At 51.2% G+C, this 41,947-nt stretch carries 42 protein-coding genes and 1 pseudogene; 21 read left to right on the top strand and 22 right to left on the bottom strand.

Annotation, left to right across the window (positions count from 1 at the left end):
* The first annotated feature begins 156 nt into the window (after positions 1-156).
* Positions 157-1,089: a hydrogen peroxide-inducible genes activator gene (locus DPQ22_RS03175; protein ID WP_150213137.1), complete on the top strand. Its 933-nt coding sequence runs from the start codon at positions 157-159 to the stop codon at positions 1,087-1,089.
* A gap of 46 nt (positions 1,090-1,135) precedes the next feature.
* On the opposite strand, the gene DPQ22_RS03170 is transcribed toward DPQ22_RS03175, so the two are convergent.
* The 3 genes from DPQ22_RS03170 to guaB form a co-directional block, all read right to left on the bottom strand.
* Positions 1,136-2,392, bottom strand: a complete 1,257-nt coding sequence (locus DPQ22_RS03170; protein ID WP_150213136.1) for a type II toxin-antitoxin system HipA family toxin — start codon at positions 2,390-2,392, stop codon at positions 1,136-1,138.
* Positions 2,389-2,697: a helix-turn-helix domain-containing protein gene (locus DPQ22_RS03165; protein ID WP_150213135.1), complete on the bottom strand. Its 309-nt coding sequence runs from the start codon at positions 2,695-2,697 to the stop codon at positions 2,389-2,391. Before DPQ22_RS03165 ends, DPQ22_RS03170 begins: the two co-directional genes overlap by 4 nt.
* Positions 2,698-3,326: 629 nt before the next feature.
* The gene (gene guaB / locus DPQ22_RS03160) at positions 3,327-4,823 is read right to left on the bottom strand and encodes an IMP dehydrogenase (RefSeq protein ID WP_150213134.1); all 1,497 of its coding nucleotides are present in this window, start codon (positions 4,821-4,823) and stop codon (positions 3,327-3,329) included.
* A gap of 593 nt (positions 4,824-5,416) precedes the next feature.
* Here guaB and DPQ22_RS03155 point away from each other — a divergent pair.
* The 6 genes from DPQ22_RS03155 (at position 5,417) to DPQ22_RS03130 (ending at position 10,313) form a co-directional block, all read left to right on the top strand.
* On the top strand, positions 5,417-6,517 hold the full coding sequence (locus tag DPQ22_RS03155) for a hypothetical protein (RefSeq protein ID WP_150213133.1): 1,101 nt from the start codon (positions 5,417-5,419) through the stop codon (positions 6,515-6,517).
* On the top strand, positions 6,510-7,295 hold the full coding sequence (locus tag DPQ22_RS03150; protein WP_190323118.1) for a glycosyltransferase family 25 protein: 786 nt from the start codon (positions 6,510-6,512) through the stop codon (positions 7,293-7,295). Before DPQ22_RS03155 ends, DPQ22_RS03150 begins: the two co-directional genes overlap by 8 nt.
* A 35-nt stretch (positions 7,296-7,330) precedes the next feature.
* A complete protein-coding gene (locus DPQ22_RS03145) occupies positions 7,331-8,038 on the top strand; it encodes a polysaccharide deacetylase family protein (protein WP_150213131.1) in 708 nt (235 codons plus the stop codon).
* Between the two features lie 101 nt (positions 8,039-8,139).
* A complete protein-coding gene (hemA, locus tag DPQ22_RS03140; protein WP_150213130.1) occupies positions 8,140-9,447 on the top strand; it encodes a 5-aminolevulinate synthase in 1,308 nt (435 codons plus the stop codon).
* 196 nt (positions 9,448-9,643) lie between these two features.
* A complete protein-coding gene (locus DPQ22_RS03135; RefSeq protein WP_150213129.1) occupies positions 9,644-9,907 on the top strand; it encodes a hypothetical protein in 264 nt (87 codons plus the stop codon).
* 163 nt (positions 9,908-10,070) lie between these two features.
* A complete protein-coding gene (locus DPQ22_RS03130; protein WP_150213128.1) occupies positions 10,071-10,313 on the top strand; it encodes a hypothetical protein in 243 nt (80 codons plus the stop codon).
* Positions 10,314-11,130: 817 nt separating this feature from the next.
* On the opposite strand, the gene DPQ22_RS03125 is transcribed toward DPQ22_RS03130, so the two are convergent.
* Positions 11,131-11,787: an MBL fold metallo-hydrolase gene (locus tag DPQ22_RS03125; protein WP_150213127.1), complete on the bottom strand. Its 657-nt coding sequence runs from the start codon at positions 11,785-11,787 to the stop codon at positions 11,131-11,133.
* 260 nt (positions 11,788-12,047) lie between these two features.
* On the opposite strand from DPQ22_RS03125, the gene DPQ22_RS03120 reads away from it, so the two are divergent.
* The gene (locus DPQ22_RS03120) at positions 12,048-12,821 is read left to right on the top strand and encodes a response regulator (protein WP_150213126.1); all 774 of its coding nucleotides are present in this window, start codon (positions 12,048-12,050) and stop codon (positions 12,819-12,821) included.
* A gap of 71 nt (positions 12,822-12,892) precedes the next feature.
* Complete coding sequence (locus tag DPQ22_RS03115) at positions 12,893-14,236, top strand: ATP-binding protein (RefSeq protein ID WP_150213125.1); 1,344 nt, start codon at positions 12,893-12,895, stop codon at positions 14,234-14,236.
* Between the two features lie 364 nt (positions 14,237-14,600).
* On the opposite strand, the gene DPQ22_RS03110 is transcribed toward DPQ22_RS03115, so the two are convergent.
* The 5 genes from DPQ22_RS03110 to DPQ22_RS03095 all read right to left on the bottom strand — a co-directional run bounded on the left by DPQ22_RS03110 (position 14,601) and on the right by DPQ22_RS03095 (position 17,044).
* The gene (locus tag DPQ22_RS03110) at positions 14,601-14,804 is read right to left on the bottom strand and encodes a hypothetical protein (RefSeq protein WP_150213124.1); all 204 of its coding nucleotides are present in this window, start codon (positions 14,802-14,804) and stop codon (positions 14,601-14,603) included.
* A 15-nt stretch (positions 14,805-14,819) separates the two neighbouring features.
* Positions 14,820-14,966, bottom strand: a complete 147-nt coding sequence (locus DPQ22_RS08800; protein WP_190323117.1) for a hypothetical protein — start codon at positions 14,964-14,966, stop codon at positions 14,820-14,822.
* Positions 14,967-15,252: 286 nt separating this feature from the next.
* Positions 15,253-15,534: an SDH family Clp fold serine proteinase gene (locus DPQ22_RS08795; RefSeq protein ID WP_190323116.1), complete on the bottom strand. Its 282-nt coding sequence runs from the start codon at positions 15,532-15,534 to the stop codon at positions 15,253-15,255.
* Between the two features lie 255 nt (positions 15,535-15,789).
* The gene (locus DPQ22_RS03100) at positions 15,790-16,308 is read right to left on the bottom strand and encodes a YbjN domain-containing protein (RefSeq protein WP_150213122.1); all 519 of its coding nucleotides are present in this window, start codon (positions 16,306-16,308) and stop codon (positions 15,790-15,792) included.
* A gap of 478 nt (positions 16,309-16,786) precedes the next feature.
* A complete protein-coding gene (locus DPQ22_RS03095; RefSeq protein WP_425305138.1) occupies positions 16,787-17,044 on the bottom strand; it encodes an accessory factor UbiK family protein in 258 nt (85 codons plus the stop codon).
* A 261-nt stretch (positions 17,045-17,305) separates the two neighbouring features.
* Here DPQ22_RS03095 and lgt point away from each other — a divergent pair.
* The 4 genes and pseudogenes from lgt to DPQ22_RS03075 all read left to right on the top strand — a co-directional run.
* A pseudogene (lgt, locus tag DPQ22_RS03090) lies at positions 17,306-18,139 on the top strand (prolipoprotein diacylglyceryl transferase); the annotation flags it as partial.
* A gap of 146 nt (positions 18,140-18,285) precedes the next feature.
* A complete protein-coding gene (locus DPQ22_RS03085; protein WP_150213120.1) occupies positions 18,286-19,425 on the top strand; it encodes a class I SAM-dependent methyltransferase in 1,140 nt (379 codons plus the stop codon).
* Positions 19,426-19,448: 23 nt separating this feature from the next.
* Entirely contained in the window at positions 19,449-20,276 is an 828-nt protein-coding gene (gene pgeF / locus DPQ22_RS03080) for a peptidoglycan editing factor PgeF (RefSeq protein ID WP_150213119.1), read from the top strand.
* A gap of 202 nt (positions 20,277-20,478) precedes the next feature.
* Positions 20,479-21,411: a ribose-phosphate pyrophosphokinase gene (locus DPQ22_RS03075; RefSeq protein WP_150213118.1), complete on the top strand. Its 933-nt coding sequence runs from the start codon at positions 20,479-20,481 to the stop codon at positions 21,409-21,411.
* A gap of 10 nt (positions 21,412-21,421) precedes the next feature.
* On the opposite strand, the gene DPQ22_RS03070 is transcribed toward DPQ22_RS03075, so the two are convergent.
* Positions 21,422-22,450 carry a DNA-methyltransferase gene (locus DPQ22_RS03070; RefSeq protein ID WP_150213117.1) on the bottom strand — a complete coding sequence of 343 codons (1,029 nt, stop codon included), beginning with the start codon at positions 22,448-22,450 and terminating at the stop codon, positions 21,422-21,424.
* Between the two features lie 55 nt (positions 22,451-22,505).
* Here DPQ22_RS03070 and DPQ22_RS03065 point away from each other — a divergent pair, with 55 nt between their 5' ends.
* Together DPQ22_RS03065 and DPQ22_RS03060 are read left to right on the top strand one after the other, a co-directional pair.
* Complete coding sequence (locus DPQ22_RS03065; protein ID WP_150213144.1) at positions 22,506-22,742, top strand: helix-turn-helix domain-containing protein; 237 nt, start codon at positions 22,506-22,508, stop codon at positions 22,740-22,742.
* Positions 22,739-23,263: a restriction endonuclease gene (locus DPQ22_RS03060; RefSeq protein WP_150213116.1), complete on the top strand. Its 525-nt coding sequence runs from the start codon at positions 22,739-22,741 to the stop codon at positions 23,261-23,263. The genes DPQ22_RS03065 and DPQ22_RS03060 overlap by 4 nt, the downstream gene beginning before the upstream one ends.
* Positions 23,264-23,311: 48 nt before the next feature.
* Here the strand turns inward: DPQ22_RS03060 and DPQ22_RS03055 are convergent, their stop codons facing one another.
* Positions 23,312-24,913 carry an ATP-binding protein gene (locus DPQ22_RS03055; RefSeq protein WP_150213115.1) on the bottom strand — a complete coding sequence of 534 codons (1,602 nt, stop codon included), beginning with the start codon at positions 24,911-24,913 and terminating at the stop codon, positions 23,312-23,314.
* Positions 24,914-25,325: 412 nt separating this feature from the next.
* Here DPQ22_RS03055 and DPQ22_RS03050 point away from each other — a divergent pair, with 412 nt between their 5' ends.
* The 3 genes from DPQ22_RS03050 to ychF all read left to right on the top strand — a co-directional run bounded on the left by DPQ22_RS03050 (position 25,326) and on the right by ychF (position 27,893).
* Positions 25,326-25,967, top strand: a complete 642-nt coding sequence (locus DPQ22_RS03050; protein WP_150213114.1) for a 50S ribosomal protein L25/general stress protein Ctc — start codon at positions 25,326-25,328, stop codon at positions 25,965-25,967.
* Between the two features lie 95 nt (positions 25,968-26,062).
* Positions 26,063-26,698 carry an aminoacyl-tRNA hydrolase gene (gene pth / locus DPQ22_RS03045; protein WP_150213113.1) on the top strand — a complete coding sequence of 212 codons (636 nt, stop codon included), beginning with the start codon at positions 26,063-26,065 and terminating at the stop codon, positions 26,696-26,698.
* A gap of 91 nt (positions 26,699-26,789) precedes the next feature.
* A complete protein-coding gene (gene ychF, locus DPQ22_RS03040) occupies positions 26,790-27,893 on the top strand; it encodes a redox-regulated ATPase YchF (RefSeq protein WP_150213112.1) in 1,104 nt (367 codons plus the stop codon).
* A gap of 357 nt (positions 27,894-28,250) precedes the next feature.
* Here the strand turns inward: ychF and DPQ22_RS03035 are convergent, their stop codons facing one another.
* The 3 genes from DPQ22_RS03035 to DPQ22_RS03025 all read right to left on the bottom strand — a co-directional run bounded on the left by DPQ22_RS03035 (position 28,251) and on the right by DPQ22_RS03025 (position 31,786).
* Complete coding sequence (locus tag DPQ22_RS03035; protein ID WP_150213111.1) at positions 28,251-29,054, bottom strand: DUF6270 domain-containing protein; 804 nt, start codon at positions 29,052-29,054, stop codon at positions 28,251-28,253.
* Between the two features lie 451 nt (positions 29,055-29,505).
* The gene (locus tag DPQ22_RS03030; RefSeq protein ID WP_150213110.1) at positions 29,506-30,714 is read right to left on the bottom strand and encodes a glycosyltransferase family 8 protein; all 1,209 of its coding nucleotides are present in this window, start codon (positions 30,712-30,714) and stop codon (positions 29,506-29,508) included.
* A gap of 439 nt (positions 30,715-31,153) precedes the next feature.
* Positions 31,154-31,786: a BA14K family protein gene (locus DPQ22_RS03025; protein WP_150213109.1), complete on the bottom strand. Its 633-nt coding sequence runs from the start codon at positions 31,784-31,786 to the stop codon at positions 31,154-31,156.
* Between the two features lie 295 nt (positions 31,787-32,081).
* Between DPQ22_RS03025 and DPQ22_RS03020 the strand changes: the two genes are divergently transcribed.
* Positions 32,082-33,179 (top strand): carboxynorspermidine decarboxylase, encoded by a 1,098-nt coding sequence (locus DPQ22_RS03020; protein ID WP_150213143.1) that lies wholly within the window; start codon positions 32,082-32,084, stop codon positions 33,177-33,179.
* A 140-nt stretch (positions 33,180-33,319) separates the two neighbouring features.
* Positions 33,320-34,570: a saccharopine dehydrogenase family protein gene (locus DPQ22_RS03015; protein ID WP_150213108.1), complete on the top strand. Its 1,251-nt coding sequence runs from the start codon at positions 33,320-33,322 to the stop codon at positions 34,568-34,570.
* 99 nt (positions 34,571-34,669) lie between these two features.
* Here the strand turns inward: DPQ22_RS03015 and DPQ22_RS03010 are convergent, their stop codons facing one another.
* The 3 genes from DPQ22_RS03010 to DPQ22_RS03000 form a co-directional block, all read right to left on the bottom strand.
* Complete coding sequence (locus DPQ22_RS03010; RefSeq protein WP_190323115.1) at positions 34,670-35,632, bottom strand: FRG domain-containing protein; 963 nt, start codon at positions 35,630-35,632, stop codon at positions 34,670-34,672.
* A 148-nt stretch (positions 35,633-35,780) separates the two neighbouring features.
* A complete protein-coding gene (locus DPQ22_RS03005) occupies positions 35,781-36,299 on the bottom strand; it encodes a phenolic acid decarboxylase (RefSeq protein ID WP_150213106.1) in 519 nt (172 codons plus the stop codon).
* Positions 36,300-36,894: 595 nt separating this feature from the next.
* On the bottom strand, positions 36,895-37,098 hold the full coding sequence (locus DPQ22_RS03000; RefSeq protein WP_150213105.1) for a hypothetical protein: 204 nt from the start codon (positions 37,096-37,098) through the stop codon (positions 36,895-36,897).
* A 124-nt stretch (positions 37,099-37,222) separates the two neighbouring features.
* Here DPQ22_RS03000 and DPQ22_RS08790 point away from each other — a divergent pair, with 124 nt between their 5' ends.
* Positions 37,223-37,396, top strand: coding sequence for a hypothetical protein (locus DPQ22_RS08790; protein ID WP_190323114.1), 174 nt, complete (start codon positions 37,223-37,225; stop codon positions 37,394-37,396).
* 2 nt (positions 37,397-37,398) lie between these two features.
* Here DPQ22_RS08790 and DPQ22_RS02995 read toward each other — a convergent pair whose 3' ends face one another.
* The 5 genes from DPQ22_RS02995 to murJ all read right to left on the bottom strand — a co-directional run bounded on the left by DPQ22_RS02995 (position 37,399) and on the right by murJ (position 41,713).
* Positions 37,399-37,980 (bottom strand): NifU family protein, encoded by a 582-nt coding sequence (locus DPQ22_RS02995; RefSeq protein ID WP_150213104.1) that lies wholly within the window; start codon positions 37,978-37,980, stop codon positions 37,399-37,401.
* A gap of 12 nt (positions 37,981-37,992) precedes the next feature.
* The gene (locus DPQ22_RS08785; RefSeq protein WP_190323113.1) at positions 37,993-38,169 is read right to left on the bottom strand and encodes a hypothetical protein; all 177 of its coding nucleotides are present in this window, start codon (positions 38,167-38,169) and stop codon (positions 37,993-37,995) included.
* Between the two features lie 228 nt (positions 38,170-38,397).
* A complete protein-coding gene (locus tag DPQ22_RS02990; RefSeq protein WP_246681449.1) occupies positions 38,398-38,892 on the bottom strand; it encodes a universal stress protein in 495 nt (164 codons plus the stop codon).
* A gap of 104 nt (positions 38,893-38,996) precedes the next feature.
* On the bottom strand, positions 38,997-40,079 hold the full coding sequence (gene trpS, locus DPQ22_RS02985) for a tryptophan--tRNA ligase (RefSeq protein WP_150213102.1): 1,083 nt from the start codon (positions 40,077-40,079) through the stop codon (positions 38,997-38,999).
* An 80-nt stretch (positions 40,080-40,159) separates the two neighbouring features.
* A complete protein-coding gene (gene murJ / locus DPQ22_RS02980; protein ID WP_150213101.1) occupies positions 40,160-41,713 on the bottom strand; it encodes a murein biosynthesis integral membrane protein MurJ in 1,554 nt (517 codons plus the stop codon).
* Between the last annotated feature and the right edge of the window lie 234 nt (positions 41,714-41,947).

Raw genomic sequence — 41,947 nt, 5'->3', positions numbered from 1 at the left:
CTCAAGGCAAGAGGGTGGTGGAAGGACGCAGAAAACTTGGGGTTATGCCTTTGAGAGCTGGGAGACACCGGGAAGGGAGCGTCGGTAAAGCTTTACTTTCAAACAATTCGCCGATAACAGTAAACCCGTTATTATAGGAATGTGGAATAAAAATTTATGTTTACCGTTCGCCAAATGCGCTATTTTGAGGCTCTCGTTACCACGCAGCATTTCGGCATGGCTGCCGAAATGGCAGGTATATCGCAGCCGGCTCTTTCCGTCCAGATTGCTGAAATGGAAAAAATGGTAGGTGCTCCCCTGTTTGAGCGTATGTCAAAAAAAGTTATTTTAACCGATATAGGCCGGCGTTTTCTCCCCGTTATTCACGATGTTTTAAACCGCATGGGAGAATTCGAAAAAATATCCTCCACCTCACGCGGGCCTTATCACTCTGCCTGGCGTATCGGCATTATTTCGACTGTCGCGCCTTATTTGCTGGCACCTTTATTGCCGGCTATTGAGAAACATAATCCTGAGCTGAAGCTGGAAATTCTGGAAGCCCGCACCGAAACCCTGCACCAGAAAATCAGCGCCGGCAGTCTGGATCTGGTTATTGCCGCCGATAGTTTCCCCGATGAAAGATTGACCAGGCATCTGCTTTTTGCCGATAAATTTTACCTTGCTTCTTCATCTGAAGATAAAGATTGCGCCGGCGGTCTGCCCTCACCTGAGGCGATTAAGCCTGAGCGGCTATTGCTGCTGGAAGACGGCCATTGCCTGCGCGACCAAATGCTGGATTTATGCAAAACCGGCAATTTTCGCAAAGAATTCAGCGCGACTGAACTGACCACGATTTTACAGCTTGTCTCTTATAATTTCGGGGTCACACTTATTCCACAACTGGCCTGCATGGCCGAACATAAAAACCGGCATTTGCGGATCAGCGCCTTCACCAGGGACAAACCGCAGCGCAAAATTTTCCTGTTCTGGCGCAATCGCACGCCGCATCAGGCGGATTATGAAAATTTTGCCGGGCTTATCCGCCAAGCTGTAACACCGCTGCTGGCTGAGGCGGAAAAACTGGTCAACGCCCATAAGCCGGCCGCCTGATCGGGTTTATACAACAAGAAATACGAAAAGCCGCGGGGAAGCGGCTTTATTTCACCTGCAATTTCGCACCTATATGGGCAATATTGGCGCGGCTGACACCATAATGCGCGGCCAGGTGCGGCCAATTTGTCAGGGCGCTTTTTACCCTTTCTATGGTTTCCCGGCAGTTTTTAGCCGGCAATTTGAAGCCGGACGCTAATTTCAGCAATGTGTTTTCATCGGGGTTTTTCCCTTCCCCCAGCACCATGGTGCTTTGCTCACCGCCCGGCCCGGAAGAAAAGGTTAAGTCATAAGCCGGCGCCAGCCGCCATTCTCCTGCTTCATTCATCAAAAAGCTGAAATTTTTGCCGTGATCATCGCGATTATGCGCCAATACATTAAAAACAGCCAGACGATAGAGCTGCTCTACTTCCCTTATATCACGCGTCATATATTGTGTCAGTTTCATCAAATCCTGATAATCCAGCGAAGGCACGCGGAAATCAGCATGCAGCAAACCGCTTGCCGTGTGCATGTGCAAACGCCGCCGTTCCTCCCTGTCAAAACGCTTGACGGCAAAAAAGCCGGCTCCTCTCTCGGCCGGGAATAACCAGGTTTCCGGCATAACAAGCCCGGCCTGCCTGGCCATTAAAGCATAAACATATTCAATCGCTCCGGCGTCACTGCCGTCCTGTGTGTTAGAAAACTTCACCAGCCAGGGGGTAAAACCTGCCGGCATTTCATGAGCATTGCCGATAATCTCTTTATGATCTTTGTCTACGCCGATCAGCGCCTTGGGGCGCGCGCCCGCCGAAGAGCCGTTTAAAGCCAGCAGCTCACGCAAAACCGCATCAGAAGAACCGGTCAAAACTGCCTTCGCTTCTTCAGCAAGGCGATTTAAGTCCAGCTTTTCTTCCGCTTCATCATTCTCATAAGCCGGTTCATAGACCAAAGCTCCCATTGCTGTTTTACCGATATAAGCCAGGCGATCCAGGGGTGAGACAGAGGCCGGATCAACAGCATGCCGGCGAGCAAAACGGTCGCATAATAAACGCCCCCAGCCGTCCGGCAGGCTGTCGTCAAACACGCCGGGCAAATTTTCAAAAGCCGGGTTTGTGAATGTAAACAGCTTTGCTTCCAAAGGCAGATGCAGCGGAGACAAGCGCAGGCCGGAAGAAAGAAAAGACGCATCATACTGGAAATATATTTTTTGGCTTCTTGCTTCTTTCACAAGGGCCAAAGTGCCGACATTTATCGGCGCTTTATCTTGTGAAAACTGCAAGCCGACCTGCAGCCTGTCACATTTATCGCGAGGAAAGCTCATTTACGCCGCCCTCTTTTGCGTTTTGGCCTGTCTGCGCGCCCCAGAATTTCATCAATAGAAGAAAAGACCGTTTCGTCTTGATCGCTGGCCGTCAGAACATCGTTCAGACTGCCTAATATAGCTTGCAGCTTTAAAAATCCCTCCAAAGAAATAGCTGATTTTTGTTCAAAACGGCGTAAGCTGGGCAAAGAGACACCTGAGCGCGCGCTTAAATCGGCCTGCGTCAACCCCATGGCCAAACGCCGCCGGCAGCAATTATCGGCTATTTTTCTTTGCGCTTCCTCTGCGGTGAGCATAAAAACCATTAAAATACCTCCGAGATAAATAATAATATGTTATCACTTATCTTATAAAAATCAAGATAAATAACAATATATTATTATTTATCTAAAAACAGTGCGATAAGTGATAACATATTATCAATATATATAAAAAAATGTTAAAAATCAATAAGATAACTTGTCTTTAGCGTTATATCCTGTGGTCGGCTTATGCCGGGATCAAACAGCGCCTTACGGGCGCCGCCGCGCCGGAGAAAAGCGACCGCACCGCCATAGGCTCAAGCCGGAGACTCAGCTTGCAAGGCCATGGAGCGGGGCACAAGACATAGCGCTACCGGGTAGAGTTTATCTTGAGGAACTTTACCGCAGGGACAACAGCGGAAAAGGGCGCGCCCGCACCGCTGCCCCGCCGCAAAGCAACAAGAAGGCACAAATAAAACCAGATTGGCTTATTTCACAGCTCTGCAAACTCAACCAAAAAACAGCCTTTATCAATAAAACTCACACCGGGCGGATAAAACTCATGGGAAAAACCGCAGCCTGTTCTTGTGTCCTCTTCACCGCCCGCCCTCTTTTGCTATATTTCTGCCCGGCCTGCCGCCTGTCGGCCTCCAGGCCTTACTCTCTGCCGCTTCAGCGCAATTTGCCCGGCTTTACGTATGATAATTAGGGCTTTCACGCGTAATGGTAACATTATGCGTATGGCTTTCATTCAACCCGGCATTGGTGATGCGGACAAATTTTGCTTTTTGGTGAAATTCCTGCAAATCGGCGGCGCCGACATAGCCCATAGCGGCGCGCAAACCGCCGGCTAACTGGTGCAGCACCCCGGCCACCGTGCCTTTATAGGCCACCTGGCCTTCAACCCCTTCCGGCACCAGTTTCAGCTCATCGCGCACTTCTGCCTGAAAATAGCGGTCGGCCGAGCCGCGCGCCATAGCGCCGACAGAACCCATGCCGCGATAGGCTTTGAACGGCCGCCCCTGATACATATAAACCTCACCCGGGCTTTCCTCTGTCCCCGCCAGCAATGAGCCGACCATGGCGGCGGCGGCACCTGCTGCCAGCGCCTTGGCAAAATCACCGGAATATTTAATGCCGCCATCGGCAATCACCGGAATATCGGCTTTAGCCGCCGCCTCTACCGCGCCCATAATCGCCGCTAATTGCGGCACGCCGACACCGGCAATAATCCGCGTGGTGCAGATAGAACCCGGCCCTACCCCCACTTTGACCGCATCTACCCCGCAATCAATCAGGGCTTTTGTTGCCTCAGCCGTAGCAATATTGCCAGCCATAATGGCCGTATTATTATCAACTAACCGGCGAATTTCCTTCACCGAATCAAGCACGCGCTGCGAATGGCCATGCGCCGTATCCACCACCAGCATATCAATGCCGGCCGCACATAGCCGCTCGGCGCGCTCCAGCCCGTCTTTGCCGACATTCACCGCCGCTGCCACCCGCAAACGGCCATGCGCATCTTTGGCCGCATTGGGGTTAAGCCCGGCCTTTTCAATATCCTTTACCGTAATCAGGCCGACACAGCGGCCTTTGGCATCTACCACCAGCAATTTTTCAATCCGGTTGCGGTGCAGCAGCTTTTTTGCCTCCTCCTGGCTAACATTTTCCCGCACAGTAACCAGATTTTCATGCGTCATCAATTCGCAGATTTTCTGCTGCGGATTACCGGCAAAACGCACATCGCGATTGGTCAAAATACCGACCAGCCGCCCCGGCACACGCCCTTTGCCCTCCTGCTCCACCACTGGAATGCCGGAAATATTATGCGCTTTCATCACTTGCTGCGCGTCAAGCAGGCTGGCCTCAGGGCCGATGACGATCGGATTGACCACCATGCCGGTTTCAAATTTCTTTACCCGGCGGACTTCTTCCGCCTGTTGTTCCGGGCTTAAATTGCGATGGATAACCCCCAGCCCGCCGGCCTGCGCCATGGCAATAGCCAGTCGCGCCTCGGTTACGGTATCCATGGCAGAAGATAAAAGCGGCAAATTCAGCTCTATTGTGCGGGCAATGCGGGTTTTGAGCTGCGTTTGCGCCGGCATAATATGCGAATGCCCGGGGACAAGCAGCACATCATCAAAAGTAAGAGCAAAAGCCCCGGTCGGGCTTTCAACAAGTTTTGCCATGGCCAATTCCTCAAAAAATCGCGGCGGTACCCAATAACAGGACACCCCCTGTTTAACGGATTGGCGGCGAGTTTTACCATATTTCTCCGTCTATGCAAAGCCGTTTTGCGCTTTTGCCTCCTGTTCTCCTTCCCCCGCCTTTCTGCTTTTATTCCTGCCGGTTACAATGCCCCTGCCGCCCCGGCCCGCTCATAGCGCAAAGCGGCAGCGGATCTGCGGGTCAAGAGCAGATAATTGCCGCCTGTCGGCCAGCCGGAGCAAGTCACCATGCCTGCCCGGCTCTTGCCGCTTTGCCGGAACCAGTGCCGCAGCCACGGGCACAGATACAATCGGAGAATAATATTCTCGGCTCTGGTTGTTTTTGTTGCTGCCGGAGCTGATAAAACAGGGCTTCAGGCAGTTTTGGGGAAATATTGAGCCGCCGCCGCACTTTTGGTCTGAAAGCATCTTTCCCCCATTTTATGAGCGTTACAACTCCTTTCCCAAAAACTCTGCAAGTTTTTGGGAAACAGCTTTTAATCTGCCGGCTTTGCCTTTAGACTGCACCCGGGTGCAGCGCATTATCCCGCAACAGGGGCAAAGGCCGTAAACACATGCAGATAGATTATGTTATCACCTGGGTAGACGGGCAGGAGCCAGGGCACAAGGCCGCCCGCAAATTTTACCTGGCGGAGGATAAAAAAAGAGCCGGCGGCCGGGCGCCAAACAAGGAAGAAACAAAACACGGCTTTGAAAAAACAACCAAAATCCGCTTCCAGGATAATGGTGAGATTTATTATAATATTGCCTCTGTCCTGCGCTATGCGCCTTTTATCCACAAAATTTTTATTGTAACTGATAATCAACTGCCGGCGCTCTTGCCCGATTTTGTCAATGAAGGCAAATGCCCGCCAGGTTTTTTGCAGCTCGTCAGCCATGATGAAATTTTTGCCGCCAGTGCTGATTTGCCGCAATTTGCGGCTGTGCGCCCCAGTTTTAACTCCCGTTCTATTGAGGCTGTGTTATGGCGCATTCCCGGCCTGGCTGAGCATTTTATTTTCAGCAATGATGATTTTTTTATCAATGCGCCGGTGACAGCGCAGGATTTTTTTATCAATGGCGTGCCCAGATTATTTGGTGTGTGGAAAAGTGTCGGCGCAGTAAAGCTGCGCCATTTTTACCGGCAAATGCTGGCCGGAATTTCGTCTTATCGCCTGCCGCCAAGGCACAGCACTTCGCTGTGGCTGGGAGCACGGCTTAGCGGCGGTTTTAACAGTTTTGGCGCCAGATTCCTTGCCGTGCCGCATTATCCTCACCCGCTGCGCAAATCTACCTTTGCCGGTTTTTTTCGCGCCAATCCGGCAGTTCTGACGCGCCAGCTCAGCTTCCGCTTTCGCGCGCCGCAACAGTTTAACCCGGTCTCATTAGCCAATCACCTGGAGATAAAGCGCGGCGCTGTGCCCGCTCGCCCGCCTGACATTATTTATCTCGATGATATAAAATCGCCGCAGCATTATGCCGCTATTCTGGCTAAAATCCAACACAGCGCCGGGCAATTTGCCTGTATTCAGGATATAGGTCTGTATCCGCCGGCCGCACAGGCGGAACTGCACCATGTTCTGGTGGAAAAATTTCGTGCAAATCTGCCTGAAACTGTCAGGCGACATTTATTATCCCTGGCGCATAAAGCAGCGGAGGAAGCAAAAAATGAATGAGTGCCCAGATAAAAGCCAGGCCGGGCGGGCGGCTGCTTCCGCTAAATTACCGGCCTTTATCCTGCATCTTGGCCGCGCCGCTGCGCGGCAGGAAAATGTTGACAGCCTGCAACGCCTGGTGGCGCAGCAGGTGCTTTTTACCGGGGCAGAAGTGCTGCCGGCTATCGATGCCGAGCAGATGCCACAAGCGCAGAGTGAGGCTGTTTACCGGCGCAAAATCTTTCTTCCCTTTTATCCTTTTGCTCTAAAACCGGCAGAAATTGCCTGTTTTCTCTCCCATCGCCTGGCCTGGCAGACCATGCTGGAGCGGGGCTGCGCGGCCGCCCTGATTACCGAAGATGATATGCAGCCGCGGGAAAATTTTGCCGAGGCGCTGGCGCTGGCAGCGGCGCATATTCAGGCTTGCGGGCTTATCCGCTTTCCCCATCGCGACCGGGAAAGCGGCCGCCTGATCGCGCAACAGGGGCAAACAGAGCTGATAAGCCCGGCGCCTGTCGGACTTGGGGCTGTTTCTTATATGCTGAGCCGGAAAGCAGCAGAAAAACTGCTGGCGGAGACACGGCATTTCGACCGGCCGCTTGATGTGTTTTTGCAAATGTTCTGGGTTACAAAAATACACCCGGCAGCATTGCGCCCCGGCGGCATTGCCGAAATATCGGCTAAAATCGGCGGCTCTACCCTGACACAAAAGCGCACTATCGGGCAAAAATTGCGGCATGAGCTGTTGCGCCCGCTGTACCGGGCGCAAATTGCTCTGCTCTCTCACCTGAAAACCTGAATTTACACTCTTATAACCTTGACGGGGAAACCGGCATGTCTGTTCCGATTCTACTCTATCACCATATTGATGAAGCACCCAAACGCGGCACGCCGGCGCGCAGCATATGGGTAAAGCCGGCGCGCTTTGCCGGCCAGATGAAAGTGTTGAAAGCGCTGGGCTTTCAGGGTCTGTCGCTGCGCCAGGCTATTCCTTATATAAAGGGAGAGAAAAAGGGAAAAATTGCCGTTATCACCTTTGATGACGGTGCCATGTCGGTTTATCAACAGGCCATGCCGGTGCTGGACAGGCTTGGCTTTACCGCCACCTGTTTTTTTGTTGCCGGCTATATTGGCGGCGGCAATGACTGGGATAGACCGCCGCGCAAAACAGCAAGGCTGATGGGCGCAGCAGAAATGCGCGACTGGGCGGCGCGCGGGCATGAGGCGGGCGGGCACACCCTCACTCACCCGCATTTGCCGGCATTGCCGCCGGTTGAGGCACAAAAGGAAATTATTGACTCCAAACAGCGGCTGGAAGAAATTTTCGGCTTCCCCTTGCTGTCTTTTGCCTATCCCTATGGGGAAGAAAATCCGCTTATGCGCAATTTTGTGCGCGAAGCCGGCTATAATTATGCGGTTACCACCACACGCGGGCAAGCGGGGGTAACGGACGATATATTGGCTTTGCCGCGCCATTCTATCCGCCGCAATGACAGTTTAATGCAATTTCTGCTGAAATGCCTGTTTCGTAAAAAGGGGTGACCGGCGCTGTTTCAGGCCTATACGCCTATAAAATACAAAATCTGCCTGCTTTCTCTTGTTTGCCGCCGGTTTTTATTGCAATATCGCCGCAGGAGTATAAAATGAACTATGAAGATTTTTTTCAGGAAGCCGTGGCCAGCCTGCATAATGAAAAACGCTACCGCGTTTTTGCCGATCTGGAGCGTATTGTCGGTGCCTTTCCCCACGCTATCCGGCGCCATGGCGGCAAAGCGCATAATGTTACTATCTGGTGCTCCAATGATTATCTGGGTATGGGGCAGCATGAAAAAGTGATTGAGGCGGCCTGCCGGGCAGTCACAGGCTCAGGTGCCGGGGCCGGCGGCACGCGCAATATTTCCGGCACGAATCATTATCTGGTGGAGCTGGAGCATGAGCTGGCCGATTTGCACGGTAAAGAGGCGGGGCTTGTTTTTACCTCCGGCTTTGTTGCCAATGAAGCGGCTATTTCCACTATTGCCAGGCTGTTGCCTGATTGCCTGATTTTATCCGATGAGCTTAATCATGCTTCAATGATTGAGGGTGTGCGTCATTCCGGCGCGGAGAAGAAAATTTTCCGTCATAATGATATGCGGCATTTGGAAAGCCTGCTGGCTAGCGCGGGGAAAGAGCGCGCCAAGCTGATTATTTTTGAATCTGTCTATTCCATGGACGGCGATATTGCGCCGGTTGAAGCCATTGCCGATCTGGCCGATAAATATAATGCCCTGACCTATATAGATGAAGTGCACGCTGTCGGTATGTATGGCGCACGCGGCGGCGGCATTACCGATCGCGAAGGGCTGGCAAACCGCATGAATATTATTCAGGGCACTTTGGCCAAGGCCTATGGCGCGCTGGGCGGCTATATTACCGGCACACAGGCGCTGATTGATGCTGTGCGCTCTTATGCGCCGGGTTTTATTTTCACCACGGCTTTGCCGCCGGCTGTTGCCAGTGCGGCGCGCGCAGCCATTAGCCATTTAAAAACATCGCAAAATGAGCGGGCGGCGCAGCAGAGGCAGGCGCAGCAGACAAAAGCTGTTCTGACGGCGGCCGGCCTGCCGGTTCTGACAACAGCAACGCATATTGTGCCGGTTCTGGTGGGGGATCCGGATTTATGCAAGCGCGCTACTGACCGGCTGCTGGAAAAACATAATATTTATATTCAGCCGATAAATTACCCCACTGTGCCGCGCGGCACAGAGCGGCTGCGCATTACGCCGACACCGTTCCACACTGATGCACTGATTGAAACCTTGAAAACAGCGCTGGTGGAAGTATGGCAGGCTCTGGGTATTCCTTTTGCCGGGGCGCCGCAAAGCAGCGGGAAGCCGGACATACAAATGGCCGCCGCGAAACCGCGCGCCGACCGCATTATTTCCCTGCCGGTTTCCAAAGCCGGCGGCTAAAGTTATAAAGCCTGTTCTCCGTTCCGGCTAAGCCGGCGCGGGTTCTGTTCCCCTGCTTCCTTATGCGGCTCGCTTGGCCGCGGTAAAACAGTAATATTATAATTGACAAGGTTTTGTCACAATGTATATGTAAACGAAGCGCGGCATAGTGGGCGGTATTATATTGCCTGCCATATGCTGTAACACGGAGGAAAAAATGCTTTCTGTACCCTTTAAAAAAGGTTTCTGGCGCGGTTTTGCTTCCCCCACAAATATTTTTACGCCGTCACGGCTGCATTTCCCTGATCCTGTCCGGCTGGAAGATGCGTGGGCGCAGGTAGGGCGTTCTATGGCTGCGGCCATGGGTGTAGAGGGAGGCTATGTTGACCGGCAAAAACACGCCGCCAACGCTGCGGAATATTTACACAAAACACACTATAGCGGCAAGAGAAGCGCACAAAAAGCCCGTTCAGGCAAGTGAGTCCGTGCGTGAAGCGCTGTTCGGCGCGGATAATCCGGTTGCCGAACAGCAAATGATACAAATTGCCGCTGAGATGCAAATGTATCGCGGCCCTTTGCCCCCTGCTGCGGAGGTATGCGCGTAGGAAGAAATATGCCCCGGCTCTGCCGAGCGCATTCTGGGCATGGCGGAAAGTAATAATCGCTGCAATAATACCAATAAATATAAAATCATTCAGCATAATATCCGCTTTGAAAATTGCGGGCTTGCTCTGGGTTTTTGCGCTTTGATAATGGATATTGCTGCTGTTGTTTATTGCACTGTGCAAGGCCATGATGCCGTTGCTATTGCTCTGCTGACACTGGCGGTAATGGGGGTTATCGCCAAATTTATCCCGGTTCGGGCTGAACAGCAAAAACAAGACTGATATACTGAGCTTATGAGCGCCTCTGACGCCTCAGGCTCGTTTTGCTACTCTACCCTCTATATAAACCTTCAGGCCTTTCTTCCAAACAATACGCACCTGCGCTTTATAGCCACTCCGCTTTGCCGCAGCGTTTGCGCCGCTTTTATTTGACACGAAGTATTGGAAATAGCGGGATTAGGTGATTTTAAGCGAGATATGGCAGTAATATTGGGGGATTGAAGAGAGTTGTTAATAAGGAAATTGGTGAAGGGTAGCAAAAAGATTTTGACAGGAATTTTCGCCAGACAGGCGCAGTTTGGTGAAAATCGGCCGTATGCTGCGCAAACCTTCAAAAAGGCTTTGAAATTACCCTCATCACCTTTGAAAAGGCTTTGAAAGCCCGGTAACCCGCCTTTGAAGCAGTTTTTATTATATTAAGCTATGTTCCATTTCGCTTTGGGGATAATTTTTTATAAGCTGCTTCGTGCGACCAAATTTAACTGGCTGGGGCGCGGATAATAAAGAAGCGGATTATTCTGCCCCTTTCAAAGCGCTTTTGCAGGCTCTTTGACTTATGCTTCAAAAGCTTGATTTTGCCGGCAGAAAGATTCCGGAACCTCGTGGCAAAAGTTGCAAAACCGCCTGACAGGCTACAGCCGCCTTATTTGGCCGATAGGCGTTATGTGTTTAGCCGCTCTCATTTTGGCCGCCAACAGCCGCAAGCCCCGGCTGGCGCTCAGCTCTTGAAGCCCGGCAAAGCTGCTTTGCCTTGAAGTTGTAGCCTTATACGCCCGGCCGACCACGATTTTGCGGCAGCACCGGCGCGCTTTATCCTGATCTACAGATTCTGCAAAAAAGGATTGCTCTGTTTTTCATGGCCAATAGTGCTGCCGCGCCCATGCCCGCAGATAAAGACTACCTCATCGCCCAAAGGCAGAATTTTCTCTCGCAGTGAGCGCATTAAATCATCATGATTGCCGGTGGGAAGGTCTGTCCGCCCAACAGTCCCGCGAAACAGAACATCACCGACTATTGCCAGTCGGAGAGCAGCACAAAAATAGACAATATGCCCCGGAGAATGGCCGGGTGTATGCAGCACAATGAATTCACGGCCGCCGCAGCTTGCTTTATCGCCTTCTTCCAGCCAATAATCAGGAGTGCAGTTTTGCACTTTATCCTGCCATTGATAGCCGGCAGCAGTTTCAACCAGGCTGTCAAGCAGCGGCTTATCGGCTTTTTGCGGGCCATAAATTTTTACCCCCAGCGCTTTGGCAGCCTCCATAGCTGAAGCGGCATGATCAATATGGCCATGTGTCAGCCAAATAGCCTCAATTTTTAGCTTATGCTCGGCAATAGCAGCTAAAATACGCGGTAATTCTGCCCCCGGATCAATAAGCACGCCCTTTTTATCTGCTTTATCAAACAGCAAAGTGCAATTTTGCCGAAAGGGCGATACGGGGATAAGAACCGCCTGTAAAGAACTCGATGCCGCCATGATTGAGACTCACTTTCTGTTATTTCCAGTATTTGTTTTGCTCTCTGCCAAAACAGGCAAAAACGCTTATTTTACGGCAGGAGACATAGTTTTATCTAATTCACGGGAAATAATTTCGCTCTATTTGTTGTTTTTAGCTAAAATTTATCGCCCTATAACTTATAATGGGTTTAAACGGCAAATATACCGCGCAAGTCTTTATCCTCTGCTGCTTAAGCTGCGCCGCAATTTTCAACACCGAAAAATATCGGATTCAAATTATGCCAGAGAAACACCGCCAGAGAAATCCCGCTGCTCCTGCCGCTGCCGCTGCCGCCAAAGCAGCGGCCTGTAAAACAGATTTACAACCTGTTTCCGATGACGCGCCGCATCTTTTGGTCATTGATGATGATACGCGTATTCGCCGCCTGTTATCACAATTTTTGCGCAAAAATGATTTTCGTGTAACCATGGCTGCCAATGCCGCCGAGGCCCGGCATTTTCTTGCCGGTATTGGGTTCGATCTGCTGATTATTGATGTCATGATGCCGGGGGAAAACGGCCTGTCACTTACCCGTTCACTGCGCGAGAGCAATCAGGTGCCGATTTTAATGCTCACTGCTTTATCGGAAACGGAAAACCGCATTGACGGGCTGGAAGCAGGGGTAGATGATTATCTGCCCAAGCCTTTTGACCCGCGCGAGCTGTTGCTGCGCGTCAATGCGGTTTTGCGCCGCGGCAATGCACCGGGCGAAGCCAAAATTGAGCAAATCACTTTTGGCCCTTATCTGTTTTTTATCCCGCGGCGTGAGCTGAAAAAAGCGGGGGAAATTGTGCATCTCACCGATAAAGAGCAGGAAATTATGGCCGTTTTTGCCGAAAATCTGGGCGAAACCGTGCCCCGGCAGGCTTTGGCGGGAGAAACAGGCGAAATAGGCGAACGCACCATTGATGTGCAGATAAATCGTTTGCGCCGCAAAATAGAGGACGACCCGGCCAACCCGCTCTGGCTGCAAACCGTGCGCGGTATTGGCTATAAACTTATTGGCGAATAAAGCCCGGATTCAGGCAAAGCCCGTATCCGCCCGGCCCGTCCGATAAGGGCAATAAAACCGCTGAGACAAATATGATAAAATCATTGATCAAAAAACCGGGTGCCTATTTATCGCGGCATTGGCCAAAACGGCTTTATGCGCGCGCGCTTATTATTATTATCGCGCCAATGGTTTTGCTGCAATCTGTCATTGCCTATGTGTTTATGGAGCGCCACTGGCAAATGGTGACCGAGAGGCTTTCTATGGCCGTCGTGCACGATATTGCCGCCATTATTGATATTATTGAAACTTATCCGCAAAATGATGAATATAATACGATTATCCGCATAGCGCGTGAGCGCATGGGGCTGAATATTTCTATCCTGCCGCCGGCAGAATTGCCGCAAACCGGGCCAAAGCCGTTTTTTGCCATTCTCGATTATTTTTTGAGCGAGGAAATCACCAAGCAAATTCACCGTCCATTCTGGATAGATACGGTCGGTGATTCCGATCTGGTGGAAATTCGCATCAATCTGGGTGACAAGGTCTTGCGCGTTTTTGCCACGCGCAGCCAGACTTATGCTTCCAATACCGGCATTTTTCTGGGTTGGATGGTGGGCACGGCACTGGTGCTGCTGATTATCGCCATTTTCTTTTTGAAGAATCAGATTACGCCAATACAGCAACTGGCACAGGCGGCGGAAAGTTTTGGCAAAGGCCGCCCGCTGCCGAAAGGCTTTTCGCCCCGCGGAGCTGATGAAGTGCGCCGCGCCGGCCTGGCCTTTTTGCGCATGCGCCAGCGGATAGAGCGGCAAATAGAGCAGCGCACCACCATGCTTTCCGGTGTCAGTCATGATTTGCGCACGATTTTGACCCGTTTCAAGCTGCAACTGGCGCTTTCCGGCGAAAATTTTGAGACAGAAGCGCTGGAGCAGGATATTAACGATATGCAGCATATGCTGGAAGATTATCTGGCCTTTGCCCGCGGTGAGGGCACTGAAGATGTCGGCCGGCTGGATTTAAAACCGCTTATGGATAAATTCACTGAGGAGGCGCATTTGCGCCGGCGCGGTTTTACCTCTTCACTGCAAGGCCCGGCAGTAATAGAAGTGCGGCCGCGCGCTTTTGCCCGCCTGGTTGCCAATCTGGTTTCCAATGCTTTTCGCTATGCCAAAAATGTGCATATATCTGTGCGCCGCTCACACGAAAACCTGCATATTGAAATTGATGATGACGGCCCCGGCATTGCCGCCGCCATGCGCGAGGAAGTGTTCAAGCCGTTTTTTAGGCTGGATTCGGCGCGCAATCAGGATTCCGGCGGCACCGGGCTTGGTCTTTCTATTGCCCGCGATATTGCCCGCAGCCATGGCGGCGATGTTACGCTTGGTGAAAGCCCGCAAGGCGGCCTGCGCGCCATTATTGAAGTGCCAATATAAGAGTGAGGTGCTTATTTAAGGGGCTGGAAGCGCCACCAAACGCGAGCGGGCAGGCCGTCCGCCACCGCTTTTAAATTAAAGGCAGAGCAATAAGCGTTATTATTAAGTGCGCAATGGAATTTATGTTGTTTTTCGCCTGTCGCAAAACCTTGCCGGTTTTGCCGCCTCAAAGACAGCCCGCAGCGATAGTGGCGATGTTACGCCTGGTGAAAGCTAGCCCGGCGGCCGGCGCGCCGTAATTTCTGTGCCGGTTCAAACGGCGGGCAACAGGCTCTATCGGTTTTTCGGCTCATAGAAAAAGCGAACCCGGCGGCTTGCCTGCCCGGGGGAAATCTTCCGCCGCAATAATAGCAAAACAATAATTTCACTTTAAACATGTTCTGAAAGAGTTTAGCCGCTCTACCGGCATAAATTTCCTGGAAATATCATAGCCCTCATATTCGGCCCGCGGGCTAAATTTAACGCCGCTCTGTTTTTCAACCAGCTGCCCCAGCTCTTCCGCCTGTTTGCGCACCTTCTCCAGACGATCATCATGACGCAAAGCTGCAATTTTCTCGACAATGCTCATCTGTTTTCTCCTGTTTCAAGCAGCTTTTACGGCATAAATAAAGGCCGAAGCTTGTATTCTCGCGACATAATCTGACAAGTTATCATTATAACGGCGTATATAGCCTTGCAGTTCCCTGTCAGCGCCGTAATCATCTATTTTCAGACGGCATTCATCTCTCAAAATATTCAGCCCAATCATGCGCTCGTGTGAATGTCAATGGGCATGATCGGACAATAAAGTTGCAATTTCCTCTGTCCTTTGCTGCCTTTCTGCCTCAGACACAGCTTCCCCCCATTATGTGTCCTATGACACAGCCAATTTCTGAATTTATACTTGACCAGCCATTCCTTTAACAAATCAACAGCCAAAGCCCGCCCTTCCTCGCAGAAAGATAAAAAGCCCAAATCCTGCTGCAAAAGCCATTGGAACTCCGGCGCCGTCAAGTTTCCTTTATTGGCTTTCGCAATCAGCTCATCAATTTTTGCCAGATAACCAAACGCCGGAATATATCTTTTCCTTCTTTATCAGGAATTTGCGGATCAATCGGCCCTAGAGAAGATGAGTAATCCATGTATATTTTGTCCCCCGCCATACATAAAATTGTCCCCGCCGACATAGCGGCAACCGGCACAACAAAATACACTTCTCCATAATTATGGCGTAAAATATCGACAAACTTCTCGGCCGCTTCCGCCTGGCCGCCGCCCGTAGTTAAAAAAAACGGCGATACCGGGCTTTTTATCGGCACAGACAGCCATTTTCTCGACCGTTTCTCGAAACCACGAGAAGCACTGCATACTGACCGGCCCGTTATAATACAGCACATCAGCCCGCAATTTTTCTGCCAGATGCTTGTCAGCCTCTTTGGCCGCCGAGAAAATAATATCATCACAAACGGCCATAAGCCCGCACCCCCGCTTTGCATCCCTGCCAAATATTCACATTTTTGACAGAAGCCTGTCTATGCTTTTCTTAAAACCGGCGCTGCCTGACCAGGCGGCTATCACGCATTACCCAAAGTTTCAAACAAAGCATGGCGCAGGGCTTCATCGGCCGAAAGCGTGGTTGCAACAATGCCGCGGCAAGCAGCATAATGCGCCTCGCAAGCGTCCAGCGCGGTCATCAGCAAAGTCTTGATTTGCGCATCTGTCGGGTGCAAACCGCCGCTTAACAGCAAGGTCTGCCGATACATAACCTGCTCTGTCTGCTGCCAGTAATCAAAATGGCCGAAAAGCAGTTTTTCATTGATAAGCGCTAACAGACGCACCAGCTCGGCCACGCGCATAAGCGGCACATTAATGTGAAAAGCGCAGGATAAATGCAATGTCTCATGCTCTTCCAGCCATGAAAAAGCAATATGATAATCTATCGCACTGCCCGCCACTGTCGCGGCGATTTCATCGCGCATAATGCGCTCAAAAGACCAGCCATGCCCATCTGCCAGTTGTTCAATCACATCAACAGGGTGCATATTGCGCCCACGCGCAGCGGCGCTGGTTTTTGCTCCAAAGGAGAACCCCATTTTCCACCTCAATCCGTTTTTTAGCATTCAGTTTTCAAAAAACCGCTTCTGCCGCCGGCCGCTCCTGCCTGCTGGGCACTGCCCCCACAGACTGCCGGCTTTAAAGCATGTCCTGCCCGTAACTGTGAATTTTTACCCGACTCCTGACGCTCGCGCCTTTTGCAAAACAGGCAGCGACAAACCATAGACTGCGCCCGGCAAAAACCGTCCCATAAACAGACATAAGCAAAGATAACACCCAAAGCCGCTTGTGCCGGCAAGGCTACAGGCGGCACGAATCATTTAATAGATTCAGTGTATTGATTGGGCAAATATATGCCAGCCCCCTTGATTCAAAAAAAACTGCAAAATAAAAAACAAGCCGGAATTTTGCCTCCGGCCTGTCGGTAACAGACTCTTATAATAAAGCTTTTCGGGTTTTCAACAGACAGCAAAAAGCAGGGGATTATTTTTCCGGATTGAATCCGGCGCTGCCGTTTTAATTTTTTTTCAGCGCCTCTTCCAGTTTTTCCACACGCGCGGCCAGTGCCTGCGCTTGCGCCCGCGCCTTTACGGCCATTTCCTTGACAATCTCAAATTCATCGCGGCGCACCAGATGCAGCTTGTTTAACAAAGCCTCCATTTGCGCCCGGGCGGCAGTTTCCACCTCACCGCGCATGCCTTTGGCAGCGCCCGCCGTATCCAGCATCAATCTGGCAAAATCATCAAGCAATTTATTGGGGCTGTTTGTCATCATATTTTCCTTTCCCTATTCTCTTTCCCGATATTTGGCCGGCCGGGCACTTTTGCAATATTGGCGCAGTGCAAAAACACTGCTTTGCCCACAGAAAGTGAGATTCCCTCTTCCTCTTTAACGGCAAAAATGCTCTAATAGCGGCAGCAGGGCTGTTTCAATTCCGTTCAGGCGGCTTTACCGGGATTTGAGCATATTTTTGCGGTGCGCGCAAATTATGCTCCCAGGTCGGGCAAGGTCGCAACAAAGCATAAGAGATAAATTATGGCTGTTCTGCCTGCCTGCCTGCCCTTCCCTGCTATCGACCCGGTGCTGCTGAAAATCGGGCCTTTAAGTGTGCATTGGTATGGCCTGGGCTATGTTATCGGTATTATTTTTGCCTGGTGGTATGGCAAAAGATTATTGGCGCGCCCCGGCCTGTGGCAGAATAATACCCCGCCGGGCAAACCGGATATACTTGATGATTTTATTTTGTGGGCGGCTTTGGGCATTATTATTGGCGGGCGGCTGGGTGAAGTGCTGTTTTACCACCCGGCAGAATATTTTGCCAATCCGCTGAGCATTTTTGCCGTATGGCGCGGCGGCATGGCCTTTCACGGCGGTTTTATCGGCACCTTAATAGCCATGTTGCTTTTTGCCTGGAAAAAATCAATCCCTGTCTGGAGCCTGTTTGATGTCGTTGCTGCCGGCGTGCCTTTGGGGCTGGGCCTCGTCCGCCTGTGCAATTTTATCAATGATGAATTATGGGGGCGGGCTGCTTATGGTGTGCCTTGGGCAGTCTGCTTCCCCGCCGCCCCGGCAGATGCCAATGGCAATCTTATCCCCCGCCACCCCAGCCAGCTTTATGAGGCAGGCCTGGAGGGTATTTTGCTGTTTATAGTGCTGGCAGTGTTGATTTTTGTCTTTAAAGCGCTGAAAAAGCCCGGTCTCATCGCCGGCAGTTTTACTCTGGGCTATGGCCTGTGCCGTATTATTGCCGAATTTTTTCGCGAACCGGGAATTTCGTTTAAAATCGGCAAATTTGATATGACAATGGGTATGGCTCTCTCTCTGCCAATGATTATTGCCGGGCTGGTGATTATTTTCTATGCGCTGCGCCGTTGCCGCCCCGATCAGGATAATAAAAATGACGGGAATAATGCGCATACACATGCCGCGCGGCCAAAGCGCAAAGCGGCAGCAAAGCCGGACAGGGCGGCAAGGAAAATAAAAACACGGCGAAACCGGCGGGCGGAGCCGGCATTATGAGCAATGCCGAGCACGCTGCAATTTTGCAGCAAAAAATAGCGCAGCGCATAGCGCGTGCCGGCTCTATCGACACGGCCGAATTTATGGCCATGACCATGGGCGACAAACAACACGGCTATTATGCTAACGCCGAGCCTTTCGGCCAAAAGGGAGATTTTATCACCGCGCCGGAAATCAGCCAGTTATTCGGCGAAATAATTGCTCTATGGGTTATTGCCGCCTGGCAGGCTTTGGGCTGTCCGGCCGCTTTTGTGCTGTGTGAGGCCGGGCCGGGGCGCGGCACATTAAGTGATGATATGTTACGCAGCCTGGCCAAAGCGGCGCCGGCCTGCGCCAGGGCTGCCAATATGGTGCTGATGGAAACCAGCCCGGCCCTGCGGCGCCGGCAACAGGAAAAACTGGCAAAACATGACAGGCCCTTGACCTGGGTGGAAGATTGCGCCGCTCTTGGCACTTATATAAAAGGCCGCCTCTCTCAGGCGCCGCTGATTTTTATTGCCAATGAGCTGCTTGATGTTTTGCCGGTGCGCCAATATCAAAAATCGGCGCAAGGCTGGCATGAAAGACGGATAAAGGCCGATAAAACCGGCAGGCTGCATTTTGTGCCGGGCCGGCCGCAGATTTTGCCGCTGCTCCCCCCGGATACGGCCTTTGCCCGGGCCTGCCGTGCGGCAAAGCCGGGCGCTATTATAGAAATTTCGCCTGCCCGCCAGGCTTTTGTGCAGGCTTTAAGCCGGCTGCTGGCGGCCAATCGCGGCGCGGCGCTACTGATAGATTACGGCTCGCTTGAGCATGGTTTCGGCGATACATTGCAGGCCGTGGCCAAACACCGCTTTGCCGCTGTGTTTGAGAATATCGGCACCAGCGATTTATCTTCCCATGTTGATTTTGCTGCCCTTATGGCTGCCGCGCAGGCAGAAAATTGCCGCGCCGCCGCCATGCCCCAAGGGGAATTTTTGTTGCAAATGGGGTTGCTGGAGCGCGCCGGCTGGCTGGGTGCCGATAAAGATGAAGCCTGCCGCCGGCAAATTATTGCCGATGTGGAGCGGCTGGCTGCCCCTGACCAAATGGGAGAGCTGTTCAAAATCTTGTGCATTGCCGATTTGGACACAATTATGCCGCCATTTGCGCCGTAAAAGACAGATACAGGGAGAGAGTCATGCCGCAGCGCTCGTTACAGCCGGTTCCTGCCCCGCTTTTGCAGCGGCAAACAGGTATAAAACACGGCTTTTTCACCCGTTGCGGCGGTGTTTCGAACGGTATTTATGCCAGCCTGAATGCCGGCCTGGGCTCTGGCGATACAGGCGCTGATATAATCGAGAACCGCCGCCGTGTGGCGGCCTGGTTTGATGTGCCGGCGGCGAGGTTGCTGACCCCGTCTCAATGCCATTCCAATAGTGCCGCAATAGTCACGGATCCGCTGCCGGGGCAGGCAGCAAAGGCCGATGCTTATGTGACCAATATATCCGGGCTGGCAATCGGCATTGTGACGGCGGATTGCGGCGCAGTGCTGCTGGCCGACCCGCAGGCGCGCATTATTGCCGCTGTCCATGCCGGCTGGAAGGGCGCGCTAAACGGTATTTTGCCCAATAGTATAGAGGCCATGCTCAAGCTTGGCGCCAGGGCAGAAAATATTCTGGCCGTTTCCGGCCCCGCTATCAGCCGGGAAAATTATGAGGTGGGAGAGGATTTCCGCCAGAATTTTCTGGCAAAAGACTTAGCCTATGCGCGTTATTTTACCCCGTGGCGCGGCAAAAAGCATACTCTGTCGGCCGGGCAGGAGCAGACAAATGCCGCCACTTATCATTGCGATTTGCGGCAATTTATCTGTGACCGGCTGCGCGAGGAAAATGTGCAGGTGGAAGATATGCCGCTGTGCACTTATGCTGATGCGGCGCGTTTTTTCTCGTTTCGCCGCGCTACGCATAAAGGAGAAGCGGATTACGGCCGGCAAATTTCGGCAATTTGTCTGACCGATAAAGGGTGAAAAACAGGGTAAAGAATAAAATATTTGTATTTTACCGGCAAAAAGCCGAAAAGCCGCTGAAAAACTTTATTTTTATGGCATAAGGGGCTTGAAATCCGGCGATAAAACGCTAAAACGGCGGCAAAAGCCTGCATCATGCGGCCGGGTTGAGCCAAGGCAGTGCGAGGCCCGAGCGCAGGGATCAAAATATTGGCGGTGTGTAATGAAACTTTTCTGCGGCAATTCCAACCCCAATCTGGCAAAAAATGTCGCCCGCTATCTTAATATTCCGCTAGGTCAGGCGATTGTGCGCCGCTTTGCCGATGACGAAATTTTTGTTGAAATTCAGGAAAATGTCCGCGGTGAAGATGTTTTTCTGCTGCAATCCACCTCACACCCGGCCAATGACCATTTAATGGAATTGCTGATTATGATTGACGCGCTCCGCCGCGCCTCTGCCCGGCGTATTACCGCGGTTATCCCCTATTTCGGCTATGCCAGGCAAGACAGAAAGCCCGGCCCGCGCACCCCTATTTCGGCCAAATTAGTGGCTAATCTGATCACAGAAGCCGGTGCCAGCCGCATTTTGACGCTGGATCTGCATGCCGGGCAGATACAGGGTTTTTTTGATATTCCGACCGATAATCTTTATGCCGTGCCGGTTATTAGTCGTGATATTCCGGCTCATTACAAAACGGATAATGTCATGGTAGTGTCGCCCGATGTCGGCGGGGTGGTGCGCGCCCGCTCACTGGCCAAGCGTATTGACGCCCTGCTGGCCATTGTTGATAAACGGCGTGAGCGCCCGGGCGAATCAGAGGTAATGAATATTATCGGCGATGTTGCCGGCAAGGATTGCCTGCTGTTTGACGATATTGTTGATTCCGCCGGCACATTATGCAATGCGGCAGAAGCGCTGCTTGCCGCCGGTGCCAAAAGCGTTACCGCTTATATCACCCATGGCGTGCTTTCCGGCGGGGCGGTTGAGCGTATCAGCCATTCCAAACTGAAAGAACTGGTGATAACCGATTCGATTCAGCCGCGTGATGATGTGAAAAAAGTAAAGAAAATCCGCATTCTGCCGATTGCCGATTTAATCGGCGAGGCCATTGCCCGCACCGCCGCCGAACAATCTGTCTCAAGCTTGTTTGATTGACTCCACCTATTTACAGAATATTAGGCAAATATTCTTGCTTCTCATCATATTTCTTATAACTTGCTTTATTCCTGTAGTTTTCCAGACTCGCATCACGGCCATCTAATATGCTTTCGTAGATATTCCTTAATTGTTTTTCGCCCAGGTTTTTAGCTGTGAATCTGAATATTGATGCAGCAGTATATTCAGGTGAAAGCTCAAAAGAAAGCCATCTGCGCTTTAGCCGTTCAGCCGCATAGCCCGTAGTATTAGATCCACCGAAAATATCTACAATCAAATCTCCGGGATCTGTTAACATTTTGATAAAAAACTCAGGAAATTTAGAAGGAAACCGAGCGGGGTGACCTTTAATACCAATTTTTTTGCAAGAAGAAAGATAGTCGCCATTAGATTCTGAATTTGGTATTTGCAATAAATTGGAAGGAATCGCTCCTCCATTATCCTTCCCAAAACTGCGATCGATGCTGTGCCCGGACGGTCTTACCCTCGGGGAAAAAAATTTATCAGGATCTTTAATAAGCTTTTTCATTCTGGCACTATAGGGAACTAATACGTTCGTAATATTAGCTTTAGGCCATTCTGTTTTACTAAACCACCACACTGTATTAATAGAGTCTTTTACTCTTATTTTTCTTTTATTTACCCATTCAATCGGGCTAGGCAATTTTGAAGGATTAAACCAATAAAAATCTTCTGCCAAATAAAAACCAATCTCGTCTATTAGCCTAAGCATAATGCGGAAATTATATGTACTCCTAACCGGAACTCCCTTGGCATATGCTCCGCCAAAGTCGACGACAAAGCTGCCATCTTTCTTCAATTTCCTGAAGGTCAATTCAGCAAATTTCATGAACCAATCGCCATATTGCTCCTGGCTGTAATTTCCATATTCTTTTTTTCTCTGCAATGCGAAAGGTGGACTTGTAATAACGAGATTCACGCTATTATCGGGCATCAAAGCCAGCATATCCAGTGAATCCGCAATATACATAGCCCCCAAGCTGGTACTATACGCGGGATTCTTATCGCCAAAAATCATAATTGCTACTCATTGTCTGTAGATTTATCGTCACCAAGATTGCATCACTTTGAGAATGAAGCAAGACAAAAATTATTTGACCGCAAGAAAAATTCTCTCTCACAACATTAAACGGTTGAGAGAAGAACGTGAATTGTCGCAGGAGAGCCTGGCAGATTTAGTGGGGTTGCATAGAACATATATAGGCTCGGTGGAAAGATGTGAACGAAATATTTCTATTGATAATATAGAGCGTATAGCTTCTGTCTTCGATGTTTCTCCAAGCTTTCTACTGGGGAATAACAATAAATGAATTTCAAATTTCACCCGGATTTGAAAGAGCTGCTTCATTTGTGGCCACAGATAGAGGCTTACCAAGACTTAGCGAATAAACATGGCATTCATGATATATTCCAAGATAACGGCGGCAAGCTCTTGCAAATATTGCTGTTGTTGAGCTTAGAGCAGCTTCCCGGACGTGAGGGAAATGATGCTCGTGATTCTTTAGGGACGGAGTTTGAATTAAAATCCGTTAATATGGAATTGACTAAAGGGTTCTCAACGCATCATCATATGAATCCAAAGATAATAGCAAAATATAGAAAGATTCCGTGGATATTCGCCCTCTATAATAACATAGTTATAAAATCAATATACCTGCTCTTGCCCTCAGGTCTGGAGTTTTTCTACGAAAAATGGGAAAAACAGTGGCATGATACAGGCAAAGACATAAATAATCCCAAAATACCAATCAAATACGTCTTGGAAAACGGTCATTTATTATGGGACAGCGCTTCAGAGCATAAATTGTTTTGGCCAAAACCGCCCAAATAAGTTTTTTGAGCATTATCTATTTTTAATTGAAGCTATAGCTACGACTTCTCATAGTGACGGTGATACAGCTTCTTCTATCATTTGTCCATTCTTAGCTTTCCCTTCTAGCTGCTCTCTTGTCTCTATTATATCCTCGGCTTCCGGGCGGCCGGAGGCGGTTTCAATCTGTAAATCGGGGAAAGTGATAATGCGCTTGCCGCTAAAATCAGTGCGCACAATAATCAGCCCGCGCTCTTCAAAATGCTTCAGCAGGCTTTGCACCCGCCGCGGTGATGATGTTCGGTAAAGCCGCGCCAGGGTAGCATCGCCCGGACACGGCGCCGCCAGCGCCGCTGCCTGCGCCAGCGCCAAAAAGACACTGCGCGCCTCAACCTCTTCATTGCTCAAATTTTCGGCCAGGCGGCAGGCTTGCGGCCACAGGGGCTGCGCCTCGGCTTCAGCGCCCACGCCGGCGCGGGCACAAGCCAGCAAGCAGCGAAATTCCGGCATAGAGGGCAGGCGTTCTTTTATCCGCTCTATCCGGCAGCGCACCTGAAAATCCTGATACAGCACTGCCACAGTTTGATAAAAAGCACGTCTATCGGCAAAAATATCACGCATAAGCCGCTGAAAAACAAGGCGCTTCTCTTCTTCCACCAGTTCCGGGAAAAGCGGCCTTTCCGCCCCCTCTGCCGCCGGCTCGCTTGCCGCCGCTCCGGCGGCTGCTACTTCCCGCAAAATATCCTCAGTCGGCCGCAGGGCCGGCGGGGACGGCGCCTGAGCAGGGCGCAAAACCGGCTCGGCCATAACCGGGGTGAAAATAAGCTGCTCCGCATCAGCCGGCGTTTCCGGCAGCGGCAGCAATTTCGGGCTGCCGGAACGGGCGGCCGTTTCTACCGCGCCGATTTTTATCGGCAAAGGCCGGCGCGACAAAGCCGGGCCAAGCGCAATAAAATGACCGCGGGCCAAATCGCGGAATATTTCTGCCTGGCGGCGCTCCATACCCAGCAAATCGGCGGCGCGCGCCATATCAATATCCAGAAATGTGCGCCCCATAAGAAAATTGGAAGCCTCAGCCGCCACATTTTTGGCCAGCTTGGCCAATCTTTGCGTGGCAATAATTCCGGCCAGGCCGCGCTTGCGCCCGCGGCACATGAGGTTAGTCATGGCGGAAAGCGATTGGCGGCGCGCTTCTTCTGAAACTTCTGCCGCGCCGGCCGGGGCAAAAAGCTGCGCTTCGTCAACCACTACCAGCAGCGGATACCAATAATCACGCTCGGCCTCAAACAGGCCGTTTAAAAAAGCGGCAGCAGCGCGCATTTGCGCATCGGCTTCCAATCCCTCCAGATTCAACACGCTTGAGACACGATGCTTGCGAATACGCGCGGCAAGGCGCGCCAGTTCTTCTGCCGTGCGCGCCGCCTCCACCACCACATGGCCGAATTTATCAGCCAGAGTTACAAAATCTCCCTCCGGATCTATCACACATTGCTGCACCCATTGCGCGCTTTGCTCAAGCAGGCGGCGCAGCAAATGCGATTTGCCGGAGCCGGAATTGCCTTGCACCAGCAGGCGGGTCGCCAGCAATTCCTCCAGATCCAGGCATGCAGCTTCTTCCCCGTTTGAAGCAATATTTTTAGCAACCAACCCCATGGAAATTGATATTTGCATCGCTGCCTCAAACAAGCAAACAGGCGCAAACAAGCGCAAATTACAGAAAAATTACCTGAAAAACTCCGCCTGGGCAGCAAGGCTGCCTCAGGCAGCGGCAGGGAGTAACAAATCTGTCTCTGTTTATAAAAGGAGCGCCGGCTGATTACAACTCTTGCCAAGCAGGCTTTTATGCTTTATAGACAAAAAACCTGCGCAGACACCCTTGGAGGCAGCGCGGGGAGGGCTGCGCAAATATTACGGGCGAAGTCGATTAGGTGACCTGCGTCCGGTGTTATAGTGTTAAAAGCGGTTTCGCCGCATTTTGCCTGCCAGTCCTCTAAATTTTGCCCTTGAACACAGCCGCCCGGCCTGCCGGTGCGTTGTTTGGGTTTTGGGCAAAATCTCCGCTGAAATTGGAAAGGATTTACTTATGAGCACGGAATTTACGCTCAAAGCAGAATCGCGCGACCGGGTTGGTAAGGGGTCCTCCCGTGTATTACGGCGCAAAGGGCAGATTCCCGCTATTATTTATGGCGAGAAGCAGTCGCCCGTGGCTATTGCCATTCCCCTTAAAGAGGCCTTTAGGCAAATTCTGGCCGGCAGCTTCCGCACCCGGGTGATAGTCGTTGACATAAATGGCGAAAAAATTCAGGTTCTGCCAAAAGATTATCAGCTTGATCCCGTGCGGGATACAGTGCTGCATATTGATTTTTTGCGGGTTTCAGAAAAATCTCTGGTCACTGTTGAAGTGCCGGTTCATTTCCTTAATGAAGAAAGCTGTGTCGGGCTGAAACAAGGTGGCGTGCTGAATATTGTGCGCCACGAAGTTGAGCTGATTGCCCCGGCAACTTCTATCCCCGAGGCTATCACCGTAGATATTCAGAAATTTGAAATCGGTGATTCCATTCATATTTCGGCAGCGCAACTGCCTGCCAATATTGAGCTGGTTATTCAGGATCGCGATTTTACTCTGGCTACTATCGCCGCCCCGGTTGAGGAAGAGGAAGCGCCGGCTACAGAAGCGGCAGCCGAGCCGGAAGCTAAAAAAGCCGAAGTCAAGAAAGACGCTTAAAACAGCGGCAGGGGGAAGCGATGGCCGCCTCCCCCTTTATTATGGCTGGGCAGTATTGTTCTGCAATTTTGCCCGGCAGCCATAGAGAGGCGGAAATGTTGGTCATTGCGGGGCTGGGGAATCCCGGCCGTGATTATGAAAATACCCGCCACAATATTGGTTTTATGGCGATAGATGCGATATATGCTCAAGGCAGCTTTTCGCCATGGCGGGCAAAATTTCATGCCCTGATTGCCGAAGGGGTGATACAGGGTAGAAAAGCCCTGCTGGTCAAGCCGCAAACTTATATGAATAATTCCGGTCAGGCTTTAGCTGCTATTTTGCAGTTTTACAAATTGCCGCCGGCCAGTCTTGTGGTTCTGCATGATGAGCTGGATCTTGCACCGGCAAAATTACGCATAAAAACCGGCGGCAGTGATGGCGGCCATAATGGCCTTAAATCTATTGATACGCATTGCGGCAAAGATTATTGTCGCATTCGCTTAGGCATTGGCCACCCGGGGCCAGGGAAAGAACTGGTTTATCAGCATGTTATGGGCAATTTCTCTAAAGCGGAGAAAATCTGGCTGGAGCCGCTATTGGCTGCTATTGGCCGGAATATCGGCCTGATTGCCAAGGGCGAGAGTAATGGCTTTATGAACAGGATCTTCACTGAGACGCACGGCAGCACTGCCGGCGATAAGCCTGCGGCCGATACAGCAGCAGCACCGGATAAATCGAGTAAGGCCTGAAGCAAAGCAGACAGGCTGCCTCCTTTGGCAGAGCCGTGCCGATAAATATCAGACGCAATAATACAGGCAGCAGCAAAACAGGGAAATTATTATGGGCTTTAAATGCGGTATTGTCGGTTTGCCCAATGTCGGCAAATCTACTCTTTTTAACGCATTGACAAAAACCGCTGCTGCGCAGGCGGCCAATTATCCTTTTTGCACGATTGAGCCTAATACGGGTGAAGTCGCTGTGCCGGATCAGCGTATGCAAAAAATCGCCGCTTTGGCCGGCTCAAAGGAAATTATCCCCACCCGGATCAATTTTGTTGATATTGCCGGGCTGGTGCGCGGTGCCTCGAAGGGAGAAGGTCTGGGCAACCAGTTCCTGGCCAATATTCGCGAGGTAGATGCTATTATTCATGTTCTGCGCTGCTTTGAGAATGATGATATTACCCATATTGAAGGGCGCATTAACCCGGTAGAAGATGCCGCTACGGTAGAGACTGAGCTGATGCTGGCTGATTTGGAAAGCCTGGAGCGGCGTACGGCCCAAACCGCCAAACGCGCTGCCGGCAAAGATAAAGAAGCACTGGCCGTTTTACCGGTGATGGAACAGGCCTTGCAACTCTTGCAGCAGGGCCGGCCGGTGCGTCTGGCTCTGCCTGAGCTGGAAACAAATGAAAAGCAGATTTTAAAAGAGCTTAATCTGCTCACCTCCAAACCGGTTCTTTATGTGTGCAATGTCGCGGAACAAGAGGCCGCGGCCGGCAATGCCATGAGCAAGGCGGTAGCAGCAATGGCTTTGGCCCAAGGGGCAGAAGCCGTCGTGATTTCTGCCGCTATTGAGGCAGAAGTGGCACAATTACCGGAAGAAGAGGCCAAAGACTATCTGGCTGCCATGGGGCTGCATGAAGCCGGCCTGGATCGCCTTATCCGCGCCGGCTATCATTTGCTCGATTTGATAACTTATTTCACCTGCGGGCCTAAGGAAACACGCGCCTGGACAATCCGGCGCGGCACCAAAGCGCCGCAGGCCGCCGGCGCCATTCATTCCGATTTTGAGCGCGGCTTTATTCGCGCCAATGTCATTGCCTATCAGGATTTTATCGCCCTTGGCGGGGAAACGGCAGCCAGAGAAGCCGGCAAAGCGCGTGATGAAGGCAAGGATTATAGCGTGCAGGACGGGGATATTATCCACTTCCGCCACAATGTTTGACCGGCCGGATAAGCTAAAAACAGGCGCGCAGGGCGCGGCTCAGGCCGGCTCGGCCTGCCCGCTTGCAAAAGCGGCAATATCCAAAGCATTCTTTCCGGCAGTAAAAGGCCGGCTCATTAAAAAGACCTTATTGCAACCGGCCGGCCGAATGATTTGCCGGGTGAGAAATTGCCGCACAATAAAATATATAATTTAATGCGGCAATACGGAAGCCGGGAGAAGTTTCACTCGGCGGCAAGGCAGATTACCGGAGCAAACCCTATCTCATGAGCGATCGCTCACTGCCGCAGTTGCGCCGCCGCTTGTACGATAGCGGCGGCGGCCGCTTTTTAGCCATATCTATATATCGATAAAAGCTTACATCGCCGTTGATGAGGCCGATTGCTCCGGCTGTGTCGGTAATTCCGGCAATTTGCGCCTGCGGCGCCATTTCTTCAGCTTGTGATAAACACTCTGCTCCAGCCATTCATAATATTGCGGTATATAATGATAAGCAATGCTGCCGCCCCATTTATGCTCCATAGCAATAATACGATATTTCTTCGGAACAGAAATTTTCTTGATATAACGAGGTGTCAGGCAGTAAAGCAAGGCCAGCCAAAGCTTTTGCTTCAGCAGCGGCAGGCTGGAACAATCCTGGCCTCTTTCATTATGCGTTGCCGGATAAATGAGCGGCAGGATAATAGGCACTTTTTTCTTTTTGGCAATTTTGACAATATTGCGCACACCTTTGCGCCACCATATCAGCCGGCGCAAACTGCACATGCCGATTTGCTCAGCTTTGCTTAACAGGTGGTTGGGTTGTGTTTTCTCTGCCAGATAATAAGGCCAGAAGGCTTCCGTCATTGCGGCGCGCCGCCCCTCCAGAGCAATCAAAGAGCGACACTCCCCCAGATAATCAATAATTATTGCGTCATAGCTGTTTTGGCGGAGGATAGGCCGCGCTTGTTTGTCCAGATCGCGGCAAGTGCTTTTTATCGACCATGCAGACTCTCCGTCAGCCTCAGCTAAGGCTTTAAGGCGTTGTTGATCAACAAAATGAAAGCGCCGATGCGCAAAAGCGCTGCTAAAGGCTGTTCGCCCAATATGCGCAACCACCTCAAACCGACCCAGATGGAAGGTATCGCCGATAACACAACCGCCAAACAATATTACTTTCATTGTCCTCCTCAGCCCAACGCCCTGCAATCGCTCAACATAAGCGCCTGCTTTTTCATTTTCTCTGATGATTTTTCGTCTATAATTTTAAAGCCCTCATTTGAGAGCCTTGCGAACCGCCTTTATAAGCGCTTCGAACGGTTTTAACAAGTTTGTCTGCCGTGCATAAATGACCCTTTATCGCCAAACCGGAATCCTGAAACCGTGCAGCAAAACCTCTAAAACCTTTTGCCCGGCTATAGCGCGCGCTCAGGCCTTTCAGGCCGGCCTCGCCCCCGGCCGGCAGCCTGTTCACGGCAAAGCAGCTTCGCCTCTACCCGCTCACAGGGCGCGGCTCAGGCCGGCTGCCCGGGTTGAGCCGCCTCTTGGCTGCCGGGCGGCTGCCCCTGCCGGCATTATTTCAGACCCGGCCGGCACAGGTATAACCGGACGGCACAGGTATAATAAGTGCGGCTTAATCCGCCCGCGCCCGGCGGCGGAAGAGCCTGAAGCCAAGCAGATAAAATAATTTATCCTGTTTTTTGCTATCCAGCTTTTCAGTGGCCACGGCCAGTCCGAAAAGGAAATATTTTTTCTTTTTCGGAGAAATTTTCACCCGCCAGACAGGCCAGCCTAGAAAAGAACAGCCATATTGATTGGCCTTGGCATTCAAGCCGGCTTTATTGAGCTGCGCCTCCTGCAAAAACCGCCCATAGCCGGCAGTCTTGCGGGCATAAGCCCACCATAAAGCATTTTGCCCCTGCGTCTTCGGCGGTTTGTGCCACGGCTTTACCGCACCGACAAAGTGATATAAAGCGATTGCTTTATCTTTGTCTGCTATTGTTTCAGCCGCAGAGCGGTTTAAATTACAATAATAATTCCACTCTGACCCAATATAGCGGATTTTATCCTTGCAGATAAAATTTATAATATCCTGATCATGCCGCCTGAAATTCTGCCTGGCCAAAATGGCCAGGCATTGTTCCACCAGGCTGCGCTCGCGCCATATTTTACTGTTAAAAACCAGCAGGCCGGAATTGATATAGGCCTGGTCATCGCGCAGGCCCAGCTTTTTCCGATAATAATTTTTAACACCGGCGCGCTTGCGGCGCTCTTTTTCTATATTTGTGTCAACCACCCCGGCAATATAATCTTCACCCAGCGCGATAGACAGCAAACCGGCCGGGTCGCGGTTAAAAATCACATCAATATCAGTGTAAATTATTTTATCATATTGGCTGCATAATTGCGGGATAAGCAGCCGCCCATAAGCAGCGGGCGAAAGATGCTGCCCCTCTGTAACATTAAAGGCAGTGTGATAATGCTGTAGCCAGGCAGAAATATCGCATATTTGCAGCTGAAAATTTTTATGCGGCGCCAACTGCCGGGCCAAAGCGCTTAAATCAGCCTGTTTTATCCCGCAATCAAAAATAATAATATGATAATTATGCTCCGGCGCCGCATTATCCAGCAAAGATTGCGCAATAACCGTGAGATAAGGGCCATAATCGGCATCGGCACAAAAAACCAGCGGCACGGCAAGCGGCTTTTCCTTGTGCCGGGCGGGCTTGCCTGCTCCCTCTTCCCGGATAGCAGCCTTACCTTTTTTTCCGGCAGCAGCCTGCCTGCCCGTTTTATGGCCGGATACTGGCAAAGCGGGGTGCGGCTCCTGTTTGTCTTCCATAAAGCTGCCCCGAAACAATACAATAACAATCCGGCGGATAAATCCGCCTTTATCTATCTAAGCTATTTTAGGCCAAAAAGCAAATAAACAAGTATAATAGAGCAAGCCGCTATGCTGCCGGATTTGCTATAATAGCGGCATTGAGCCCGGATCCGGGGCGGTATTTTCCGCCTTTTGCAAGGCTGTCTGACAAGTTTCCCTTACCTTTCTTTACAGCTCTTCAATGCGGGCCAATAGCCGCTTGCGGCGGCAAAAGCGGAGCTATAATCCGGCACAGATTTTAAAAAAGCAGGGCGAGATTAACTGCCGGCATCGCCGCGCGCGGCACAAGAGCAAAAATGGCGGCGGCAGGCAAAAACAGCGGGGCGGATTGGACAGGCTGGCCTGCGGCGGCGCCTTGCAAGTGAAAACAGCGAGGCAGTGCTGTTATCATGCACTCTCATTCCATATAGGGGGAAAGGCAAACGCGTCTTCTGCCGGCAGTAATAGTGTAGCTATTATCGTCTGGCCGATAATTTGGGTAATGCCCGGCGCACCATGCTTTATGCGCTGTGGTTAAAACAGGGGCGGCAGAAGAGCGTTGCGCCCCTGCCCGGCCGCCTTTGGGCTTTTTGCCTGCCGGTGCAGTTTTTACCGGTTTGCCGGGCCTTTGCATAAATGGCGCAACAGAGCTTTTTGGCGCAAAAGCCGCCCGCGGATACCACCAGCCGTCCCCGGCGCTTTTATAACCCGGGCGGTGATAGCGATAGCCTTTATAGCCGTTTAAAATACCGCGCGCATTGCCTTCTGCCCCGGCCAGTATTTTCCTCTTGCCGGCTGGGGCGGCACTGTCCGCGCCGTTTGTTGCCCCGGCCAATGGCGGAACAGAAGGTGCTTTTGCCGCCGCAGCGCCGGAAACCGGCTCTACCCTGTCAGCAGGCACTATAATATTTTTTGCCGGATAAGGTGCCACAGTTTTTTGCCCGATTTTATCCTTTATATCGGCAAAGCCGTAAGCCGCGCCGATAATAACGGCAAAAACAGCACCACATAAAGCGAACAAGGCCAAAAAACCGGATTGTCTGCTGCGCATGGTTTCACCCTGCCGTTAATCTATAGTAAACTCTATTGGGAAATTTTACCGGAAACCATTATCGCTAATTATTGTTTAACAAAATTATTAACATAATATAAAAATTATATCTGAATTGTCGCTTTGTCATAAAATATTCCGGCAAAGACCGGCGGAGAAAAATGCGCAAAGCGCCTTTGCCTCCCCTCTTGTATTGCCACGGTTTTTATGTTTTATCAGCGCCGTGCAGGGTCAAAGGCGGGGGCAACAGGCGCGGCCTGATTTATTGTCAAAAGTGAAGAGAAGCGGCATGGCGATGCTCCCTACCCCTTATTATCTGATTGATAAAGCGAAATTGCGGCATAATATGGAAATTATGGCGCGTTTGCGGGCGCATTCAGGCGCCAAAACGCTGCTGGCTCTCAAAGGCTTTGCCGCCCATGCGCTGTTTGACTTTATGCGCCCTTATATGGACGGCACAACCTCTTCCTCCCTGTTTGAGCTGCGGCTGGGGCATGAAAAATTCGGCAAGGAAAGCCATGCTTATTCTGTCGCCTGGGGGAAAGAGGAAATAGAAGAAGCCCTTGTCTATGCCGACAAAATTATTTTTAACTCAATAAGTCAGTTGCAGCAGTTTGAGCGGCAAAGCCGCGGCTGCCCGCGCGGCCTGCGCCTTAATCCGCATATTAGCTATTCACATTTTGACCTCGCTGATCCGGCGCGCCCTTTCAGCCGCCTGGGCGAAAGTGAGGCCGAAAAAATAGAGCCGTATTTAGACCGGATTAGCGGTTTTATGCTGCATTATAATTGCGAAAATGATGATTTTGCTGCTTTTGACCGCCAGCTTGGTGAAATTGAGGCGCGCTATAGCCGGCTGTTTGCGCAAGTGGAATGGATAAGCCTTGGCGGCGGCCTGCATTTTACCGGTGATAATTACCCGCTCGATAAATTTGCCGGCCGGCTGAAACATTTTGCCCAAAGCCACGGTGTGCAGGTTTATCTGGAGCCGGGAGAAGCCGCAGTCAACAACAGCGCCACATTGGAAACGCGTGTTTTGGACAGTTTCAATAATGGCAAAAATATCGCTATTCTTGATGCCTCGGTTGAGGCGCATATGCTTGATTTGCTTATTTACCGCCAGCAGGCGACAATTTTGCCCAATTCAGGCGCGCATGAAATTATGCTATGCGGCAAATCCTGCCTGGCGGGCGATATTTTCGGCACGTTTCGCTTTGAAAAACTGTTAAAGACGGGGGATCCTGTCTCGCTGGGCAATGCCGCGGCCTATACAATGGTGAAGAAAAACTGGTTTAACGGCGTGGCCATGCCGGCAATAGCGGTCAGGGAGCTTGACGGCAGCATAAGGCTGATACGTCGCTTCACTTATGAAGATTACCGCAACAGCCTGTCATAAATACCGGCAGGCCAAGGCCGCAGCAGAGTTGCAGAAAAGGGCAAAACACCCTAGATTAAGCAGCGCGCGGCGCGGCCGCTTTATATAAACCAACTTATGGTGGCACATTGACAAAATAAAATACAGGAGACAGACCGGGAATGAAAAAAAATGTTCTGATTATCGGTGCGGGGGGGGTAGCACAGGTTGTCGCTCATAAATGTGCGCAGAATAATGATATTCTCGGCAGTCTTCATATCGCCTCCAGAACCATGGCTAAATGTGAGGCAATTATAGCCTCGGTACGCGCCAGAAATTCCATGAAAACAGCGGGAGAGTTCACCGCCTATGCGCTCGACGCCATGAATGTGGCGGCAACAACAGCCTTGATTGAAAAAACAGGGGCGCAAATTGTCATCAATGTCGGCTCTTCCTTTTTGAATATGAGCGTGCTGAGCGCCTGTATCAATGCCAAAGCAGCCTATATTGACACGGCTATTCACGAAGATCCGCTGAAAATCTGCGAAACCCCGCCCTGGTATGGCAATTATGAATGGCGCCGCCGGCAGGAATGCGCGCGCGCCGGTATCACCGCCGTTTTAGGCGCCGGTTTTGACCCGGGCATCGTCAATGCCTATGCGGCGCTGGCGCGTGATGATTATTTTGCCAAAATGAACAGTATTGATATTATCGATATCAATGCCGGCAATCATAAACGCTGGTTTGCCACGAATTTTGACCCGGAAATCAATTTTCGTGAATTTACCGGGCAGGTTTATTCCTGGCAAAAAGGCGCCTGGGCCAGCAATCAAATGTTTGAGGTGAAAAAGGAATGGGATTTGCCGGTTGTCGGCAAATATGCCACTTATATGACCGGCCATGATGAAATTCATTCCCTTTCCCGCACTATGGCGGCGCATGGCAATCCTGATATTCGCTTCTGGATGAGTTTTGGCGCGCGCTATATCACCGTCTTCACTGTGTTGAAAAAGCTCGGCCTGTTATCAGAACAACCGGTTAAAACCGCTGAAGGACAAGAAATAGTGCCGCTGAAAGTGGTAAAAGCCGTGCTGCCCGACCCGGCGGCGCTGGCGCCGGAATATACGGGCAAAACCTGCATTGGCGACTGGATTAAAGGCATCGGCAAAAACGGCCGGCCGCGGGAGATTTTTCTCTATAATATTGCCGATCATGAGGCCGCTTATACTGAAACCGGGGCGCAAGGCATATCTTATACGGCCGGAGTGCCGGCAGCAGCAGCGGCAATATTGATAGCCCAGGGCGATTGGGATATTAAAACCATGGCCAATATTGAAGAATTGCCCCCCCGCCCGTTTCTGGCGCTCAATGATAAAATGGGCCTGCCCACCTGGCTGAAAGAAGGCGAAAAAATAGAAAAATTGAAATTTTAACAAACAGGCTGTGCCCCTGCCTTATAGTGCTATTGGGCAAAGGGGCGGAAGCCTTGACACAGCACGAAATAAGGGTGTTAGCTAGCGCTCTGCGCTGTGTTACATTTGTTGATAGGCATTTTTCAGATAATTGGCGGCGTGCTCTATTTCAGGGAAGAGCGTCATTTCGTTAATCTGCAAAGCGTCCAGCTCTTGCAGAATTTTTTGCTTATCGCCCGCTTCAATGAGAAAGCTGTCATAGCTTATTTTGTCTGCTCCCTTTCCTTTATCCCCTTCATTTTCCAAAATTTTTGTATATTCCCGGGCAAAAGCCGAAACCAGAAAACCGCCGGCCTGCGCGCGAATACGCGGGTTGGAATAAAGCGGCCGGACAAAAAAAGCCCGCCTTAAATGATGCCGCTTGATTTTCGGCGCAAAACCCGGGCTTTCCCGCCGGATAGCATAAATAAGCCGGTTATAGGCAAAAGCCCCCTTACCGGGGTTACGCTGTTCGAAATCCTGCTGCAAAGCGTTAAAAGCCGTGTCATCTTTACTGTGTTCATCAAGCCATTTTTTATCGTCAGCGTTGAGATAAGCCAGATTACAAATAAGCCGCAGCCTGTCGCTTTCCGCATTCAGGATTTTGCTGTCCAGGGCACAAAAAACATGCACTCTGCCTTCCTGGCCTTCATTGCCGCCACAGGCAAAATACAGCGCAACCAGCGGGTTTTGCGTTACATCGAGCAGCCGTGTCGGCAGGCCATAATGCTGCGCCCGCAAAATGCGCTCAAACGCCGTTTTATCCTGGCGGAATTCATCATGATAGGCGGCGGCAAGGCTTTCCAGCAGCTTCTTTTCCGCCTCTTCATCGTATAAATCATTACTCTCCCCATTTTTTCGGAACAAAGCCGGCGCCGGCGTGTAGCCCGAATCATTTTCCCCGCGATAAAAGAAAAATTTATCTTCCTTCCCGGCTGTTGGGTAATATTCTTTAAGTCCCTTCTCAAGCTCAGGGCGCAACCCCGCAAGTTTTTGCAAATAATCCTGCACGCTGTCAGTATATTCCTCTTCACCCTCAGCCATAAACTTACCCTTTGACAATGGCCAATATGCCTCATAATAAAGCATTATAGCTCTTCCGGCTCAATAGCCAAACTCGCCTCCGGCGCCAAACACCTTGCCCTGTAAGGCGAAATATATTGCTGTGTGCCCCCCCCCTGTTTCTACATCTCTAATTCCTTCTATCAGCATAGGCCGGCGGCAGTGCCGCGGGCGGGCAGTCAATAATTGTTTCATCATCAAGGCCGCAATCTTCTACAAAGACGATATTTGCCCATTCATTAAGGATAAAATGCGGGTAAGTCGGCCCTGCCTCACGATAAGATTGCATGAGATCCAAATGGTCATTTTGAAAGCAGATTGTCTTTTGCGGCTGCTCTTTAACCCAGCGGGGAAAGCAGGCAAAACTATGGATTTTACGCACGTCTAAATTGATAAACTGGCAAACCATGGTTCCTGTCGGTTCCACCCAGCTTAGATGAAACATATTTTCTGCCAGCAAAGCCAGATAAACCGGCTGATTACGCACAAAGCGCCCAGCGGCTATGCCGCTGTGAACACGATAATCAATAATATTGCGGTTTTTAATATAGGCCTCATATTGCCAGCCATTAGCGTAAATGTGGAAAAAATGCCTGCCGACAAGCCCTGCCGAATTCTGAACATGCCCGCTCTCTTTATGCTTGTCCATAAATCGCTCCTTATAGCGCCCCTTTGCCTGCTCCAACCTCATTATCGGCAATAATTTCATAAAAATTGCCGATTTGTATCAAAATAAACCATTATAACAAGAGCAGAATGATTTTTGCCTGTTTTATCCCCATGTGGGAATAAAAAGCTTAAAAAAGCCTTAAACCTTATAAGTGCCAAGTAAAAGAAAATAAGGCTAAATAAAGGCAAATAAAAATCTCTATTTTAGTGAAATTTTGTCTTGCACGAATTATAACAGGCTGTTATATTACCGATTGTAAATTTTCGTGAGAATAGTTATCAGACAGGAGAGAAGCTATGTATGATATTGTCAAAACTGCCCTTGCTTATTGCTTCGTCATTGTGTCGCTCAACGCCGCTGTTGCCGCCATTGTCCTCACAGGCCTGGGGCAATAGCCTCTCTGTTTTTGTCACTTCAGTCCGGTCGCCGGTAGGCGCTTTTATATTTCTGCTATTTTATAGATTTGCCTTTACAGGCAATATTCGGTAGTGGCCTATGCGGCGTGTCTCCGCCTGTGCCGGCAAATTCCTGCCTTAAACCGGCCGTAGAGTCTCGCATTTAAGCAATGGCGGCTTTACCGCCAGATAATTGCAACTGCCTTACAAGCGGCGCTATCTGCAATGGCAATATTCTTGCCGGCAGTCATATCGCGCATTGCGGCGGCCTCATAAACATTATTGTCTGCAATAATGTTGGCAATGCTGTTTGTTGCGATTACCGGCAGCGCTGCCTGCCGTATCTGCCCTGCAATATTATGCTCCTCAAAGCAATACGGCATGGGCAAAGCGAAGCCGATTCTCCCGAAAATTTTACTTTTTTACAGAAATTTTACCGGATTTTTTAAATAAAAGGCAGGTTTTACGCTTTATAAAAGGCAAAGCGGCAGAGAAAGTTTTGCTTTTATGAAACAGCGCAGCAGTAAAAAACAGCCAAACCTTGTCACTATGGTTTTTCGGCAGCAGAAAACCCCTCTTATAGCCGAAGCCCTGGAAAACAGCCTTATTTTTATCACTCTGCTGATTGCTGTCGGCACTGCCTTTTATATTTTAAACGGGCAAATTATGGCGCTGGTATAGATTTATTGCGGCATGGCCTCCACGCCTTTCACTTCCGGCACAAAATGGCGCAGCAAATTTTCAATACCCTGTTTTAAAGTGGCCGTAGAAGATGGGCAGCCGGCACAAGCGCCGCGCATATGCAAATAGACAATGCCGTTTTCAAACCCGCAAAAACTAATATCACCGCCGTCCTGAGCAACAGCCGGGCGCACGCGTTCTTCAAGCAAATCCTTGATTGTCGCGACCAGCGGCTCATCTTCCACAGCATAAAATTCTTTGCCTGCGGCGGCAGCACCGCCGGCTCTGGCCGCTGCTGCGCTCATAAGCGGCGCATTTGACAGCATATAATCCATAATAAGGCCCAGAATAGCCGGCTTTAAATGCTCCCAAGCCGCGCTGTCCGCCTTACTGACGGCAATAAAATCATAACCGAAAAAAACAGCACAAACACCCGGCACGGCAAACAGCTTTGCCGCCAGCGGTGAGCCGGCCGCCGCTTCTTCTTGCGTGCGAAACTCTACAGCTTCGCCCTCCAGCACAATCCGCCCGGGCAAAAATTTCAAACTGGCCGGGTTAGGTGTCGCTTCAATCTGAATAAACATAATTGCCCTTTATCACTTGCGGTAACCTTGATAGCTGCCATCACCGCCAAAATAGCTTGTCGTCCCGCCGCTTTGCCGCGCCGAGCCTTGATAGCTGCCATCGCCGCCAAAATAATTTGTTGTTTGTCCGCTAGCCGAACCGGCCGCACTTAAAAAGAACACCGCAATCACTGCGCCATATTTGCTCATAAGATACAGACTCTATATTGGACAATGGCGGTTCATAGCCGGCGGCGGCCTTCCCGGCCCTACCAGCAACAGCCTCACCCGCTCAAAAGGCGCACGGGCAAAACGCTCCCGCCTTTCCCGGCTTTTTCTCACAGATGAACCACACCCGCCGCTCTATATAAGTTGTTTTGCAGCAAAACACAAATTTTTCACAATAAAATGCTTATAGCAATATATCACCCGCTTGCTCTAGGCAATTTCATCAATGGTGGCGTCACTCAAATTAGCAGGAATAACGGTCACCGGCAAAGCAAAGGCCTTATGCCGCCCGACCAGAGCCTGAATCAAAGGCCCCGGCCCGTCATGATAAGTGCCGGCGGCCAAAACCAGCAAAGCAATATCGCTGTCTTTTTCCACCAGAGCGGTGATTTCTTTTATCGCCTCCCCTTCGCGGATAATTTCTTCCGGCTTTATAGCATATCGGCTTTTTACAATCGCAGCGGCAGCGGCCATAGCCGCTCTGGCATGATCTGCTGCCTCAGCCCGCATAACATGCTCTACCCCAAACATTTGCCGAAAATCACTATCATCAATAACATAAAGCAGCACCAGGCCGCCATGTGTGCTTTCGGCCTGTGCCGCGGCATAGGCCACGGCGCGCTCACATTCGGGCGAGCTATCCACAACAGCCAGGATTTTACGGCTATGCCCCTGTTTACGGCTGGAACGCTCTGACAATAGCATTGCTTTTCCCTTTTTCTGAACGGCGTTTACTCTCGGCATGGCCTGCTTTTATGGCAGGCCGTTTTATGGCCTTATAGTGAGACGGCAGACGACATTTTTACGCATTAGCCTGGCAAAAAGCCGACAATATTGCGCACTTGTTTCATTGTTGCTTCAGCTTTGGGCAAAGCGCGGGCGCTGCCTTTGGCCAAAACGGCATCAATATAATCCGGTGCCTTGAGCAGACGCCGCAATTCTTCTCCTATCGGCACCAGTTTCGTCACCAGAGCCTCAGTCAAATGCGGCTTGAAAGCAGAAAAATCCCGCCCGGCAAATTGTGCCAGGGTGCTTGCTTTATCTTTATCGGTCAAAGCGGCATAAATGCCGACAAGATTATCGGCCTCAGGCCGGGCGCGTAATTCTTCCACCAGTGCCGGCAGCGGCGCGCTATCTGTTTTTGCCTTGCGGATTTTCATTGCAATATCATCGGCATTATCGGTCAGGTTAATGCGGCTCATATCGGAAGAGTCGGATTTTGACATTTTTTTGGTGCCGTCCCGCAGTGACATAATGCGCTGCGCCGCCGGCGGCATTAGCGGCTCCGGCAGCGGGAAAAAGCCGTCACACACTTTGGTGCCCGCCTCAGCGCCGCCGGCCGGCCGGGCAATGGCCGCACCCAATTCGGCAATGCGGGCCGCATAATCCGCGTTAAATTTGGCGGCAATATCACGCGTCAGCTCCAAATGCTGCTTCTGATCTTCTCCCACCGGCACATAAGCGGCGCGGTAAAGCAGAATATCTGCCGCCATCAGGCAGGGATAAGCAAACAGGCCGACAGAGGCTTTTTCGCTATTTTTACCGGTTTTATCCTTAAATTGCGTCATGCGGGCAAGCCAGCCCATACGGGCAATACAATTAAACACCCAGGCCAGCTCGGCATGCTGCCGGACTTGCGACTGGTTAAAAACAATATGCTTTTCCGCATCAATGCCCGCCGCCAGAAAAGCAGCCGCTACTTCACGCGTCTGCCGCAGTAAATCCTTTGGCTCGGGGCTGGTCGTCAAAGCGTGCATATCCACCACGCAAAACAGGCAATTATAATGCTGTTGCAACGCCGCCCAGTTTTTAATAGCGCCGAGATAATTGCCCAGATGCAAATTGCCTGTCGGCTGCACGCCGGAAAATACCAACTGCCCAAAATCGCTCATAATTCTCTCTTTTGCCTGTCGCTGCGGCGGCTCCATATCCGTCTCACAGCCGCTTTAATCAAAATTCCGCCGCTCCGGTTTTAGCGTTTCAGCATTTTTTTGACAAGCGCCAGACCTTTTTTGTCACCCAAAAACACCAGCACAAAATAAAACAGCGCCGCCCCGGCGCATAAGGCTGCCAGCACCCCGGCGCGCTGCATATAAGGCGCCGCAGTAGATAAAGCCGCGGCAAACAGATTGCAGGCATAATGCAAGGCCAGCGCCATGAGCGCCGCCGCCAGCAAAAACAGGCTCAGACGTTTGAGCATAAGGCGCTCTATTTGCCAATGGCGGCGCTGCAATAGAGCAGCCAATAACAGAAGCGCATTAACCCAGCCGGCAGTGATTTCGGCAATGGCAATGCCCCTGGCCGATAAAAGCGGAAATAAGGTCAAAGCCAGAGTGACATTCACTACCACCGCAATAGCGGCAAAAATCATCGGCGTTCTGGTATCTTCCCGCGCAAAAAATGAGGGGATAAAGGCTTTAATCAACACAAAAGCCGGCAGGCCAAGCCCGTAAACCGCGACAATGGCCGATACAGCGGCAGTTGCCTGCGCATCAAACCGTCCATGCTGGAACAGCAGGCTGACAATCGGCCCGGCCATAACCAGAAATGCCGCCGCCGCCGGCAGTGACAAAAGCAAAGTGAACTCAACCGAACGGCTTTGCAGCCGATTGGCCTCAAGCGCGCGCCCCGCGCGCAAGGCCCGCGCCAGCTCCGGCAGCAGCACCGTTGCCACGGCAATGCCGATAACCCCCAAAGGCAGCTGATACAGCCGGTCGGCATAAACCAGAGAGGAAACAGCGCCGGCAGCGCCGGAAGCAATATTGGTATTGATAAGCAGGTTAATCTGGGTAATGCCGCCGGTTATCGCCGCCGGCAGAGCCAAAAACAGCAGACGGCGCACATTTTTGCCCAAATGCGGCCGGGCAAAGCGGATTTTCACCCCGGCGCGCCGCACGGCCAGCCAGACAATAGCCAGCTGGATAAAGCCTGCCGCCATCACCCCAAAGGCAAGCGCCGGGGCAATATGCAGGCTATCCTGCCCGGTGCGCCAGCCCCATACCAGCACGGCAATGAGTATAATATTCAAAAAAACCGGGGCAATAGCGGCGGCAAAATAGCGGTGCAGGGCGTTAAGCATGCCGGCCATCATTGCCGCCAGTGACATACAGCCAAGATAAGGAAACATAATCACCGCCAGCCGCACAGTGAGGCTGAATTTGGCCGTATCCTGCGTAAAACCCGGGGCAATAATCACGCGCACCAGCAGCGGCATGCACAGCTCCATGGCAATAGTGAGCACAGTCAAAATTGTGAATAAAACGCTAAAAACTTCCTGGGCAAAACGGCGCGCCTGATTATGCCCCTGTTCCAGCTCTTTGGCAAACAGCGGCACAAAGGCAGAATTAAACGCCCCTTCGGCAAACAGACGGCGAAAACTATTGGGAAAGCGGAAAGCAGCATTAAACGCATCGGCCGCCGCGCCGGTGCCCAGCGCCGCAGCCATCAGCATTTCGCGCACAAAGCCGAAAAGCCGGCTCATCATGGTGCCGCCGGCCACAGTCGCAAATTTCCGCATCAGGCTCATTTAGTCTCCGCCGCCTTTTCGTTAATCCCTGTCTGGCGCGATTACCCAAAAACCCACCGGGTTTTTGGCGCGCAAAACTGAAGCCGGCTCATCATGGTGCCGCCGGCCACAGTCGCAAATTTCCGCTATCCCACTCATTTAGTCTCCGCCGCCTTTTCGTTAATCCCTGTCTGGCGCGATTATCCAAAAACCCACCGGGTTTTCGGCGCACAAAGCCGAAAAGCCTGCTCATCA

The organism is Candidatus Tokpelaia sp., assembly GCF_008636115.1.
In the GTDB taxonomy this organism is placed as follows: domain Bacteria; phylum Pseudomonadota; class Alphaproteobacteria; order Rhizobiales; family Rhizobiaceae; genus QLZD01.
The sequence above is the reverse complement of the archived record's forward strand: the minus strand, read 5'-3'. Positions and strand labels throughout refer to the sequence as shown.

What these genes read in the sequence shown, in the direction of transcription:
- DPQ22_RS08790 (WP_190323114.1), top strand. Translation starts at nt 37,223, where the DNA reads ATGAAACAGCGCAGCAGTAAAAAACAGCCAAACCTTGTCACTATGGTT.
- DPQ22_RS03135 (WP_150213129.1), top strand. Translation starts at nt 9,644, where the DNA reads ATGCTTTCTGTACCCTTTAAAAAAGGTTTCTGGCGCGGTTTTGCTTCC.
- DPQ22_RS03120 (WP_150213126.1), top strand. Translation starts at nt 12,048, where the DNA reads ATGCCAGAGAAACACCGCCAGAGAAATCCCGCTGCTCCTGCCGCTGCC.
- DPQ22_RS03170 (WP_150213136.1), bottom strand. Translation starts at nt 2,392, where the DNA reads ATGAGCTTTCCTCGCGATAAATGTGACAGGCTGCAGGTCGGCTTGCAG.
- DPQ22_RS03010 (WP_190323115.1), bottom strand. Translation starts at nt 35,632, where the DNA reads ATGGCTGAGGGTGAAGAGGAATATACTGACAGCGTGCAGGATTATTTG.
- guaB (WP_150213134.1), bottom strand. Translation starts at nt 4,823, where the DNA reads ATGGCAAAACTTGTTGAAAGCCCGACCGGGGCTTTTGCTCTTACTTTT.
- DPQ22_RS03050 (WP_150213114.1), top strand. Translation starts at nt 25,326, where the DNA reads ATGAGCACGGAATTTACGCTCAAAGCAGAATCGCGCGACCGGGTTGGT.
- DPQ22_RS03095 (WP_425305138.1), bottom strand. Translation starts at nt 17,044, where the DNA reads ATGATGACAAACAGCCCCAATAAATTGCTTGATGATTTTGCCAGATTG.
- DPQ22_RS02990 (WP_246681449.1), bottom strand. Translation starts at nt 38,892, where the DNA reads ATGCTATTGTCAGAGCGTTCCAGCCGTAAACAGGGGCATAGCCGTAAA.
- DPQ22_RS03020 (WP_150213143.1), top strand. Translation starts at nt 32,082, where the DNA reads ATGCTCCCTACCCCTTATTATCTGATTGATAAAGCGAAATTGCGGCAT.
- DPQ22_RS03085 (WP_150213120.1), top strand. Translation starts at nt 18,286, where the DNA reads ATGAGCAATGCCGAGCACGCTGCAATTTTGCAGCAAAAAATAGCGCAG.
- DPQ22_RS03070 (WP_150213117.1), bottom strand. Translation starts at nt 22,450, where the DNA reads ATGATTTTTGGCGATAAGAATCCCGCGTATAGTACCAGCTTGGGGGCT.
- DPQ22_RS08785 (WP_190323113.1), bottom strand. Translation starts at nt 38,169, where the DNA reads ATGAGCAAATATGGCGCAGTGATTGCGGTGTTCTTTTTAAGTGCGGCC.
- DPQ22_RS03165 (WP_150213135.1), bottom strand. Translation starts at nt 2,697, where the DNA reads ATGGTTTTTATGCTCACCGCAGAGGAAGCGCAAAGAAAAATAGCCGAT.
- DPQ22_RS03035 (WP_150213111.1), bottom strand. Translation starts at nt 29,054, where the DNA reads ATGAAAGTAATATTGTTTGGCGGTTGTGTTATCGGCGATACCTTCCAT.
- DPQ22_RS03175 (WP_150213137.1), top strand. Translation starts at nt 157, where the DNA reads ATGTTTACCGTTCGCCAAATGCGCTATTTTGAGGCTCTCGTTACCACG.
- DPQ22_RS03110 (WP_150213124.1), bottom strand. Translation starts at nt 14,804, where the DNA reads ATGAGCATTGTCGAGAAAATTGCAGCTTTGCGTCATGATGATCGTCTG.
- murJ (WP_150213101.1), bottom strand. Translation starts at nt 41,713, where the DNA reads ATGAGCCTGATGCGGAAATTTGCGACTGTGGCCGGCGGCACCATGATG.
- DPQ22_RS03065 (WP_150213144.1), top strand. Translation starts at nt 22,506, where the DNA reads ATGAAGCAAGACAAAAATTATTTGACCGCAAGAAAAATTCTCTCTCAC.
- DPQ22_RS03000 (WP_150213105.1), bottom strand. Translation starts at nt 37,098, where the DNA reads ATGCCGTATTGCTTTGAGGAGCATAATATTGCAGGGCAGATACGGCAG.
- hemA (WP_150213130.1), top strand. Translation starts at nt 8,140, where the DNA reads ATGAACTATGAAGATTTTTTTCAGGAAGCCGTGGCCAGCCTGCATAAT.
- DPQ22_RS03100 (WP_150213122.1), bottom strand. Translation starts at nt 16,308, where the DNA reads ATGGGGTTCTCCTTTGGAGCAAAAACCAGCGCCGCTGCGCGTGGGCGC.
- DPQ22_RS03025 (WP_150213109.1), bottom strand. Translation starts at nt 31,786, where the DNA reads ATGCGCAGCAGACAATCCGGTTTTTTGGCCTTGTTCGCTTTATGTGGT.
- DPQ22_RS03030 (WP_150213110.1), bottom strand. Translation starts at nt 30,714, where the DNA reads ATGGAAGACAAACAGGAGCCGCACCCCGCTTTGCCAGTATCCGGCCAT.
- DPQ22_RS03130 (WP_150213128.1), top strand. Translation starts at nt 10,071, where the DNA reads ATGGCGGAAAGTAATAATCGCTGCAATAATACCAATAAATATAAAATC.
- DPQ22_RS03125 (WP_150213127.1), bottom strand. Translation starts at nt 11,787, where the DNA reads ATGGCGGCATCGAGTTCTTTACAGGCGGTTCTTATCCCCGTATCGCCC.
- DPQ22_RS03055 (WP_150213115.1), bottom strand. Translation starts at nt 24,913, where the DNA reads ATGCAAATATCAATTTCCATGGGGTTGGTTGCTAAAAATATTGCTTCA.
- DPQ22_RS03155 (WP_150213133.1), top strand. Translation starts at nt 5,417, where the DNA reads ATGCAGATAGATTATGTTATCACCTGGGTAGACGGGCAGGAGCCAGGG.
- DPQ22_RS03005 (WP_150213106.1), bottom strand. Translation starts at nt 36,299, where the DNA reads ATGGACAAGCATAAAGAGAGCGGGCATGTTCAGAATTCGGCAGGGCTT.
- DPQ22_RS03015 (WP_150213108.1), top strand. Translation starts at nt 33,320, where the DNA reads ATGAAAAAAAATGTTCTGATTATCGGTGCGGGGGGGGTAGCACAGGTT.
- DPQ22_RS03115 (WP_150213125.1), top strand. Translation starts at nt 12,893, where the DNA reads ATGATAAAATCATTGATCAAAAAACCGGGTGCCTATTTATCGCGGCAT.
- trpS (WP_150213102.1), bottom strand. Translation starts at nt 40,079, where the DNA reads ATGAGCGATTTTGGGCAGTTGGTATTTTCCGGCGTGCAGCCGACAGGC.
- pgeF (WP_150213119.1), top strand. Translation starts at nt 19,449, where the DNA reads ATGCCGCAGCGCTCGTTACAGCCGGTTCCTGCCCCGCTTTTGCAGCGG.
- DPQ22_RS03145 (WP_150213131.1), top strand. Translation starts at nt 7,331, where the DNA reads ATGTCTGTTCCGATTCTACTCTATCACCATATTGATGAAGCACCCAAA.
- ychF (WP_150213112.1), top strand. Translation starts at nt 26,790, where the DNA reads ATGGGCTTTAAATGCGGTATTGTCGGTTTGCCCAATGTCGGCAAATCT.
- DPQ22_RS03150 (WP_190323118.1), top strand. Translation starts at nt 6,510, where the DNA reads ATGAATGAGTGCCCAGATAAAAGCCAGGCCGGGCGGGCGGCTGCTTCC.
- DPQ22_RS03060 (WP_150213116.1), top strand. Translation starts at nt 22,739, where the DNA reads ATGAATTTCAAATTTCACCCGGATTTGAAAGAGCTGCTTCATTTGTGG.
- DPQ22_RS03075 (WP_150213118.1), top strand. Translation starts at nt 20,479, where the DNA reads ATGAAACTTTTCTGCGGCAATTCCAACCCCAATCTGGCAAAAAATGTC.
- DPQ22_RS02995 (WP_150213104.1), bottom strand. Translation starts at nt 37,980, where the DNA reads ATGTTTATTCAGATTGAAGCGACACCTAACCCGGCCAGTTTGAAATTT.
- pth (WP_150213113.1), top strand. Translation starts at nt 26,063, where the DNA reads ATGTTGGTCATTGCGGGGCTGGGGAATCCCGGCCGTGATTATGAAAAT.